The 55,909-nt window shown below is 68.2% G+C and carries 59 protein-coding genes and 3 pseudogenes (2 of these 62 cut by a window edge); 43 read left to right on the top strand and 19 right to left on the bottom strand.

Annotated features, from left to right (window positions below; all coding sequences use genetic code 11):
- Window positions 1-603, bottom strand: the 5' portion of a protein-coding gene (locus ACFVJ5_RS18215) for a LuxR C-terminal-related transcriptional regulator (protein ID WP_379221438.1). It extends 243 nt beyond the left edge of the window; 603 of the gene's 846 nt are visible here — the first part of the coding sequence; its start codon is at window positions 601-603; the stop codon falls past the left edge of the window.
- A gap of 96 nt (window positions 604-699) precedes the next feature.
- Here ACFVJ5_RS18215 and ACFVJ5_RS18220 point away from each other — a divergent pair, with 96 nt between their 5' ends.
- From ACFVJ5_RS18220 to ACFVJ5_RS18295, 16 genes are all read left to right on the top strand, one after another.
- Complete coding sequence (locus ACFVJ5_RS18220) at window positions 700-2,313, top strand: AMP-binding protein (RefSeq protein ID WP_379221440.1); 1,614 nt, start codon at window positions 700-702, stop codon at window positions 2,311-2,313.
- Window positions 2,313-3,926, top strand: coding sequence for an AMP-binding protein (locus tag ACFVJ5_RS18225; protein ID WP_379221442.1), 1,614 nt, complete (start codon window positions 2,313-2,315; stop codon window positions 3,924-3,926). Before ACFVJ5_RS18220 ends, ACFVJ5_RS18225 begins: the two co-directional genes overlap by 1 nt.
- Window positions 3,927-4,004: 78 nt before the next feature.
- Window positions 4,005-5,174, top strand: coding sequence for an alpha/beta hydrolase family protein (locus tag ACFVJ5_RS18230; protein ID WP_379221444.1), 1,170 nt, complete (start codon window positions 4,005-4,007; stop codon window positions 5,172-5,174).
- 47 nt (window positions 5,175-5,221) lie between these two features.
- Window positions 5,222-7,603 carry a Tex family protein gene (locus ACFVJ5_RS18235; protein WP_379221446.1) on the top strand — a complete coding sequence of 794 codons (2,382 nt, stop codon included), beginning with the start codon at window positions 5,222-5,224 and terminating at the stop codon, window positions 7,601-7,603.
- 28 nt (window positions 7,604-7,631) lie between these two features.
- Window positions 7,632-8,510, top strand: coding sequence for a hypothetical protein (locus ACFVJ5_RS18240; RefSeq protein ID WP_379221448.1), 879 nt, complete (start codon window positions 7,632-7,634; stop codon window positions 8,508-8,510).
- 157 nt (window positions 8,511-8,667) lie between these two features.
- On the top strand, window positions 8,668-9,009 hold the full coding sequence (gene rplS / locus ACFVJ5_RS18245; RefSeq protein ID WP_062986944.1) for a 50S ribosomal protein L19: 342 nt from the start codon (window positions 8,668-8,670) through the stop codon (window positions 9,007-9,009).
- An 86-nt stretch (window positions 9,010-9,095) separates the two neighbouring features.
- The gene (lepB, locus tag ACFVJ5_RS18250) at window positions 9,096-9,860 is read left to right on the top strand and encodes a signal peptidase I (protein ID WP_379221450.1); all 765 of its coding nucleotides are present in this window, start codon (window positions 9,096-9,098) and stop codon (window positions 9,858-9,860) included.
- A 136-nt stretch (window positions 9,861-9,996) separates the two neighbouring features.
- The gene (locus ACFVJ5_RS18255; RefSeq protein ID WP_378626378.1) at window positions 9,997-10,701 is read left to right on the top strand and encodes a ribonuclease HII; all 705 of its coding nucleotides are present in this window, start codon (window positions 9,997-9,999) and stop codon (window positions 10,699-10,701) included.
- A 46-nt stretch (window positions 10,702-10,747) separates the two neighbouring features.
- Entirely contained in the window at window positions 10,748-11,053 is a 306-nt protein-coding gene (locus tag ACFVJ5_RS18260; RefSeq protein ID WP_011210678.1) for a DUF2469 domain-containing protein, read from the top strand.
- 91 nt (window positions 11,054-11,144) lie between these two features.
- Window positions 11,145-11,501, top strand: coding sequence for a YraN family protein (locus ACFVJ5_RS18265; RefSeq protein ID WP_379221452.1), 357 nt, complete (start codon window positions 11,145-11,147; stop codon window positions 11,499-11,501).
- Window positions 11,501-13,009, top strand: a complete 1,509-nt coding sequence (locus ACFVJ5_RS18270) for a YifB family Mg chelatase-like AAA ATPase (RefSeq protein WP_379221454.1) — start codon at window positions 11,501-11,503, stop codon at window positions 13,007-13,009. Before ACFVJ5_RS18265 ends, ACFVJ5_RS18270 begins: the two co-directional genes overlap by 1 nt.
- Window positions 13,006-14,187, top strand: a complete 1,182-nt coding sequence (dprA, locus tag ACFVJ5_RS18275; protein ID WP_379221456.1) for a DNA-processing protein DprA — start codon at window positions 13,006-13,008, stop codon at window positions 14,185-14,187. The genes ACFVJ5_RS18270 and dprA overlap by 4 nt, the downstream gene beginning before the upstream one ends.
- Window positions 14,188-14,240: 53 nt before the next feature.
- Window positions 14,241-15,164, top strand: coding sequence for a tyrosine recombinase XerC (locus tag ACFVJ5_RS18280; RefSeq protein WP_379221458.1), 924 nt, complete (start codon window positions 14,241-14,243; stop codon window positions 15,162-15,164).
- Between the two features lie 164 nt (window positions 15,165-15,328).
- A complete protein-coding gene (locus ACFVJ5_RS18285; protein ID WP_378626383.1) occupies window positions 15,329-15,694 on the top strand; it encodes a YidH family protein in 366 nt (121 codons plus the stop codon).
- Window positions 15,691-15,990, top strand: a complete 300-nt coding sequence (locus ACFVJ5_RS18290; protein WP_379221460.1) for a DUF202 domain-containing protein — start codon at window positions 15,691-15,693, stop codon at window positions 15,988-15,990. Before ACFVJ5_RS18285 ends, ACFVJ5_RS18290 begins: the two co-directional genes overlap by 4 nt.
- Window positions 15,991-16,082: 92 nt before the next feature.
- Entirely contained in the window at window positions 16,083-16,424 is a 342-nt protein-coding gene (locus tag ACFVJ5_RS18295) for a hypothetical protein (RefSeq protein ID WP_379221462.1), read from the top strand.
- A 31-nt stretch (window positions 16,425-16,455) separates the two neighbouring features.
- Here ACFVJ5_RS18295 and ACFVJ5_RS18300 read toward each other — a convergent pair whose 3' ends face one another.
- From ACFVJ5_RS18300 to ACFVJ5_RS18310, 3 genes are all read right to left on the bottom strand, one after another.
- Window positions 16,456-16,968, bottom strand: coding sequence for a DUF1990 family protein (locus ACFVJ5_RS18300; RefSeq protein ID WP_379221464.1), 513 nt, complete (start codon window positions 16,966-16,968; stop codon window positions 16,456-16,458).
- A gap of 61 nt (window positions 16,969-17,029) precedes the next feature.
- Window positions 17,030-17,572, bottom strand: coding sequence for a M23 family metallopeptidase (locus ACFVJ5_RS18305; protein WP_379221466.1), 543 nt, complete (start codon window positions 17,570-17,572; stop codon window positions 17,030-17,032).
- A gap of 103 nt (window positions 17,573-17,675) precedes the next feature.
- A complete protein-coding gene (locus ACFVJ5_RS18310) occupies window positions 17,676-17,924 on the bottom strand; it encodes a hypothetical protein (RefSeq protein ID WP_379221468.1) in 249 nt (82 codons plus the stop codon).
- A gap of 912 nt (window positions 17,925-18,836) precedes the next feature.
- Between ACFVJ5_RS18310 and rpsB the strand changes: the two genes are divergently transcribed.
- The 5 genes from rpsB to ACFVJ5_RS18335 all read left to right on the top strand — a co-directional run bounded on the left by rpsB (window position 18,837) and on the right by ACFVJ5_RS18335 (window position 23,145).
- Window positions 18,837-19,718 (top strand): 30S ribosomal protein S2, encoded by an 882-nt coding sequence (rpsB, locus tag ACFVJ5_RS18315; RefSeq protein WP_379221470.1) that lies wholly within the window; start codon window positions 18,837-18,839, stop codon window positions 19,716-19,718.
- 108 nt (window positions 19,719-19,826) lie between these two features.
- Window positions 19,827-20,651, top strand: coding sequence for a translation elongation factor Ts (gene tsf / locus ACFVJ5_RS18320; RefSeq protein WP_379221472.1), 825 nt, complete (start codon window positions 19,827-19,829; stop codon window positions 20,649-20,651).
- Window positions 20,652-20,819: 168 nt separating this feature from the next.
- The gene (pyrH, locus tag ACFVJ5_RS18325) at window positions 20,820-21,548 is read left to right on the top strand and encodes a UMP kinase (protein WP_378607015.1); all 729 of its coding nucleotides are present in this window, start codon (window positions 20,820-20,822) and stop codon (window positions 21,546-21,548) included.
- A 49-nt stretch (window positions 21,549-21,597) separates the two neighbouring features.
- Window positions 21,598-22,155 (top strand): ribosome recycling factor, encoded by a 558-nt coding sequence (gene frr / locus ACFVJ5_RS18330; RefSeq protein WP_101468579.1) that lies wholly within the window; start codon window positions 21,598-21,600, stop codon window positions 22,153-22,155.
- A 111-nt stretch (window positions 22,156-22,266) separates the two neighbouring features.
- Window positions 22,267-23,145: a phosphatidate cytidylyltransferase gene (locus ACFVJ5_RS18335; RefSeq protein ID WP_379221906.1), complete on the top strand. Its 879-nt coding sequence runs from the start codon at window positions 22,267-22,269 to the stop codon at window positions 23,143-23,145.
- A gap of 3 nt (window positions 23,146-23,148) precedes the next feature.
- On the opposite strand, the gene ACFVJ5_RS18340 is transcribed toward ACFVJ5_RS18335, so the two are convergent.
- Entirely contained in the window at window positions 23,149-23,526 is a 378-nt protein-coding gene (locus ACFVJ5_RS18340; RefSeq protein ID WP_379221474.1) for a lipopolysaccharide assembly LapA domain-containing protein, read from the bottom strand.
- Between the two features lie 101 nt (window positions 23,527-23,627).
- Between ACFVJ5_RS18340 and rlmN the strand changes: the two genes are divergently transcribed.
- Window positions 23,628-24,737 carry a 23S rRNA (adenine(2503)-C(2))-methyltransferase RlmN gene (gene rlmN, locus ACFVJ5_RS18345; RefSeq protein ID WP_378626392.1) on the top strand — a complete coding sequence of 370 codons (1,110 nt, stop codon included), beginning with the start codon at window positions 23,628-23,630 and terminating at the stop codon, window positions 24,735-24,737.
- Between the two features lie 41 nt (window positions 24,738-24,778).
- Here rlmN and ACFVJ5_RS18350 read toward each other — a convergent pair whose 3' ends face one another.
- Window positions 24,779-25,582: a transglutaminase family protein gene (locus ACFVJ5_RS18350; RefSeq protein ID WP_379221476.1), complete on the bottom strand. Its 804-nt coding sequence runs from the start codon at window positions 25,580-25,582 to the stop codon at window positions 24,779-24,781.
- 115 nt (window positions 25,583-25,697) lie between these two features.
- Here ACFVJ5_RS18350 and ACFVJ5_RS18355 point away from each other — a divergent pair, with 115 nt between their 5' ends.
- The 4 genes from ACFVJ5_RS18355 (at window position 25,698) to ACFVJ5_RS18370 (ending at window position 30,071) form a co-directional block, all read left to right on the top strand.
- Window positions 25,698-26,120 (top strand): uL11 family ribosomal protein, encoded by a 423-nt coding sequence (locus ACFVJ5_RS18355; protein WP_379221478.1) that lies wholly within the window; start codon window positions 25,698-25,700, stop codon window positions 26,118-26,120.
- A gap of 106 nt (window positions 26,121-26,226) precedes the next feature.
- Complete coding sequence (locus ACFVJ5_RS18360) at window positions 26,227-27,831, top strand: protein kinase (protein ID WP_379221480.1); 1,605 nt, start codon at window positions 26,227-26,229, stop codon at window positions 27,829-27,831.
- Between the two features lie 94 nt (window positions 27,832-27,925).
- Window positions 27,926-29,065: a serine/threonine-protein kinase gene (locus tag ACFVJ5_RS18365; protein WP_379221482.1), complete on the top strand. Its 1,140-nt coding sequence runs from the start codon at window positions 27,926-27,928 to the stop codon at window positions 29,063-29,065.
- A gap of 43 nt (window positions 29,066-29,108) precedes the next feature.
- A complete protein-coding gene (locus ACFVJ5_RS18370) occupies window positions 29,109-30,071 on the top strand; it encodes a LysR family transcriptional regulator (RefSeq protein WP_379221484.1) in 963 nt (320 codons plus the stop codon).
- Between the two features lie 64 nt (window positions 30,072-30,135).
- Here ACFVJ5_RS18370 and ACFVJ5_RS18375 read toward each other — a convergent pair whose 3' ends face one another.
- A complete protein-coding gene (locus tag ACFVJ5_RS18375) occupies window positions 30,136-30,405 on the bottom strand; it encodes a DUF2631 domain-containing protein (RefSeq protein ID WP_378626399.1) in 270 nt (89 codons plus the stop codon).
- 95 nt (window positions 30,406-30,500) lie between these two features.
- Here ACFVJ5_RS18375 and dxr point away from each other — a divergent pair, with 95 nt between their 5' ends.
- The 5 genes from dxr to ACFVJ5_RS18400 all read left to right on the top strand — a co-directional run bounded on the left by dxr (window position 30,501) and on the right by ACFVJ5_RS18400 (window position 37,096).
- On the top strand, window positions 30,501-31,694 hold the full coding sequence (gene dxr / locus ACFVJ5_RS18380; protein ID WP_379221486.1) for a 1-deoxy-D-xylulose-5-phosphate reductoisomerase: 1,194 nt from the start codon (window positions 30,501-30,503) through the stop codon (window positions 31,692-31,694).
- Window positions 31,695-31,841: 147 nt separating this feature from the next.
- Window positions 31,842-33,038, top strand: a complete 1,197-nt coding sequence (locus ACFVJ5_RS18385; protein WP_379221488.1) for a M50 family metallopeptidase — start codon at window positions 31,842-31,844, stop codon at window positions 33,036-33,038.
- 115 nt (window positions 33,039-33,153) lie between these two features.
- A complete protein-coding gene (gene ispG / locus ACFVJ5_RS18390) occupies window positions 33,154-34,308 on the top strand; it encodes a flavodoxin-dependent (E)-4-hydroxy-3-methylbut-2-enyl-diphosphate synthase (protein WP_379221490.1) in 1,155 nt (384 codons plus the stop codon).
- An 86-nt stretch (window positions 34,309-34,394) separates the two neighbouring features.
- Entirely contained in the window at window positions 34,395-35,249 is an 855-nt protein-coding gene (locus tag ACFVJ5_RS18395) for a GNAT family N-acetyltransferase (RefSeq protein ID WP_379221908.1), read from the top strand.
- Window positions 35,250-35,305: 56 nt separating this feature from the next.
- Window positions 35,306-37,096: a penicillin-binding transpeptidase domain-containing protein gene (locus tag ACFVJ5_RS18400; protein WP_379221492.1), complete on the top strand. Its 1,791-nt coding sequence runs from the start codon at window positions 35,306-35,308 to the stop codon at window positions 37,094-37,096.
- A 43-nt stretch (window positions 37,097-37,139) separates the two neighbouring features.
- Here ACFVJ5_RS18400 and ACFVJ5_RS18405 read toward each other — a convergent pair whose 3' ends face one another.
- Window positions 37,140-37,343 carry a hypothetical protein gene (locus ACFVJ5_RS18405; RefSeq protein WP_378626405.1) on the bottom strand — a complete coding sequence of 68 codons (204 nt, stop codon included), beginning with the start codon at window positions 37,341-37,343 and terminating at the stop codon, window positions 37,140-37,142.
- A gap of 266 nt (window positions 37,344-37,609) precedes the next feature.
- Window positions 37,610-38,107, bottom strand: coding sequence for a peroxynitrite isomerase (locus tag ACFVJ5_RS18410; RefSeq protein ID WP_379221494.1), 498 nt, complete (start codon window positions 38,105-38,107; stop codon window positions 37,610-37,612).
- 115 nt (window positions 38,108-38,222) lie between these two features.
- Between ACFVJ5_RS18410 and ACFVJ5_RS18415 the strand changes: the two genes are divergently transcribed.
- From ACFVJ5_RS18415 to ACFVJ5_RS18435, 5 genes are all read left to right on the top strand, one after another.
- A complete protein-coding gene (locus tag ACFVJ5_RS18415) occupies window positions 38,223-39,569 on the top strand; it encodes a TIGR03118 family protein (RefSeq protein WP_379221496.1) in 1,347 nt (448 codons plus the stop codon).
- Between the two features lie 256 nt (window positions 39,570-39,825).
- Window positions 39,826-40,227, top strand: a complete 402-nt coding sequence (locus tag ACFVJ5_RS18420) for a hypothetical protein (protein ID WP_379221498.1) — start codon at window positions 39,826-39,828, stop codon at window positions 40,225-40,227.
- A gap of 201 nt (window positions 40,228-40,428) precedes the next feature.
- Entirely contained in the window at window positions 40,429-41,337 is a 909-nt protein-coding gene (locus ACFVJ5_RS18425) for a thioesterase domain-containing protein (protein WP_379221500.1), read from the top strand.
- Window positions 41,331-42,203, top strand: a complete 873-nt coding sequence (locus tag ACFVJ5_RS18430; RefSeq protein ID WP_379221501.1) for an ABC transporter permease — start codon at window positions 41,331-41,333, stop codon at window positions 42,201-42,203. Before ACFVJ5_RS18425 ends, ACFVJ5_RS18430 begins: the two co-directional genes overlap by 7 nt.
- Complete coding sequence (locus ACFVJ5_RS18435) at window positions 42,200-43,009, top strand: ABC transporter permease (RefSeq protein WP_379221503.1); 810 nt, start codon at window positions 42,200-42,202, stop codon at window positions 43,007-43,009. Before ACFVJ5_RS18430 ends, ACFVJ5_RS18435 begins: the two co-directional genes overlap by 4 nt.
- Here the strand turns inward: ACFVJ5_RS18435 and ACFVJ5_RS18440 are convergent.
- The gene (locus ACFVJ5_RS18440) at window positions 43,003-43,881 is read right to left on the bottom strand and encodes a helix-turn-helix domain-containing protein (protein ID WP_378655165.1); all 879 of its coding nucleotides are present in this window, start codon (window positions 43,879-43,881) and stop codon (window positions 43,003-43,005) included. The two genes, ACFVJ5_RS18435 and ACFVJ5_RS18440, sit on opposite strands and share 7 nt — an antisense overlap.
- A gap of 398 nt (window positions 43,882-44,279) precedes the next feature.
- Between ACFVJ5_RS18440 and ACFVJ5_RS18445 the strand changes: the two genes are divergently transcribed.
- Window positions 44,280-44,639, top strand: a complete 360-nt coding sequence (locus ACFVJ5_RS18445) for a DUF4254 domain-containing protein (protein WP_101468584.1) — start codon at window positions 44,280-44,282, stop codon at window positions 44,637-44,639.
- 4 nt (window positions 44,640-44,643) lie between these two features.
- Here ACFVJ5_RS18445 and ACFVJ5_RS18450 read toward each other — a convergent pair whose 3' ends face one another.
- Entirely contained in the window at window positions 44,644-45,366 is a 723-nt protein-coding gene (locus tag ACFVJ5_RS18450; protein ID WP_378626415.1) for a GntR family transcriptional regulator, read from the bottom strand.
- A gap of 97 nt (window positions 45,367-45,463) precedes the next feature.
- On the opposite strand from ACFVJ5_RS18450, the gene ACFVJ5_RS18455 reads away from it, so the two are divergent.
- From ACFVJ5_RS18455 to ACFVJ5_RS18480, 6 genes are all read left to right on the top strand, one after another.
- Window positions 45,464-46,591 (top strand): TIGR03364 family FAD-dependent oxidoreductase, encoded by a 1,128-nt coding sequence (locus ACFVJ5_RS18455; RefSeq protein WP_379221506.1) that lies wholly within the window; start codon window positions 45,464-45,466, stop codon window positions 46,589-46,591.
- 9 nt (window positions 46,592-46,600) lie between these two features.
- The gene (locus tag ACFVJ5_RS18460; RefSeq protein ID WP_379221508.1) at window positions 46,601-47,287 is read left to right on the top strand and encodes a phosphonatase-like hydrolase; all 687 of its coding nucleotides are present in this window, start codon (window positions 46,601-46,603) and stop codon (window positions 47,285-47,287) included.
- A 112-nt stretch (window positions 47,288-47,399) separates the two neighbouring features.
- Window positions 47,400-48,446 carry a 2-aminoethylphosphonate ABC transporter substrate-binding protein gene (locus ACFVJ5_RS18465; RefSeq protein ID WP_379221510.1) on the top strand — a complete coding sequence of 349 codons (1,047 nt, stop codon included), beginning with the start codon at window positions 47,400-47,402 and terminating at the stop codon, window positions 48,444-48,446.
- A 28-nt stretch (window positions 48,447-48,474) separates the two neighbouring features.
- The gene (locus ACFVJ5_RS18470) at window positions 48,475-49,677 is read left to right on the top strand and encodes an ABC transporter ATP-binding protein (protein ID WP_379221511.1); all 1,203 of its coding nucleotides are present in this window, start codon (window positions 48,475-48,477) and stop codon (window positions 49,675-49,677) included.
- A gap of 40 nt (window positions 49,678-49,717) precedes the next feature.
- Window positions 49,718-50,614 carry a 2-aminoethylphosphonate ABC transporter permease subunit gene (locus ACFVJ5_RS18475; RefSeq protein WP_379221513.1) on the top strand — a complete coding sequence of 299 codons (897 nt, stop codon included), beginning with the start codon at window positions 49,718-49,720 and terminating at the stop codon, window positions 50,612-50,614.
- A 2-nt stretch (window positions 50,615-50,616) separates the two neighbouring features.
- The gene (locus ACFVJ5_RS18480) at window positions 50,617-51,414 is read left to right on the top strand and encodes an ABC transporter permease (RefSeq protein WP_379221910.1); all 798 of its coding nucleotides are present in this window, start codon (window positions 50,617-50,619) and stop codon (window positions 51,412-51,414) included.
- Between the two features lie 6 nt (window positions 51,415-51,420).
- On the opposite strand, the gene ACFVJ5_RS18485 is transcribed toward ACFVJ5_RS18480, so the two are convergent.
- From ACFVJ5_RS18485 to ACFVJ5_RS18520, 8 genes and pseudogenes are all read right to left on the bottom strand, one after another.
- Complete coding sequence (locus tag ACFVJ5_RS18485; RefSeq protein ID WP_379221912.1) at window positions 51,421-51,549, bottom strand: SDR family oxidoreductase; 129 nt, start codon at window positions 51,547-51,549, stop codon at window positions 51,421-51,423.
- 110 nt (window positions 51,550-51,659) lie between these two features.
- Window positions 51,660-52,184, bottom strand: a pseudogene (locus ACFVJ5_RS18490) (SDR family NAD(P)-dependent oxidoreductase); the annotation flags it as partial.
- Between the two features lie 136 nt (window positions 52,185-52,320).
- Window positions 52,321-52,929 (bottom strand): transcriptional regulator, encoded by a 609-nt coding sequence (locus tag ACFVJ5_RS18495; RefSeq protein ID WP_379221914.1) that lies wholly within the window; start codon window positions 52,927-52,929, stop codon window positions 52,321-52,323.
- A pseudogene (locus tag ACFVJ5_RS18500) lies at window positions 52,906-53,013 on the bottom strand (transcriptional regulator); the annotation flags it as partial. The pseudogene ACFVJ5_RS18500 and the gene ACFVJ5_RS18495, both read right to left, overlap by 24 nt.
- Before the next feature lie 341 nt (window positions 53,014-53,354).
- Window positions 53,355-53,867: a GNAT family N-acetyltransferase gene (locus ACFVJ5_RS18505; RefSeq protein WP_379221515.1), complete on the bottom strand. Its 513-nt coding sequence runs from the start codon at window positions 53,865-53,867 to the stop codon at window positions 53,355-53,357.
- 126 nt (window positions 53,868-53,993) lie between these two features.
- Entirely contained in the window at window positions 53,994-55,076 is a 1,083-nt protein-coding gene (rsgA, locus tag ACFVJ5_RS18510; protein ID WP_379221517.1) for a ribosome small subunit-dependent GTPase A, read from the bottom strand.
- 324 nt (window positions 55,077-55,400) lie between these two features.
- A pseudogene (locus ACFVJ5_RS18515) lies at window positions 55,401-55,577 on the bottom strand (transcriptional regulator); the annotation flags it as partial.
- A gap of 56 nt (window positions 55,578-55,633) precedes the next feature.
- On the bottom strand, window positions 55,634-55,909 hold the 3' portion of the coding sequence (locus ACFVJ5_RS18520) for a hypothetical protein (RefSeq protein ID WP_378655185.1). 42 nt of this gene lie beyond the right edge of the window; only the last 276 of its 318 coding nucleotides appear in the window; the start codon falls outside the window, past its right edge; it ends in the stop codon at window positions 55,634-55,636.

A 55,909-nucleotide genomic window follows, 5' to 3' on the forward strand; every position in this document is an offset into this window, starting at 1 on the left:
CACCCCGGAAAGCCGGTCGCGCAGCGCGAGATCGCCCGTGGCGGTCGCGAGGGCGCGAAGCTCGGCATGGATCTCGCGCAACTCCTCGGTCGCCGCGGGTGTGGTCGTCGTCAGCGGCGGCGCGAGCTCGAGCAGCCGGACCCGCCGGTCCACCTCGTCGCGGACGGCGATCTCCGCGGCCAGTCGCCTACCCGCCTGCAGGATCACCTCGGCGGTGCGGTCACCGAGTGGGCCCGTGCCGCGAGTGGCGGCGTACAGCACGGCGCGGGGTCGGTCGGCGACCAGCACCGGCACGGCCATCACCGACCGCAACCCTTCGCCGACGACCGCGGCGTCGTAGTGGTGGGTGATCGCGGACGAGCCCCGATAGTCGGCCACCGACGCGGGCCTGCGGTACTGCATGGCCTGCCCGCCGAGCCCGGAGGTGCGCAGCACCGACAGCCCGCGCAGACCCGTGGTGACGGTGCCGGCGAACTCGGTGAGCAGCAGGGTGTCCTCGTCCACCGCGCCGCCGAACACCACCGGGACGCTCGCCCGGCCCGCCACCCAGCGGATCTCGGCGCGCAGCGCGTCACCGTCGCGCGGGCGCAACAGGGAAGTCATGGATCACCCCTTTTCGGGGGTAGTGGGGCACGTGAGCTATGCCACATTCTAGGACAGACCCGGTGGCCGATACCCGGGTGATGAGGAGAAGCTGCGATGACTACCGATCTGGACGTGCGGGTGCGCGACCTGCTCGACCACTACGACCGACCGGAGGCCTGTGCGGCCGATCTGCTCTGCGATCGGCACCCGGCCGGGCAGATCGCGTTCACGGTGATCGAGTCCGATCTGCGCGCCTACGACCTGACCTACGGTGAGCTGCGGGAGCGCTCGGCTCGGTTCGCCGCCGCGCTGGCCGAACTCGGCGTCGAACCCGGCGACCGGGTGGCGACGTTGATGGCGAAGTCCGTCGAGCTCGTGGTCGCGCTGCTGGGAATCTGGCGCCGCGGCGCGGTGCACGTGCCGTTGTTCACCGCGTTCGCGCCACCGGCCGTCGAGTTCCGGCTGACCGCGAGTCGCGCGAAGGTCGTTGTCGCCGATGTCGACCAGGCGCCGAAACTCGCGCCGGCCGACTACCGGACGATCGTCGCCGGCGACACCGACATCCCCGGCGCGCTGCGCTTCGACGATCTGCTCGACGGGTACCGACCCGACGACCCGCGTGCGCGGCCGGTGGCGGTCGGTGGCGACGGCCTGCTGGTGCAGCTGTTCACCAGCGGCACCACCGGCACCCCCAAGGGCGTGCCGATCCCGGTGCGCGCGCTGGCGTCGTTCCACGCCTACCAGGAGTTCGCCCTGGATGTGCGCCCCGAGGACGTCTACTGGAACGCGGCCGATCCGGGCTGGGCGTACGGCCTCTACTACGCGATCCTGGCCCCGCTGGCCACCGGTGTGCGCAGCCTGCTGCTGCACGCGGGGTTCTCGGCGCCACTCACCTGGGGCGTGTTGCAGCGCTTCGGCGTCACCAACTTCGCCGCCGCGCCGACCGTCTATCGGGCGTTGCGCGCCGACAGCGCCCCGGTTCCGGACGGCTTCGCCCTGCGCCGGGCGTCGTCGGCGGGCGAGCCGTTGACCCCGGACGTGGTGGCCTGGTCGCAGCGGACACTCGGGGTGCCGGTGCGGGACCACTACGGCCAGACCGAGCACGGCATGGTGATCTGCCACGCGTGGCACCCCGCCCTCGACACGGCCGTCCCGCCCGGTTCGATGGGCAGGCAGCTCCCCGGGTGGTCCTGTGCGGTCCTCGCCGAGGACGCCGACACCGAGGCAGCGCCCGGTGAGATCGGCCGGGTCGCCATCGACACCCACCACAGCCCGCTGCTCTGGTTCCTCGGTTACCTCGACGATCCGGAGCGCACCGCGAGCCGGTTCACCGCCGACGGACGCTGGTATCTGACCGGTGACGTCGGCTCCCGCGACACCGACGGCTGTTTCCGCTTCAGCTCCCGCGACGACGACGTGATCATCATGGCGGGCTACCGGATCGGCCCGTTCGAGGTCGAGAGTGTGCTGGTCATGCACGAGCAGGTCGCCGAGGCCGCTGTGGTCGGGATGCCCGACGAGCTGCGCGGCGAGGTGCTGGAGGCCTTCGTGGTGCCACGCACCGGCATCGAGGGCGGCGCAGAGCTGGCCGTCGAACTGCAGCAGCTGGTCAAGGACGAGTTCGCCGCCCACGCCTATCCGAGAAAGGTCCACTTCGTGGACAGTCTGCCCAAGACGCCGAGTGGCAAAGTGCAGCGGTTCCTGCTGCGCGGCAAGGAGATCCGCTGATGTCCGAACTCAGTTACAGCTGCGGTCCCGCCGACGTCGCGCTGCTCGGTGACACCATCGGCGCGAACCTGGACCGCGCCGTCGCGGCCCATCCGACGCGTGACGCGCTCATCGACTGCCCGACGGGTCGGCGCTGGACCTACCGCGAGGTGGGTGCCGCCGTCGACGCCGTCGCGACCGGCCTCGCCGCGCACGGCATCGAACCCGGTGACCGGGTCGGTATCTGGGCGCCCAACTGCGCGGAATGGTTTCTCGTGCAGTACGCCACCGCGAAGATCGGCGCCATCCTGGTCAATATCAACCCCGCCTACCGCACCAGCGAACTCGAATACGTTCTCGTCCAGGCCGGGGTGCGCACGCTGATCGCCGCATCGGAGTTCAAATCCTCGGACTACGTCGCGATGATCGAGCAGGTCCGGCCGAATTGTCCGGCCCTGGAACAGGTGTTGATCCTCGGCACCGAGCCGTGGCGGCAGGTGGCCGAGACCGTGCCGGACAGCGAACGGCTGGGCGCGATCGCCGAGACACTGTCGGCCGACGACCCGATCAACATCCAATACACCTCGGGCACAACAGGCTTCCCGAAGGGCGCGACGCTGAGTCACCACAACATCCTCAACAACGGGTTCTTCGTCGGCGAGCTGTGCGGATACACCGAGGCCGACCGGGTCTGCATCCCGGTTCCGTACTACCACTGTTTCGGCATGGTGATGGGCAATCTCGCGGTCACCTCCCACGGTGCGGCCGCGGTGATCCCGGCGCCGTCGTTCGATCCGGCCGCGGCGCTGGCCGCCGTCGCCGCGGAACGCTGCACCTCGCTCTACGGCGTCCCGACGATGTTCATCGCGATGCTGGCCGAACTCGACTCCGGCGCCGACTATGACCTGTCGAGCCTGCGCACCGGCATCATGGCGGGCTCACCGTGCCCGGTCGAGGTGATGAAACGGGTGATCGATCAGCTGGGGATGAGCGAGGTCGCCATCTGCTACGGCATGACCGAGACCTCGCCGGTGTCCACCCAGACCCGCCGTGACGACAGCATCGACCGCCGCACCGCCACCGTCGGCCGGGTCGGCCCGCACCTCGAGGTGAAGGTGGTCGACCCGGAGACCGGGCACACCGTGGCGCGCGGCGAACCGGGCGAACTGTGCACCCGCGGCTACTCGGTGATGCTCGGGTACTGGGAACAACCCGACAAGACCGCCGAGGCGATCGACGCCGCCCGCTGGATGCACACCGGCGACATCGGCGTCATGGACGCCGACGGCTACCTCGCGGTCACCGGCCGGATCAAGGACATGGTGATCCGCGGCGGCGAGAACATCTACCCCCGCGAGATCGAGGAGTTCCTCTACACCCACCCCGATATCGTCGATGCCCAGGTCATCGGTGTCCCCGACGCCAAATACGGTGAGGAGCTGATGGTCTGGCTCCGGCTGCGCGAGGGCGCGACGCCCCTCGACGCCGACGCTGTGCGCACGTTCTGCGCCGGTCGCCTCGCCCACTACAAGATCCCGCGCTATGTGCACGTGGTCGACGAGTTCCCGATGACGGTCACCGGCAAGGTCCGCAAGGCCGAGATGCGCGAACTCGCGAGGGAGATCCTCGGCTGAATCTCGGGCGCTGCTGGTTCTTGCTAGCGTGTTCGCGACAGGTGGGTGGCCTGGTTGCGAATGATGATGGGGGAGACTGTGTTCCGTAGGGCAGCGGTCGTGTCGATGTCGGTCTGCGCGCTGGTCGCGACGAGTGCGGGTGGCGCCGACGCGGGACCGGGCGGTGTCGGGGTTCTCCCCAGCCCCAGTGGGGCCCTGCCCGTCGGTTCCACGACGCTGCATCTGGTCGACGCCGCCCGTCAGGACCCGTTCCAACCGGATCGGTCCAGGGAACTGATGGTGTCGGTGTTCTATCCGGCGACCGAGGTACACCGGTACCCGCGAGCACATTACGCGTCGACGGAGCTGATCCCGGGACTCGAGAAAGAGCTCGGGATCGAGCTCCCCGGCGCGCTGACCCACGCCTACCGGGAGGCGCCGGCACAGGCCGCGAGCACCTATCCGGTCGTGCTGTACACACCCGGCGGCGGTGTCTCGCGCATCCTCGGCACCGGCCTCGCCGAGGACCTGGCCTCGCGCGGATACGTGGTGGTGACTGTCGATCACACCTACGAATCCGGTCCCGTGGTCGAGTTCCCCGGCGGACGGCTCGTGCGGCCCGCCCCGGCGCCCAACGGCTTCGACACCGAAATCCGCGAAAAGTACATCGCCGCACGGCTGCTCGATCTCCGGTTCGTTCTCGACTCCCTCGCCGGGCTAACCGCGGGGGCCAACCCCGATGCCGAATCCGACCCCCTACCCGCCGATCTGGATCGGGTGCTCGACCTGGACCGGATCGGCGCGGTCGGACATTCGTCGGGCGGGTACGCCGCCGTCGAGGCCATGCACGAGGACCGTCGCATCGACGCGGCCGTCGACATGGACGGACAGATCGGTGTGGACGAGGCACTCGGCCGCGCGGTGACCGAGGGCGTCGACCGGCCCACCCTGGTCTTGACCAGCGATCAGATCGAGGAAGTCGGTGATGCGAATCCGTCCCTCGACGCGTTCTGGCAGCGGGCCACCGGCTGGAAACGTCATCTGGCCATAGCGGATTCGGCCCACTACGACTTCACTGATATGCCGTCGCTGGTGCCCGCCCTCGCGCGGCCCGCCGCGTCGACCTACATCGGCGCCATCGACCCGGATCGCATGGCGTCGCTCGTGCGGGGCTACGTCGCGGCGATGTTCGACAAATTCCTGCGCGAGCGCACCGACACCGTGCTGGATCGTCCGATCACCGAACCCGAGGTGCGGGCAATCCGCTGACCTGGGTGCCAGCGAGGTGTCGGTCATGAGCTGTAGTCTCTGCGGCTGTGACGACAGCGCCCGAGATCGCCGACAGCACGACCACCATCGCCAGCGTAGGCAGGCGGATCGCCGATGAACTGGGGGTGCGCGAGACCCAGGTCCGCGCCGCCGTCGAACTGCTCGACGGTGGTTCCACGGTTCCGTTCATCGCGCGCTACCGCAAGGAGGTCACCGACGGCCTCGACGATGCCCAGTTGCGCCAGCTCGAGGAACGGCTCGGGTATCTGCGTGAGCTCGACGAGCGCCGCGGCGCGATCATCGAATCCATTCGCGGCCAGGGCAAACTCGATCCCGCCCTGCACTCGCAGCTCATGCTCGCCGAGACCAAGGCGCGCCTGGAAGACATCTACCTGCCGTACAAGCCCAAGCGCCGCACCAAGGCACAGATCGCGCGCGAAGCCGGTCACGAGCCGGTGGCCGACGCGCTGATCGGCGACCCGAGCACCGATCCGGCCGCCTACACCGCCGAACAGCTCGACGGCGCCCGCTCGATCCTGGTCGAACGCTTCGCCGAAGACGCCGACCTGGTCGGTGAGCTGCGTGAGCTGATGTGGAACCGCGGCCGGATCACCTCGACGGTCCGCGCGGGCAAGGAGGAGGCGGGGGCCAAGTTCTCCGACTACTTCGAGTTCAGCGAGCCCTTCCACAAGCTGCCCTCGCACCGGATCCTGGCGCTGCTGCGCGGGGAGAAAGAGGAGATGCTCACGCTGCATCTCGAAGCCGACACCGACGAACCGGCACCCGGCGAGCGCACCCTCTACGAGGGCCGCATCGCGGTCGCCTTCGGCATCGCCGACAAGGGCCGTCCGGCCGATTCCTGGCTGCTCGACACCGTTCGCTGGGCCTGGCGCACCAAGCTCGCCGTGAGCCTGGGTATCGACACCAGGATGCGGTTGCGCCAGGCGGCGGAGAAGGACGCGGTCGACGTGTTCGCCGCGAACCTGCGCGACCTGCTGCTCGCCGCGCCCGCGGGCACCCGCACCACCATGGGCCTCGACCCCGGTTACCGCACCGGCGTGAAGGTCGCCGTCGTCGACGCCACCGGCAAGGCGGTCGCGACCGAGGTCATCTACCCGCACAAGCCGCAGGGGCAGACCGAGAAGTCCCTCGCGGTGCTGGCCGCGCTCGTCGCCCGGTTCAACGTGGAGCTCATCGCCATCGGCAACGGCACCGCCTCGCGCGAAACCGATGCCCTTGCGGTGGAACTGATCTCGCGGATCCCTGAGAACAAGCCGACCAAGATCGTGGTGTCGGAGGCGGGCGCCTCCGTGTATTCCGCGTCGGCCTACGCCTCGGCCGAATTGCCCGACATGGACGTGTCGCTGCGCGGCGCGGTCTCCATCGCCCGGCGTCTGCAGGACCCGCTGGCCGAACTGGTGAAGATCGATCCCAAGTCGATCGGCGTCGGCCAGTACCAGCACGACGTGTCCGAGACGCTGCTCGCGCGCTCGCTGGGCGCGGTCGTCGAAGACGCGGTGAACGCGGTCGGGGTCGATGTGAACACGGCCTCGGTGCCGCTGCTCTCGCGCGTGTCGGGTGTTTCCTCGTCGGTGGCGGAAAGCATTGTGGTCCACCGTGATCAGAACGGGCCCTTCAACAGCCGCAAGGCCCTGCTCGAGGTTCCGCGCCTGGGGCCGAAGGCTTTCGAACAGTGCGCGGGCTTCCTGCGCATCCGCGGCGGTGTCGACCCGCTGGACACCTCCGCCGTGCACCCCGAGGCCTACCCGGTGGTGCGCCGCATTCTCGAGCACACAGGCCGGGAGATGGCCGAGGTCATCGGCAACACCGGCACCCTGCGCGCGTTGAAGCCCGGCGACTTCACCGACGAGAAGTTCGGTGTGCCCACCGTGAGTGACATCATCGCCGAGCTGGAGAAGCCGGGCCTCGACCCGCGTCCGGAATTCAAGACCGCCGAATTCGCCGCGGGCATCGAGAAAGTCGCCGACCTGAAGCCAGGGATGGTGCTCGAGGGCGTCGTGACGAATGTGGCCGCGTTCGGCGCGTTCGTCGATGTCGGCGTCCATCAGGACGGTCTCGTGCACGTGTCGGCGCTGTCGCACACCTTCGTCAAGGATCCGCGCGAAGTGGTGAAATCCGGTGACGTGGTGAAGGTGAAGGTTCTCGAGGTCGACGTCGCCCGCCAGCGGATCGGACTCACCCTGCGGCTCGATGACGAGCCGGGCAAGCCCGCGCAGGGGGACAATCGTGGAGGTGGTGCGCCGCGGGGTCAAGGTCGTGGACAGCAAGGCGGTCGTGGTCCGGCACCTGCCCGCAACCAGGGACAGGGGCGTCAGAGCAACGGCGGCGGTAACCAGCGCAAGCAGGCTGGGGCACCGACCGGTTCGATGGCAGACGCCCTGCGCGCGGCTGGTTTCGGCAACAAGTAGGTAGCAACTCGAAGACAGGGCGGGCGGCATGCGACGGTGGCTCGAGGAAGAGGTGATCGCGCACGGCCGCCTGCCCCTGCTCTGTTTCCTGCTGGGGTTCATCCTCGGCTTCGTGGTGATCCGGGTGAGTGTGCGGATGATCCGGGCCAATGTGCGCTGGTGGCCGGGCAATGTGAAAGCCGGCGACACCCACATCCACCACATGGTGTTCGGTGTGATCACCGTGCTGCTGTCGGGCATCGGGCTGATCGCCACCGCCGAGGACTCCACCCAGGTCACCTCGAGCGTGCTGGCCGCGATCTTCGGGATCGGCGCCGCGCTGGTACTCGACGAATTCGCGCTGATCTTCTATCTCCGTGACGTCTACTGGTCCGAGCAGGGCCGAACCTCGGTGGACGCCGTCTTCGTCGCCTTCGCGGTGACCGGTCTGCTCCTGCTCGGTGTCCAACCGGCGACGTTTCTGGACTACGACGACTTCCGGGCATCGCGCGGTGTCGGGGTGCGGGTCGGGGTGGCGATCACGATCACGGTGAATCTGGTGCTCGCCGCGATCGTGATCGCCAAGGGCAAGATCTGGACCGGGCTGTTCGGCATGTTCTTCACGCCGCTGCTGCTGGTCGGCGCGGTGCGGTTGAGCAGGCCCGGCGCCCCGTGGGCGCGCTGGCGCTACGGTCACCGGCCCAAGACCATGAACCGGGCGGTCGCGCGGGAGCGGCGCTATCGTCGCCCGGTCATCCGCGCGAAGATCTTCATCCAGGACCTCATCGCGGGCAAGCCCGACGTCGAGCACGCGCGCACGGCCGCCGAGGCGGAGTTGGCGCGTACCGTTGTCCCGGCGCCCTCAGCGCCGCCGCCGCATCCGCACCTGCTGCCGCGTCGTCGAGCCGACCAGACCGACGAGCAGTGAGGCCCGATTTCGATCAGGGCGATCCGGTCTGGCACAATGAACCGGTTGCCTTGGACGAGTCATGTCCGAGAGCACTCCTGTTCTGAGCATGAACCGGTCGAGCGCGCGAGTGCCGCCAGGTTCCTCTGTTCACGCAAAGAATCCGAAAAGGTGGAAAATGAACACCCTTGATTTCGTCGACGAGAAGTCGCTGCGTAGCGATGTCCCCAACTTCCGTCCGGGCGACACCCTGAACGTGCACGTGAAGGTCATCGAAGGCTCGAAGGAGCGCATCCAGGTCTTCAAGGGCGTCGTGATCCGGCGTCACGGCGGCGGCATCGGCGAGACCTTCACGGTCCGCAAGGTGTCCTTCGGCGTCGGTGTCGAGCGCACCTTCCCCGTGCACAGCCCCAACATCGACCACATCGATGTCGTGACCCGCGGTGACGTGCGTCGCGCCAAGCTGTACTACCTGCGCGACCTGCGCGGCAAGGCTGCCAAGATCAAGGAAAAGCGCTGATCTCGCAGTAGCACTTGGCAGTACCAGATTTCTTCAGGTAGCCCGGTACCCGACTCACGTCAGGGTGCCGGGCTACTCTGTTCGGCGTGGCAGACGAAAGTGAGTCGGTGTCGGTGTCCGATTCGGGCGACGAAGGTGGGCGGCGCAGAAAAAAGCGCGGCGACAAGAAGCAGCGCCCGTTCTGGCAGGAGTTGCCGATACTCGTCGTGATCGCGGCTGTGATCGCCGCGCTGATGGTGACTTTCGTCGGTCGGCCGTATGTGATCCCCTCGCAGTCGATGGAGAACACGCTGCTGATCGGTGATCGCATCTACGTCCAGAAGATCAGCTATTACGGCTCCGAACCCGGACCGGGCGACGTGGTGGTCTTCGTCGGACCGCCGTCGTGGAACGGGCACTACAAGTCGGTGCGTTCGGACAACACCGTCGTGCGCGGTCTGCAGAACTTCCTGTCCTACTTCGGGCTGGTCCCGCCGGACGAGAACGATCTGGTCAAGCGTGTCATCGCGGTCGGCGGGCAGACCGTGCAGTGCTGCGATCCACAGGGACGCGTCATGGTGGACGGCAAACCGCTCGACGAGCCGTACATCAAGAAGGACTACCCCTGGTTCACCGATCGTCCCAACGCTGTGTACCCGGCCGGTCGGGTGTTCGGTCCGGTGAAGGTGCCGGAGGGCAATCTGTGGGTGATGGGCGACAACCGCAACGAGTCGGCTGATTCGCGCGCCCACGTCAGCGACGATCTGCAGGGCACCGTGCCGGTGGACAACGTCCGCGGCAAAACGGTGTTCAAGATCTGGCCGCCGAGCCGGATGGGCCCAGTGAAGACCCAGAATGCGCAAGAGAACTAACGCGATGAGGACGAGTGTTCTGGGCCCAGTGAAGACCCAGAACGCGCAAGAGAACTGACACGTTGAGGAGGGGTGTTCCGGGGCGAACGCGCACCCGGAACACCCAGGCGAACTGACGCGACGGGACAATCGAACTGTGGGGCAGGATCGGACCAGCTGGCCGCCGCGGATGGTGATGCGCCGGGCGGCGGGATTACGCACGCTCGAGGCCGCGCTCGTGCGCGGTGGCCTCGCGCCGGTGGCCGGTGTCGACGAGGCGGGGCGCGGACCCTGCGCGGGCCCGCTGGTGGTCGCCGCGTGCCTGCTGGCGCCCAAGGCCTACGACAAGCTCGCCGGGCTCGACGACTCCAAGAAACTCACGGAGGCGGCTCGTGAGGAGCTGTTCCCGGTGGTTCAGCGGTTGTCGCTGGCCTGGAGCGTCGTGGTGGTGCCCGCGTGGGAGATCGACTCGATCGGCATCCACGTCGCCAATATCGAGGGCATGCGCCGAGCCGTGGTCGGCCTCGAACGCACCCCCGGCTACATCCTGACCGACGGATTCAAGGTCCCCGGCCTGCCCGCACCGTCCCTGCCGGTGATCGGCGGCGACGGCACGGCCGCCTGCATCGCGGCCGCGAGCATCCTGGCGAAGGTGACCAGAGACCGGATGATGGTCGAGCTCGACGCGCAGCTCCCCGGCTACGGTTTCGCCGCGCACAAGGGCTACAACACGCCCGAGCACACCGCCGCCCTACGGCAGCTCGGACCGAGCACAGAACACCGCCGTTCCTGGCGTAATGTGCGCGAGCTCGAGGTGCCCGGAGGTAGCCGAGTGGCTACTCGCGCGGCACATGCGCGATGATGTCTCCAATGAACGCGGCGCTGCTAGCAGGAGGACGTCCCACCCGATGAGTGCTGAGGACCTCGAGAAGTACGAAACCGAGATGGAACTGTCGTTGTACCGCGAGTACAAGGACATCGTCGGCCAGTTCTCGTACGTGGTGGAGACCGAACGGCGCTTCTACCTGGCCAATTCTGTCGAACTGCGTCCGCAGAACGCCGACGGCGAGGTGTATTTCGAAGTGCGGATGAGCGATGCGTGGGTGTGGGATATGTACCGCCCGGCACGGTTCGTCAAGCACGTTCGGGTGATCACGTTCAAGGACGTGAACATCGAGGAGCTGGAGAAGCCGGACCTGCGTCTGCCGGAGTAGTTGTCCACAGGGGCGCGGTTATCCACAGGATTTCTGTTTGCCCAGGTCGCGGGGGATGGCCACGTGAGCGTCTGTGGCCATGCTTTCGCTCATGGCACACAAACAGGCGCTCGGCGCGTATGGGGAGAAGCTGGCCGCGCAGTATCTGTGCGAGTCGGGGATGGAGATCGTCGCCCGCAATTGGCGGTGTCGATACGGTGAGCTGGACCTGATCGCCCAGGACCCGTCGATCACCGCGTTCGTCGAGGTGAAGACGCGGTCGGGGCTGGGGTTCGGAACTCCGGCCGAGTCGGTCACCTTCAGCAAGCAGCAGCGGATCCGCCGGCTGGCGCTGCTGTGGCTGGCCGAACAGGACGGGCCGTGGCGGCGGATCCGGTTCGACGTCGTGTCGGTGCTGATGCCACACGGGCGCGGTCCGGTCATCGAGCATCTGACCGGCGCGTTCTGATGGCGCTCGGGCGGGCGCTGTCGGTGGCGGTGACCGGGGTAGACGGGCAGCTGGTGGAGATCGAGGCCGATATCGGTCAGGGTCTGCCCTCGGTGAATCTGGTCGGTCTGCCCGATGCCGCCCTGCAGGAATCGCGCAATCGGGTGCGTTCGGCGGTGGCCAATACGGGGGAGAAGTGGCCGGACGGCCGGGTGATCCTGGCGCTCTCGCCTGCGACGCTGCCGAAAGTGGGCAGTGTCTACGACCTCGCGCTGGCCGTTTCCGTGCTCGACGCCTCCGGGGCGGTGCCCGGCGAGCGGCTGGTGAAGACGGTGCTGCTGGGGGAGTTGGCGCTCGACGGTCGGGTTCGGCGGGTGCGTGGAGTGCTGCCCGCGGTGATCGCGGCCCGTCGGGCCGGGCTGCCCACGGTGGTCGTGCCCGCCCAGGCGGTGGCCGAAGCGGGGCTGGTCGAGGGGATCGAGGTACTCGGGGCGACGAGCCTGCGGGCAGTGGTGGCGTGGCTGCGCGGGGAGGGCACGCTGCTCGAACCCGACGGCCTCGTGCCGGGGACGCAGACCCCGTGCGGTGACCTCAGCGATGTGGTCGGGCAGGACGAGGCGCGCTGGGCGCTGGAGGTCGCTGCGGCGGGCGGACACCATCTGCTGCTCACCGGGCCGCCCGGGATCGGCAAAACGATGTTGGCGCAACGTCTTCCGGGACTGCTGCCACCGCTGTCGGAAGCGGAGTCCCTGGAGGTGACCGCGATCCATTCGATGGCGGGATCGCTGTCGGCCGAGCAGCCGTTGCTCACGCTGGCTCCCTTTGTCGCGCCGCATCATTCGACGTCGGTGACCGCCATGATCGGCGGTGGTTCCGGCATGGCCCGGCCCGGCGCGGTCAGCCGGGCCCATCGCGGGGTCCTGTTCCTCGACGAATGCGCCGAGATCGGCACCAAAGTCCTGGAGGCACTGCGAACTCCGCTCGAAGAGGGGGAAGTGCGCATCGCCCGGCGCGACGGCGTTGCCCGGTACCCGGCCCGCTTCCAGCTCGTCTTGGCGGCCAATCCCTGTCCGTGCGCTCCGGCACGCGATGTGGACTGCATCTGCGCGCCACTGGCACGACGCCGCTACCTGGGAAAACTGTCGGGGCCGTTGCTCGACCGCATCGATATCTGGGTCCAGATGCACGGGCAGGCCGGTGCGACGTTCGGCGACGAACAGACCGAGAGCAGCAGCACGGTGGCCGAACGTGTGGCCAGGGCACGAGCCCGCGCGGCGCAGCGGTGGAGCGAGGACGGGTGGGCGACCAATGCCGAAGTGCCGGGCCACATTCTGCGCAAGCGATTCAAGTTGCCGCGGGAATCGATCGCGCCGATCGAGACGGCCTTACGGCTGGGGCGCATGTCGGCCCGTGGCGCCGATCGGGCGATCCGGGTCGCCTGGACGGTCTGCGATCTGCGCGAAGGGGAGCTGCCCACCGTGCAGGATGTGATGTCGGCGTTGAACTTCCGGCAGCGGGGCGCGCAATGAGCGCATCGCGTGCGGTCGGCGAGGTGGCGGATCTGGACGGTGATCCGGACGAACGACGACTCGCCTGGGTGTACCTGTCGCGGGTGGTGCAGGGGCCGTGTGCGCCACTGTCGGCATTGATCGCCTCGGTCGGAGTGTGCGAGGCCGCGCGTGCTGTCCGTGAGCACGAGTTGCCCGCGGCACTGCGTGGTCCCACCGCGATGCGACGTGAGATTGACTCGGCAGCAGCAGATTTGGACACGATGGCTCGTCTGGGCGGGCGGGTGATCACTCCCGACGACGAGGAATGGCCGGGCTGGCGGATGCTCGGACTCGATCAACTCGACAGCGAGCGTGATCGCGAGGCGGCGGTCCCGCTGGTGCTGTGGGCGCGGGGACCCCTCTCGCTCCACACCGCGTCCGAACGTGCTGTCGCGGTGGTCGGTTCGCGGTGTAGCAGCGGATACGGGTTGCAGGTGGCGAGCGAGATCGCGTGCGACCTGGCAGGCCGGGGCTGGACGATCGTCTCCGGAGCGGCCTTCGGCATCGACGCGGCGGCGCACCGGGCGGCCCTCGCCGTCGGCGGAACCACCGTCGCGGTCCTCGCCTGCGGCGTCGACCGCCCCTATCCGGCGCAGCACGACCGCCTGCTCGCGGCCATCGCCGAAAGTGGTCTGGTCGTCAGCGAATACCCGCCGGGCATCTCGGCGCAGAAACATCAGTTCCTGGCGAGGAACCGCCTGATCGCGACTCTCGGGGACGGCGTTCTGGTGGTCGAGGCAGGGCTGCGCAGCGGCGCTCGCAACACCGTGAAATGGGCCCGCAGATTGGGCCGTCCAGCCATGGCTGTACCGGGGCCGGTCGGGTCGGCCTCCTCGACAGGCTGTCATCGCATGATCAGAGAGGGCGAGGCACTGCTGGTAACCCGAGCCGAGGACATCATCGACGAAGCGGGTCCCCTCCGCCTCCCGGTCAGCGCAGGTGGCTCAGTAGACCCCGCCGGCCACCTCCGCGGCGCTGAAGCCGAAATCTACGCGGCGCTACCCGCCATCGGCTCGCGTCTTCCCCGCGAACTGTCTCAACAGTCCGGCTTGGACCTGGCCACGGTGCGAGCGGTCCTGCCGAGCCTGGAACTCGCCGAACTGGTCGGCTGCGATTCCGAAGGATGGTTTCGGAAGTCCAGTCGACGGGCGAGCTGACGGCGGCGGCGTGGTGGGTTGCGTGGGGGACGGGGAAGGGTGACGGTTGGGTCATGGATGTGTTGCCGGACGACCTGACCGCGTTGCTCACCGAGTTCGGGCGGCATCTGCGGTTGGGCCGGAATCGGTCGGCGCATACGGTGCGGGCGTATCTGGGGGATGTGCGGTCGTTGCTCGAGCATCTGTACGCGCGGTCGGCGGATTCGGCGGTGCGGGAGCTGGATCTGCCGTTGCTGCGATCGTGGTTGGCCGAGCTGGCGGCGGCAGGGGCGGCCCGGACGACCCTGGCTCGGCGGGCTTCGGCGGCACGGACGTTCACCGCGTGGTTGACCGAGACCGGGCGGCTCGGTGTCGACCCGGGGCTGCGCCTGCAGGCCCCGAGAGCCCATCGCGTGCTGCCCGCGGTTCTCGGCCGCAATCAAGCCGAACAGGCCATGGTCGCGGCGGAATCCGGTGCGGCACAGCAGGATCCGATGGCGCTGCGAGATCGCCTGGTGGTGGAGTTGCTGTACGCCACCGGGATTCGCGTCAGCGAGCTGTGCGGTCTCGATCTCGATGACATCGACCGGGAGCGCCGTCTGGTGCGTGTGCTCGGCAAGGGCAACAAGGAGCGTTCGGTACCGTTCGGTGGACCGGCCGACACCGCGCTCGATGCTTGGCTCCGGGCCGGTCGGCCCTCGCTGGTCAACAGCAACTCGGGCCGCGCTCTGCTCCTCGGCCAACGCGGCCGCCGCCTCGACCAGCGCCAAGCGCGCGCCGTCGTCCACGACGTGATCGCCGCGATCCCCGGCGCTCCCGACATGGGCCCGCACGGCCTGCGCCACACCGCCGCCACCCACCTCCTCGAAGGCGGCGCCGACCTGCGCGTGGTCCAGGAACTCCTCGGCCACGCCAGCATGGCAACCACCCAGCTCTACACGCACGTCTCCGTAGAACGCCTCAAACGAGTCCACGACCAGGCCCACCCCCGCGCCTGACCCACCCACCGCCTGCCGGTCCCGCTCCAGTCGGCTCGGACGATGTTCTCGACCGGAGCAGCGTCGCTCTGGGAGTTGCTCGGGGGGCGGAGAACCGCCGCGCTCGTCAGGGTCATGAGCGGGTGGACCGGGGTAGCGCATGATGGGGACAGGAGGTGGTGGTCGTGACGTTGCCCGAGGTCGGGGCCGAATCGGACGACGGCGAGGAGGAGGTCGACTATCGGTTCACCCTCGCCAACGAGCGGACGTTCCTGGCGTGGATCAGGACCGCGATCGGTCTGCTCGCCGGCGGCGTCGCGGTGCATACCCTCGTTCAGCCGACGCGGCTGGCCGGATTCGCCGGTGCCATCTCGATGATCTGCCTGATCATGGCGCTGGCCGTCGCGCTCGCCGCCTTCCGGCACTGGCGTCGGGTCGATCTCGCGATGCGTTCCGGGCGACCGTTGCCCGGAACGGTCCTGGTTCCCGTGTTGTCGGCCGGTGTGGCGATCGTCGCCGTGCTCGCCTGTGTAGCGGTCGTGCTGTCATGACCGCACCGACCCTGGCGATGGAGCGCACCGCCCTGGCCTGGCGGCGCACCTCGCTCGGAGCGGCCGCCTGCGCGCTGCTCTTCGCGCACGAGGCGATCGTCGACGGTCGGCCGACATGGCCGATCCCTCTCGCCGCCGCCACGGTCGCCCTACTCCTGGCCGGAGTCGGCTGGTCGCGCGGCCGTGCACTCGATCGCGGACATTCGGGCACCGCGCACCGAGTCGTCGCGACCACCACCCTCGCCGTCGCGACCGTCTCCCTCATCGCGGTGGTCACCGTATTGCTCAATGGGTAGCGCGATCGCCCTGCGACGTACTCGGCACCGAGGTGTTCGCGGTGATACGCCCGAGCCGCTTTGTCGCTGGAGCCCGAAATAGTGTGGCGGGCGTGACTTCCCTGCGCGAGCGGCTGCGTGCCGCGCTGAAACCTGCGATGAAGGCCCGTGACCTCGGTGCGGTCTCGGCGTTGCGTTCGGCGCTGGCGGCGATCGACAACGCGGAGGCCATCGATGCCGGTGACGTGCGAGCCGGCGCCATGGAGCAAAGCCCCGTCGGACTCGGTGCGGCCGAGGCTGTTCGCCGCGACCTCACCGAGGTCGGGATCGAAGCGATCGTCCGTCGGGAGATCGACGAAAGAAGATCCGCGGCAACCGAATACGACCGACTCGGTGCGATCGACCGCCGCGATCGGGTGAGTGCCGAAGCCGACACGCTGGCCGCCCTGCTCTGACGGCCGTACCGGTGCGGGCCGGGCCGCGACGTCAGTCGTTGGTGGGCAAGGTGTTCAGGTAGCGATGGGTGAACCAGCGCTGGATCAGCCGGGCGACCGGTCCGCCGAGGCGGACGTACCAGGCGCCCGGCTGGGAGAAGGCGGTGATCAGGCCGTAGACGGTGTCGTCGGTCGGGTCGTATTCGACGGCGAACAGTTCCTCGCCGACCTCGGGGTGTCCCGGCAGGGTGCCGTACGCGAAACCTCGGCGGTCGGGTTCGTCGAGGACGTAGACGACGCGGCAGGGCGCGCTGATGTTCAGTGGCCCGATGCGCAGGACGACCGTCAATTCGGTTCCGGGCTGCGCGGTTTCGGTGTCGGCGCTGCGAAAGGTGCCAACGCCCTTCTGTATTCCGAAGTCGAGAATATGGGCGGCCGCGCGCTCGAACAGATCGCGGCCGTGGCCGATCGGCCGCCGATTCCGGAACCGGTGGTATCCGTCGGGCATCGTGGCGCGGGTGGCGCCCACGTCGGGGTAGGTGAAAGGCGCTGATTTCTCGGACACGCCTCGATTCTCGTCCGCGACCGGCTGCCCCGGGGGCGGAGTAGCGGAGCGTTTCGTCACATCACGGCTCCAGCGGTTTCAGCCGGACCGGCACCTCGTGCAGGAGTCCGAGCGGGTCGACGTACTCGCGCCGGTTGTGCGCACCGGACTCACGGCGGGCGCCCCAGTGCAGGCAGGCGGCGGCCGAACACCCCTCGTGTCCGGCCACCAGAGTGCCGATCGCCGTGCCCCTTACCACCCGGCTTCCCACCGCGACCTTCGCCGTCACCGGTTCATAGGTGGTGCGCAAGCCGCCCGGATGATCGATGGACACCACCGGTTTGCCCGCCACTTCCCCCGCGAACACCACGATGCCGTCGCCCGCTGCCAGCACCGTCTGCCCGGTGGTACCCGCCAGGTCGACCCCGCGATGCCCCGGCAGCCAATTCCGCTCCGGCTTGTCGAACCCGCGCTCCACTGTCGGGCGCGGACGCAACGGCCAACCGAACGAGCCCGATTCCGCCGCATCGGCAGGCACCGCCCCACTGAGCACAATCGCCACCAGGCAGACGACACCCAGCACCCGCCCGAGAATCGACCGCGTCCGGAGCGCCGCTCGCCGCATTGTCGAGGGTCTGCGCGGACGCCGGCCGCGATCGGTCCCACCCGGCCACGCCATATTGTCGGGCCGCGAGCGATCGGCAGGGAACCTTTCGAACATCGAGGCCTCAGCGGTGAGGTCGTGGCGTCGGCACACGCTGCTGCCCGGCCAGCGAGCGCAGCATCTCGCGGAGGACTGCGGGGAGTTCGGCCGCTGATCCGCTTCCGCCGCCCGCTCGCACCATGATCTCGATCTCCGCCCGAGCCCCCGCACTTCGATCGATCCCCTGCGGCCGCGCCGGAGCGGAACCGAGATCGTGGATCGTCACCTGAACCGGGACCGGTGCGGGAACGAGTTCGCGTCGAGGCACGGTCACCACCGGAACCACGGTCGATTCCCGGCCGCACGAGACAGGACCGGGCGGGCGCTCCAGCGGCTGGACAGGCACGGTGCTCCGTCGCACACCTTCCGGCGTCGGCCTCGGCGGGAGTTCCACAGCTACCGCTGCTCCGAGGACGATTTCGACGGCGACATCCGCCGCCGGTCGGCCTGTCGAGGTCGGCGCGCTCCGGGGGTTCGGCACGGGCGGTGCTTTCGGCACAGTGCCGGGCGCGGCCGCACGCTGCTCGGGGCGAATCACCTGGCCGACGCGTTCGGGTGGGTGGGCCAGGACGACGGCCCCGCGCGCTCCACCTCCGGCGCAAATGGACAATGGTCCACTGTGATGGGGGACCGCCGGTGCGACTTCGGCGGTGGAAGGTCGAGCTGCGGGTGGAGCACCGCTCTCGGGGTGTGCCGCGGCCGGTGCGGCAGCGACCCCCGCCGCGCAGAGCAGCGGAAACGTAGTGATCAGGGTGCGTGTCAAGGTGTTCATGCCCCAACTCTGGGCGCCGGACAACCCCACCGGGACAACGATTTCGGGAATGTGGACAAGTTTCCCGCATGTGGATATCGCGTACTTCATCCGCGAAATGGCGTCGTTGCCCAGGGGCGATTTCGGACCTGGCCCTGCTCCGCGTAGACTGAGCAAGCGGTTTGTGCTCAGCAGCCATTGCGTGTGCACAGCACGGACCGACTTCGCGCGCCACCCGTGCTCGTCCATCCGGTCGTCGCTCGCAATGCAGACGGTCCGCGAGGGCATGTCAGCGCGAGTTCTCCAGCGGATGAACAGGGAAATCGTCGGCTGGTCCCGGATTCTTCGAATCGGGTCCGGCGGTTTCGGTGGCGCCAGGGCAGTCGATCGCCGATCGACCGCGACAACCGGCAACGAAAGAGAGATACGAAGGCTATGCCTGTCGTAACTATGAAGCAGCTGCTCGACAGCGGCGCGCACTTCGGCCACCAGACTCGTCGGTGGAACCCGAAGATGAAGCGGTTCATCTTCACCGACCGCAACGGCATCTACATCATCGACCTGCAGCAGACGCTGACCTTCATCGACAAGGCCTACGAGTTCGTCAAGGAGACTGTCGCCCACGGTGGCACCGTCCTCTTCGTCGGTACCAAGAAGCAGGCCCAGGAGTCGATCGCTTCCGAGGCGCTGCGTGTCGGAATGCCCTACGTCAACCAGCGTTGGCTGGGTGGCATGCTCACCAACTTCTCCACCGTGCACAAGCGCCTGCAGCGCCTCAAAGAACTCGAGGCGATGGAGCAGACCGGTGGCTTCGAGGGTCGCACCAAGAAGGAAATCCTCATGCTCACGCGTGAGATGACCAAGCTGGACCGCACCCTCGGCGGTATCCGTGACATGGCCAAGGTTCCCTCGGCCATCTGGATCGTCGATACCAACAAGGAGCACATCGCCGTCGGCGAGGCGCGCAAGCTGAACATCCCGGTCATCGCGATCCTGGATACCAACTGCGACCCCGACCTGGTCGACTACCCGATCCCGGGTAACGACGACGCGATCCGTTCCGCCGCACTGCTCACCAAGGTCGTCGCTTCCGCGGTGGCCGAGGGCGTGCAGGCCCGCGCGGGCCAGGCTTCCGGCGACGCGAAGCCCGAAGCCGGCGCAGGCGAGCCGCTGGCCGAGTGGGAGCAGGAGCTCCTGTCCTCGGCGACCCCGGCCGCTGAGGCCGCCGAAGCCGTCGAGACCCCGACCGAGACCCCGGCCGAGGCCGAGGCCGAGGTCAAGGCCGACCCGGCACAGCACACCCCGGCCGACTTCTGAGCTGACCGGTAGCACTACGTTCACCTTGCCGGCCCTTCTGAATTCAGAAGCGGTCGGCAAGGTGGTGTTAACACCCAAGCACCCCACACACGAGGAGGCTCGCCCCCGATGGCGAACTACACCGCTGCTGATGTGAAGCGGCTCCGGGAGCTCACCGGCTCCGGCATGATGGACTGCAAGAACGCGCTGGCCGACTCCGACGGCGATTTCGACAAGGCCGTCGAGGTGCTGCGCATCAAGGGCGCCAAGGACGTCGGCAAGCGCGCCGAGCGTGCGACCGCCGAGGGTCTGGTCATCGCCAAGGACGGCGTCATGGTCGAGATCAACTGCGAGACGGACTTCGTCGCCAAGAACGCCGAGTTCCAGCAGTTGGCCGACGCGATCGTGACCGCGGCCGCCGCGGCCAAGCCGGCCGACCTGGACGCCCTCAAGGCGCTCAAGCTGACCGACGGCACCGTTGACGACGCCGTGCAGGCGCTGTCGGCCAAGATCGGCGAGAAGCTGGAACTGCGTCGCGTCGTGTCCTTCGACGGCCCCGTCGCCACCTACCTGCACAAGCGTGCTTCGGATCTGCCGCCCGCCGTCGGCGTGCTGGTGGAGTACGAAGGCACCGGCGACGCCGCTGCCGACGCCGCGCGTGCCGCGGGCATGCAGGTCGCCGCGCTCAAGGCCAAGTACCTGACCCGCGAGGACGTGCCCTCCGACGTCGTCGACGCCGAGCGTCGCATCGCCGAGGAGACCGCGCGCGAAGAGGGCAAGCCCGAAGCCGCGCTGGCGAAGATCACCGAAGGCCGCGTGAACGGCTTCTTCAAGGACGTCGTGCTGCTCGAGCAGTCCGCCGTCACCGACTCCAAGAAGACCGTCAAGGCGCTTCTGGAAGAGGCGGGCGTGAACGTGAAGCGTTTCGCTCGTTTCGAGGTCGGCCAGGCCTGATCCGCCTGAACTTCACGAATAGCCTCTTCGGCGCGGTGTGATACCGCGCCGGAGGGGCTTTCCTCATGGATCGACCGACCCCACTTCCGGGTGACCGCAACCTGATAGGGCAGGATGGATGCCGCCTGCTCGCCCCGCTCTCGACCTCGCCGAAGGAGACCGACACCCATGACCGACCCGGGTAACGACCGCCCTGGATACAACCGGGTGCTGCTCAAGCTGGGTGGGGAGATGTTCGGTGGTGGCGGGGTCGGCCTCGATCCCGACGTCGTGCAGACCGTGGCCGAGCAGATCGCCGAGATCGTCGAGACCGGCGTACAGGTGGCCGTGGTGATCGGCGGCGGTAACTTCTTCCGCGGCGCCGAATTGGAAGAGCGCGGCATGGAGCGGGCGCGCTCCGACTATATGGGCATGCTCGGCACCGTGATGAACAGCCTCGCCCTCCAGGATTTCCTTCAGCAGCAGGGTGTGGACACTCGCGTGCAGACCGCCATCACGATGGGCCAGGTCGCCGAGCCCTACCTGCCGCTGCGCGCCAAGCGTCACCTCGAGAAGGGCCGCGTCGTGATCTTCGGCGCGGGAATGGGCATGCCCTACTTCTCCACCGACACCACCGCCGCCCAGCGCGCGCTGGAAATCGGCGCCGACGTGGTGCTGATGGCCAAAGCGGTCGACGGTGTGTTCGACGCCGATCCGCGCGTCGACCCGAATGCGAGCATGTTCACCGAGATCACCCACAAGGAAGTGATCGAAAAGGGCCTGAAGGTGGCCGATGCCACCGCGTTCAGTCTCTGCATGGACAACCAGATGCCGATGCTGGTGTTCAATCTGTTGATCAAGGGCAATATTGCCCGCGCGGTCGCCGGTGAACCCATCGGCACCCTGGTTCGGTCGTGACCCCGCACCCGCGGACGATGACGATGACGATGCTGTGGAGGATTCGGTCGTGATTGATGAAGCGCTCTTCGATGCCGAAGAGAAGATGGACAAGGCCGTCACGGTGGCGAAAGACGACCTGGGCAGCATCCGTACCGGTCGCGCCAACCCGGGCATGTTCACCCGTGTGCTGATCGAGTACTACGGCTCGCTCACCCCGATCACCCAGGTCTCGAGCATCACCGTGCCCGAGCCGCGCATGGTCGTGATCAAGCCCTACGAGCAGAGCTCGCTCGGCCTGATCGAGAACGCCATCCGCAACTCCGACCTGGGCGTGAACCCGACCAACAACGGCGACATCCTGCGCATCTCGGTGCCGCAGCTCACCGAGGAACGTCGCCGCGAGATGGTCAAGATGGCCAAGAGCAAGGGCGAGGACGCCAAGGTCTCGATTCGCAACGTCCGCCGCAAGGCGATGGACGAACTCGGTCGCATCCAGAAGGATGGCGAAGCGGGTGAGGACGAGGTCGGGCGCGCCGAGAAGGAGCTCGACAAGACCACCGCCAAGTACGTGGCGCAGGTCGACGAGCTGGTCAAGCACAAGGAAGCCGAACTGCTCGAGGTCTGAGCGCCAGATCTCGCCAGTCCCGCTCGTGCGGGGGATGAACGGAACGACGAGTTGAGCGACGGGACAATCGTGGCCGAAGACGCCGCCGCCACCGGGGCGGCACCGGATCCGATGCCGGACAAGGTCGAGGAGACCGCGGCCGCGCCGCAGGACGAGCAGCCGCCCGCCCCGACCTCACGGGCCGGGCGCAATCTGCCCGCGGCACTGGCTGTCGGGCTGACGCTCGGGCTGTCGTTGATCGCGATCCTGTTGTTCGTCCCGAAGGTGTTCATCGCGGTCGCGGGCATCGGTGTCGGCGTGGCGACCTGGGAGGTCACCAAGCGGCTGCGCGAAGCCGATGTGCTGGTACCGCGGATTCCGCTGCTGGTGGGCGGTCAGGCGGTGTTCTGGCTGGGCTGGCCGTGGGGGGCGAGCGGGGTGCTCGGCGCGTTCGCCGCCACCGCGCTGGTGTGCATGGTGTGGCGCCTGTTCGATCACGGCCTCAGTACCGCGCCGAAGAACTTCCTGCGTGACACCGCGATCGCCGTGTTCACCCTCAGCTGGATCCCGTTGCTGGCCGCGTTCTCGACGCTGCTGCTGCTCGAACCCGACGGCAATCTACGGGTGCTCACCTTCATGATCCTGGTGGTGTGCTCCGATGTCGGCGGCTACGTCGCCGGTGTGCTGTTCGGCAGGCATCCGATGGTGCCCGCGATCAGCCCGAAGAAGTCGTGGGAGGGGTTCTGCGGGTCGCTGGTGTTCAGCGTGATCGGCGGTCTGCTGACCGTCACGCTGCTGCTCGAGGCGAACTCGATGATCGGTGTGGTGCTCGGTGTCGGCCTGGTGGCCGTGGCGACCATCGGTGACCTGATCGAGTCGCAGATCAAGCGGGAACTCGGTATCAAGGACATGGGGACGCTGCTGCCGGGGCACGGCGGAATCATGGATCGCCTGGACTCGATGCTGCCTTCGGCGTTCGTCTCCTGGCTGGTACTCAGCGCGCTGATCTGATCGTCAGGGTCTCTTGGCGGCGTGCCGCAGTTGCAGGATGCGGACTCCACCGACCAGGCCCATCACCAGCGCCCCCGCGATCACCGACAGCAACACGGTGACGCCGAGCGGCAGTTCGAAGTGCCAGAACAGCAGGTTGGTCCGGACCTTGTCGAGATTCTGGATGATGAAGATCAACAAGACGATGCCGAGCAGGGCCGCGGCCAGCAACGCGATCCAGGTGTAGCCGGTGCGCGATCCGTGCACGGCGTCGCGCGGAGCCGGTGCCGGTTTGGTAGCAGGCTTCGCCGGTTCGGCGGGCTTGCTGTGCTTGCCGGTGGGATCGGTCGCCGGCGGGTCGTGCTCGGCCGGTGACGCACCGGATTCCGCATGTGTACTCATGGTTCGATCATGGCCGACTGCTATGGCTCGCGCACGCATCTTCTCGATAACGCCGCCCGGCGTGGCGGGTCAGACGTCGCGTTTGGGACAATGGTGAAACTATGGCCATCTCCCTGCCCCTCGTGTTCGATGCCCCGCGCCGCGGCATGCCGCCGCGCCACCTCGCCGATCTCGATTCGGACGAACGCAAGGCCGCGGTGCAGGAGCTGGGATTGCCGAAGTTCCGGGCCGATCAGTTGGCCCGTCAGTACTACGGCCGACTGCAGTCCGATCCGGCGCTGATGACCGATCTGCCCGCCGATGTGCGCGCGAAGGTCGGCGAGACGCTGTTCCCGCCGCTGCTGTCGGTGGTGCGCAATATCGCCTGCGACGAGGGCGATACCCGCAAAACGCTGTGGAAGGCACACGACGGGACGCTGCTGGAGAGCGTGCTCATGCGCTACCCCGACCGCAACACGCTGTGCATCTCCAGTCAGGCCGGGTGCGGAATGGCGTGTCCGTTCTGCGCGACCGGGCAGGCGGGGCTCACCCGAAACCTGTCGACCGCGGAGATCGTCGACCAGGTGCGTGCCGCCGCGGCGTCCTTGCGTGACGGCGAGGTGCACGGCGGTCCGGGCCGACTGTCCAACATCGTGTTCATGGGGATGGGCGAGCCGCTGGCCAACTACAAGCGGGTGGTGAACGCGGTTCGCCGGATCACGTCGCCCGCGCCCGACGGCCTCGGTATCTCGCAGCGGTCGGTGACGGTGTCGACCGTCGGCTTGGCGCCCGCGATCCGCAAGCTGGCCGACGAGAACATGTCGGTGCGCCTCGCGGTGTCGCTGCACACCCCCGACGACGAACTGCGCGACACCCTGGTGCCGGTGAACAATCGCTGGTCGATCGCCGAAGTGCTCGATGCCGCACGGTATTACGCCGACAAGTCCGGGCGTCGCGTGTCGATCGAGTACGCGTTGATCCGCGATATCAACGACCAGCCGTGGCGTGCGGACCTGCTCGGCAAGAAACTGCACAAGGCGCTCGGTCCGCTCGTGCACGTGAACCTGATCCCGCTCAACCCGACACCGGGCAGTGAGTGGGATGCCAGCCCCAAGCCGGTCGAGAAGGAGTTCGTGCGTCGCGTGATCGCCCAGGGTGTGTCGTGCACAGTGCGTGACACCCGCGGCCAGGAGATCGCCGCCGCGTGTGGTCAGCTCGCCGCCGAGGGCTAGGGGCTCTCGCCGCCGTGACGAGCTCGGGGACATGTCCGAGCTCAGACGATGCTGATCGGTGCGATGAAGTCGTCGTAGGGGAGTGGGCCCGCTACGAAGGCGTTGACCGACATGAAGTTCAGGGTGATGTCGCCGCCGTGGTTGTCCAGGAAGGCGATATCGGAGGCGTCGCGGCCGGTGGCGATGCGCACCAGGCTCGAGCGCGGCGCGAGGCCGGTCGGGTCGTAGGTGCGCCACTCGCCGTCGATGTAGGCCTCGCAGACGGCGTGGAAGTCCATCGGCACGCAGCCCGGCGCATAGACCGCGGCGACCCGGGCGGGGACGCCGACGGCGCGCAACAGCGCGACCATCAGGTGCGAGAAGTCGCGGCAGACGCCGGTGCCGGAGAGCAGGGTTTCCACCGCGCCGTCGATGGGCGTGCTACTGCCGGAGACGTAGGTGATCCGTCTGCCGATCCACGACGAGACGCGATTGGCCACCTCGGGATCGGCTATGCCGTAACCGAATTCGGCCGCCGCGAAGCCGAGCAGCTTGTCCGACTCCGCGTAGCGGCTCGGCCGCCGGTACAGCGCGAGGTCGTAGTCGGAGGGCGGCGCGAGGACGGCGGTGCCCAGGACGGTCGCCTGATAGTCGATCCGCAGGGTGCCCGCGCGCACGTCGAGCACGTGGATCCGGGAACCGTGCGGACCGACCACTTCGCGCGGCGTGCAGAACTCGCCGTCGAGCGAGCATGTCATGGACTCGATCAGATCGAGTCCTGGCTGGCGGGCGACAGCGATCTGACACTGCAGCACCGAATCGGCATGGACCGCGACCTCCAGGCGAGCGGAAACGTCCCGTTTCACGCCCACAGACTGACAGGCGAATCGGGATCAGGCGAACCGAACCGCTCGAGCAGGTTGCGGCCCAGGCGTTATCGTCGTGGGACCGGAACGACGCGTGCGTCCGAGATCGTTGACTATGGCGCGCGAAACAGCCTCTGTCACAGTCACTCTCGAGCTCGAAGCGGGCAATGCCTCGCTGATGATCCTCGGCAAGATGCTCGGTCCGACCGGTGTCGCGCCCTTCGAGGTCAAATGGCGATACGACGCCGCCACCGCGGATCGACGGGGCGAGATCATTCCCGCCGTCATCACGATCGACGCCCGCAAACGCTGGACGATGCGGCTCAAGACCCCACCGACCGCGTCCTTGATCCGTAAGGCTCTCGGGCATCCCGGCTCTCCGCAGCCCGGGCACAAACCGGTCGGGGCGATCAGCCGGGACCAATTGCGCCGCATCGCCATCCGCAAACTTCCCGACTTGAACACCACCGATGTGGAGGCGGCGATGCGCATCGTCGCGGGCACGGCGCGATCGATGGGTGTGCGCGTGGAGGAGTGAGTTGGGGTGTAGTGCCCTGTGCTAGCGCCCATTAGTGTTGGTGATGGTCGGCGGCGGGGATATCCGGCGACGGCCGTGCACTGATTCGGTGGGACAACGGGGGACCATGCTTGCGACGGGGGATGTCTTCGCCGGGTACGCGATCGAACGGCAGCTGGGGCGTGGCGGGATGGGGTCGGTGTATCTGGCCCGGCATCCGCGCCTCCCGCGCCAGACCGCGCTGAAACTTCTGAATCCGGAGTTGTTCGCCGACAACGAGATTCGTGCCAGGTTCGAGCGTGAGGCCGACCTCGCCGCGCGACTGGAGCACCCGAACATCGTCACGGTCTACGACCGTGGCATCGATGACGGGCGCCTGTGGATCAGCATGCAGTTCGTCGACGGTGTGGACGCGGCCACCATCGCGCATCCCGTCCCCGCCGAACGTGCCCTGCACATCATCGAGGGCACCGCGGCGGCCCTGGACCACGCGCACCGCAACGGCGTCCTGCATCGCGACGTGAAGCCCGCCAACATCCTGCTCGCCGACGCCGACGGCAGAGAACGCGTTCTGCTCACCGACTTCGGCATCGCCCGCCCACGCGACGACGTCCACCATCTGACCCGGACCGGCTCGTTCACCGCGACCCTGGCCTACGCCGCCCCCGAACAACTCACCGGCGCCCACCTCGACCACCGCGCCGACCAGTACGCCCTGGCCTGCACCCTGTACGCGCTGCTGACCGGCGTCGCCCCGTTCGAGGCGGCCAACCCGGTGCAGGTGATCCAGGGACACCTCCAGTCCCCACCGCCGTCGCTGCGTGCCCGTCGACCGGATCTGCCCGCGGCCATGGACGCGGTCCTCGCCCGCGCCCTGGCCAAACGTGCCACCGACCGATTCGACTCCTGCACCGAATTCGCCGCCGCCGCACGCCGGGCGCTGAGTGGCACCGGCGCACAACCCACCGTGTTCGCCGGTGCGCGCTCGGTGCCCCGGTACCCCCAGCCGGATCCGTACGGTGACGGCGGGCCCGCGCCGCGATTCGCCGCACCGCAGCCGAATCCGGGCTACGCGCCGCCGCCGATGCCGCGAAGCTCCGGTTACCGCGCGCCGGTGCCGCGACGAAAGGGCGGCCGGGTAGCTGTGGCGGTGTTGCTGACCTTCACGCTGACCATCGGCGGCGCCGTCACCTGGGTGTGGCAGGACGAGAGCACGTGGATATCCGACACGCTGGAACGGTCGCGTGCGCACAAAGATCTGGCCGCGATGTCGCAGGCTTTTCCCCAGATGGTGCCGACCGGATTCGCGGACGGCCCCGGATTCGAAGGTCGTGAGTGTTCGGCGTACGCGAACACGAAGATCCGGAACGAACTCCTGTGGGAGCTGACGTTTCAGCAGGCAGACGCGAAATGGTCGTGCGGCAGCCTGGACAGCGCCGATACCGACTATTTCTTCTATGCCTTCGCGACCGCGGCAGGCGCAGTCGAGGCAGTGAATCGGTTTCGTGGTGAGACCGGTGACCAAGGAAACGCGTCGACGGGGTCGCGTACCGACCACCATCGCGAACAGGTCTACAACGGCGGATACAGTGGCTCCGCCGTGGTGTCCACCTTCAGCGATTCCGCGCGAGAACGGTGGGTGCTGGTATTCCAGCGCGGCTCGGCTTTCACCACAGTCGAGGCCGATATGCCTGTTCTCCTCGCCGACATCGCCCGCTTCCCACTGGGTTGAACCTGCCACACAGCGGTGTACTGCACCGATTCGCGGGTGCCGGCGTTTGGTAGGGTCCAGGCCGTCGGACGAAGAGCGAGATTCGGGGGTCAGAGTGGTTTCTGACGGGACGGTGTTCGCCGGCTACACGATCGACCGGCAGCTGGGCCAGGGCGGGATGGGGTCGGTGTATCTGGCCAGGCACCCGCGTCTGCCCCGATGGACGGCGCTCAAGCTGCTGAATCGGGAGCTGTTCTCCGACAAGGAGATCCGGGCCAGGTTCGAGCGGGAAGCCGACCTGGTCGCCCAGCTCGACCACCCCAATATCGTCACCGTGTTCGATCGCGGCGTCGAGGGCGATCAGCTGTGGATCAGCATGCAGTACATCGACGGGATCGATGCCTCCTCGCTGGATCCGCATTCCCTGCCGCCGGACCGGGCGCTGCAGATCATCGGTGAGACCGCCGCCGCGCTCGACTACGCGCATCGCGCGGGGGTGCTGCACCGCGACGTCAAGCCCGCCAACATCCTGCTGGCGCGCTCCAGCAGCCAGGAGCGGGTGTATCTCACCGACTTCGGCATCGCGCGTCTGCGCGACGATTCGGGTCATCTCACCGAGACCGGATCGTTCACCGCCACGCTGGCCTACGCCGCGCCCGAGCAGCTCACCGGCGCCGCACTGGATCACCGCGCCGACCAGTACTCCCTCGCGTGCACGCTCTACACGTTGCTGACCGGCAGCGCACCCTACGAATCGACCAGCCCGGCCGCGGTCATCACCGGTCATCTGCAAGCGCCGCCACCGCCGATCAGTCCGCGCCGCGCGGGCCTGCCGCCGGTGCTCGACGCCGTGATGGCGCGTGCGCTGGCCAAGCGACCCGCCGACCGGTTCAGCTCGTGCGAGGAGTTCGTCGACGCCGCGCAGCGGGCGGTGCGCACCGGAACCACCGGTGCCCGCCCGATCGCCCGGCCGACCTCGGGGTCGCACGCGCAGCCGTTCGTCGGCATGCAGCCCATGCGCCCGGTGAGTTCGACGGGCACTCCCCTCCCGCAGTACAACCCCGCTCCGATGCCTCCGCGGATGCCGCAGCCGCAGTACGCGCCCACGCCGCAGTATTGGCAGCCGCAACCGGCGCCGATACCGAATCCGCCGCCGCAACGCGGTGGCTGGGGATCAGCGCTGGGCACCTACGCGGTCCTGTTGGTCGTCGTCATCGTGATCGCCGGCGTGATCGCGCTGCTGGCCAACCTCTGATCGGCTCGTCGACCCGATCGGCGGGTGCCATATTCTGGTCAGAATGAGCGACTTCGACGTCACCGCCGCCGACTCCATCGACCTCGACCGGTTGCGTCGCTTCGTCGCCGTCGCCGAGGAGTTGCACTTCGCCCGCGCGGCCAAAGCCCTGCGGATCCCACGGCAGGCGCTGAGCGCCACCGTGATCGAGCTGGAGGAAGAACTCGGCACCCGCGTCTTCGTACCGGGCGCCTCGCCCACCCAGCTCACCGACAACGGCACCGCGCTGCTCGCGCGTGCCAGGGACCTGATCCGGGTGCGGGAGCAGGCCGAACGGGAGCAGAAGCCCGACGCGCCCGCGAGCCTGCGGGTGGGGTTCGTGCCGGGGGTGACGGTGTCGAAGTGGGCTCGGATCTGGGGCGAGCGGCTACCCGACCACCCGCTCGAGGTCGTCGGCGTCGCGCAGGGCGAGCAGGAGTCGGTGCTGCGCGAGGGGCGCGTCGACCTGTGCTTCGTCCGGCTGCCCATCGACCGAACCGCGACCAACGCGATCGCGCTGTGGCAGGAGACGCCGGTCGCGGTCGTGCAGAAGGACGACGCGCTGTCCCTGCTCGAGTCGATCAGCCCCGCGGATCTGGCCGACGAGACGATCCAGGCCGGCGCCGATCTCGATCAGGCCGTCGACACTCTCGCGCTGGTCGCCGCGGTGGGTGGCGCGGCGATCATGCCGCAGTCGATTGCGCGCCTGCATCACCGCCGCGACCTGGTCTACCGCCCGATCAGCGACACCGAGTTCACCGAGATCGCGCTGGCGTGGCCCGTTGGGACCGACAGCGATCTGCTCGAGGAGTTCGTCGGCATCGTGCGTGGCCGCTCGGCCAACAGCTCGCGCGGCGGCGTCGCCGAACCGGAGCAGCGCGCCGCGGTGCCCGCGCGCAAACCAGCGCCGAAGAAGTCCGCGGCCAAGAAACCGGCGCCGAAGAAGCCGGTCGCGCGTGGCCGCAAACCGGCTCGGCGCGGCCGCTGACAGACGAAAACGCCTGCGGCGCAAAGTAATTGCCGCAGGCGTGGACGTACTTGTCGTCGAAGAACTACTTCGGCATCCGCCGGGTGAGCGAGTCGACGACCAGGATGAGCGCCATCACACCTGCCAGGCCGACGAGGAAGATGTCCTCGACATGACCCTGGTGGTTGCCGATGGTCATCCCGAGCAGGGCCACGACGACGACCCAGCCCGCGATGCGGAAGGTCTTGCGCGACTCACCGCTCCAGCCCCATGCTGCCGAGGGCACCTCGGCGGGGTCGACGCTGGTGGCGACGGCACGCTCGGTGCTGGCTTTATCGAGGTCCGTGGCTGCCACGATCGCTCCTAAGGGCTCGAGTTCTGGTTGGGCGAGTGAGCATATCGTGGCATACGACCGTCCGTCGTAGCCAGCAGCCCTGCCACAATGGGCCCGTGTCCCACCCCGCAACGCGTGCCGCGCACGCCAGTTCCCCCTCCACCGATCGGGTGAAGGTGCTGCTTCTCGGCAGTACCGGTTCGATCGGTACCCAGGCGCTCGAGGTGATCGCCGCCAACCCCGACCGCTTCGAGGTGGTCGGCCTGGCGGCACGTGGCGGCAACCCCGCCCTGCTCGCCGAGCAGATGACCGCCACCGGCACCCGCAACGTCGCCGTCGCCGATCCCGCCGCCGCCCAGGCGCTCGACCTGGAACTCGGCGGCCCCGATGCCGTGACCGAACTGGTCCGCCGCACCGACGCCGATGTCGTGCTCAATGCCCTGGTGGGTTCGCTGGGTCTGGAACCCACCCTGGCCACCCTGCACGCGGGCACCCGCCTGGCGCTGGCGAACAAGGAATCCTTGGTCGCGGGCGGCTCCCTGGTGACGCGCGCGGCCGCACCCGGCCAGATCGTGCCCGTCGACTCCGAACACTCGGCGCTGGCCCAGTGCCTCCGCGGCGGCCGCGCGCAGGAGGTCGACCGACTCGTGCTCACCGCGTCGGGTGGACCGTTCCGCGGCTGGACCACCGAGATGCTCGAATCGGTGAACCCCGCGGAGGCCAAGACCCACCCGACCTGGTCGATGGGCCCGATGAACACCCTGAACTCGGCCTCGCTGGTGAACAAGGGCCTGGAACTGATCGAGACCCACCTGCTCTTCGGCGTGCCCTACGACCGCATCGACGTCACCGTCCACCCCCAGTCGATCGTCCACTCGATGGTCACCTTCACCGACGGCTCGACCCTGGCCCAGGCCAGCCCCCCTGACATGAAACTCCCCATCGCCCTGGCGCTGGGCTGGCCCGACCGCATCCCCGGCGCGGCCGCCGCCTGCGATTTCGGCACCGCCTCCACCTGGACCTTCGAGCCGGTCGACCACGAGGTCTTCCCCGCCGTCCGTCTGGCTCGACAGGCAGGGGAAGCGGGCGGCAGCGTCACCGCGGTCTACAACGCCGCCAACGAGGTCGCCGTGCAAGCCTTCCTCGACGGCAAGATCACCTTCCCCGCCATCGTGCGCACCGTCACCCGCGCGGTAGAGGCCGCCGACCGCTGGCACGCCGAACCCGATACCCTGGACGACGTCCTCGCGGCCGACCGCTGGGCACGGGAGTACGCCGCGAAGACCATCGACGGTGAAACAACGTCCTGACCTGACGACCACAACGAGACCACCACGTTTTCGGCCGCCCCGGATCCGAGGGGCGAGACGGAACGCCGCAGGCGCAGTATCGCCCCTCGGATTCGGGGTTACGAGGCCGAAAACACGCGGCGCCAGCCGCCAAAGAGAAGGGCCCACATGGTTTTCGCGCTGGGGTTCGCACTGTTCGCTCTCGGTATCACGATTTCGATCGCGCTGCACGAGTGCGGACACATGTGGGCCGCGCAGGCCACCGGCATGAAGGTGCGCCGCTACTTCATCGGCTTCGGGCCGAAGGTGTTCTCGTTCCGTCGCGGTGAGACCGAGTACGGGCTCAAGGCGCTGCCGCTGGGCGGCTTCTGCGACATCGCGGGCATGACCGCACTCGACGAGCTGGAGCCGGAGGAGGTCGACCGGGCGATGTATCGCCAGTCGACCTGGAAGCGCCTGGTCGTGATGTTCGGCGGCATCGGCATGAACTTCCTGCTCGGGTTCATCCTGTTGATGGTCCTCGCGGTCGGCTGGGGTCTGCCCCAGCTCGAGCAGCCGCCCGCCACCGCGCTGGGCACCATGAGCTGTGTCGCGCAGGAGACCCCGGAGAAGACCCTCGCCCCCTGCACCGGCGACGGACCCGCCCAGCGCGCCGGTTTGCAGCGTGGTGACGTGGTGAAGGCCGTGAACGGTGTCGAGGTGAGCACCTGGGCGCAGTTCCAGGCCGAAACCCAGAAGCAGACCGGCACGTTCACCTACACGATCGAACGCGGCGGCGCCACAATGACGGTCCCGGTCACCCCGGAGCGGGTCATGCGCTCGCCCAAGGAAGGCGCGAGTCGTGAGGTGAGCGCGGTCGGGGTCGGCCCCGACTACGCCGAGCCGAAGCAGTACGGCCCGATCGCGGCGATCCCGGCCACCATCTCGTTCACCGGTGATTTCTTCGTCGAGACGGTGAAGTCGCTCGCCAAGATGCCGCAGAAGGTGTCGGCGCTGTGGGAAGCGGTCACCGGCGGCGAGCGCGACCCGGAGACGCCGGTCAGCGTGTACGGCGCCAGCCGCATCGGCGGCGAGACCGCCGAGCGTGGCCTGTGGGGCATGTTCATTATGGTGCTGGCCAGCTTGAACTTCTTCCTGGGAGCATTCAACCTGCTGCCCCTTCTGCCGCTGGACGGCGGGCATATCGCGGTGGTGCTCTACGAGAAGATCCGGAACACGATCCGCGGCTGGCTCGGCAAGGCCCCTGCCGGTCCGGTCGATTATCTGAAGCTGCTCCCGGTGACCTATGTGGCGGTAGTGATCGGTGGTGCGTTCATGGTGCTGACCTTGGCCGCCGATATCGTCAACCCGATCCGTCTGCCCTGAGACCGAGACGACCGGTGTCGTGCCCCTCACAGGGCGCCCGGCTACCTTGCGCGACTAAGCTCGGCAACAACAACCCAGGTCGATCCGCGAAACGTACGAAAGAAGGCAGCCGAACGTGACCAGCACAATCGGATTGGGGATGCCCGCCGCCCCCGCTGCTGTTCTCGCACCCCGGCGCAAGACCCGCCAGCTGATGGTCGGCAATGTCGGCGTCGGTAGCGATTCGCCGATCTCGGTGCAGTCGATGACCACCACCAAGACCCACGACATCAACGCCACGCTGCAGCAGATCGCCGAGCTCACCGCCTCGGGCTGCGACATCGTGCGGGTGGCCTGTCCGCGTCAGGAAGACGCCGACGCGCTCGCCACGATCGCGAAGAAGTCGCAGATCCCGGTGATCGCCGACATCCACTTCCAGCCGCGCTATATCTTCGCCGCCATCGACGCGGGCTGCGCCGCGGTCCGCGTCAACCCGGGCAACATCAAGGAATTCGACGGCCGCGTCGGCGAGGTCGCCAAGGCCGCGGGCGCCGCGGGCATCCCGATCCGCATCGGCGTCAACGCCGGTTCGCTGGACAAGCGGATGCTGGAGAAGTACGGCAAGGCCACCCCCGAAGCGCTGGTCGAGTCGGCGCTGTGGGAGGCGAGCCTGTTCGAGGAGCACGGCTTCGGCGACATCAAGATCTCGGTCAAGCACAACGACCCGGTGATCATGGTCGAGGCCTACCGTCAGCTCGCCGCGCAGAGCGACTACCCGCTGCACCTCGGCGTCACCGAGGCGGGCCCGGCGTTCCAGGGCACGATCAAGTCCGCGGTGGCCTTCGGCGCGCTGCTCAGTGAGGGCATCGGCGACACGATCCGCGTGTCGCTCTCGGCCCCGCCCGCCGAGGAGATCAAGGTCGGCGGCCAGATTCTGCAGTCGCTGAACCTGCGCCCGCGCAAGCTCGAGATCGTGTCCTGCCCGTCGTGTGGCCGCGCCCAGGTGGACGTGTACACCCTGGCCGACGCGGTCGCCGCCGGCCTGGACGGCCTGGAGGTGCCGCTGCGCGTCGCGGTGATGGGCTGCGTCGTGAACGGGCCCGGCGAGGCACGCGAGGCAGACCTCGGTGTCGCCTCCGGTAACGGCAAGGGGCAGATCTTCGTCAAGGGTGAGGTCATCAAGACCGTGCCCGAGCATCTGATCGTGGAGACCCTGATCGAAGAGGCGATGCGCATCGCCGAACAGATGGAGGCGGAGCCGGGCGCGGAGCCCGTTGTCTCCGTGAGCTGAACCGACTCCGCACACCCTCATCTGTCGGATTCGGCGGACCCGTACCGCTCGGCGTGCTTTCGTGGCAGGCTTGTGGCGTGCGGAGTCTGCTGGAGCCGACGCGACGGTCCAAAACCGCTCCCGCGCGCCCGGTGGCCGTGCGAGATCTCGGTGAGGTGCTGCGCGTCCTCGACGCCGACCCGGTGGCGTCGTGCATGATCGCGGCCCGGGTGCAGGAATTCGGAATCGACTCCCGGACCGGTGCCGGTGAGCTGTGGAGTCGCGGCGGACCGGCGGACTCCCTGTGTTTCTCCGGCGCCAATCTGGTGCCGCTGCGCGGTGACCAGCAGGCGTTGCGCGCCTTCGCCGATCGGGCAGGCCGCTGGCCGCGGGTGTGTTCCTCGGTGGTCGGCAGGCAGGAACTCGCACTCCCGCTGTGGGAGATGCTGCTCCCGACCTGGGGTCCGGCCAGGGAACTGCGCGCGGATCAGCCCCTGTTGGCGCTGGCCCGGCCCGCCGCCGCGCGCGCCGACGGGGGAGTGCGCCGCGTGCGGCCCGACGAGATCGACCGCTACCTGACCGCCGCGATCGCGATGTTCATCGAAGAGGTCGGCATCGACCCGCGCACGGGCGACGGTGGGCGCGGCTACCGGCGGCGGATCAAGAGTCTCATCGAATCCGGCAGGGCCTGGGCACGTTTCGAGGACGGTGAGGTCGTCTACAAGGCCGAGATCGGCGCATTGTCGCGACGCACCGGCCAGATCCAAGGCGTCTGGGTGCATCCCGAGTTCCGGGGCGCGGGTGTGGGGACCGCCGGGACCGCCTCGGTCGCCAATGCTGTTGTGGCGACAGGCCGTACGGCGAGCCTCTATGTCAACGACTACAACCGCGTCGCCCGCCGCGCCTACAGCCGGGTGGGGTTCCGTCAGATCGCTACCTTCGCAACCGTCTTGGTGGACTGAAACTTTGGCGCGTGGCGCCGAGGTCGGAGGGCTCTTCGCCGCTACCATCGGTGCCGATGAGGACACGGATGCTCACCACGTGCGCGGTGGCCGCCCTCGCTGTCGCGGCGACGGCCTGTTCTTCCGGTGCCCAGGGGCCGGTGCCCGCCGCCGACGCCTTCGCCGAGGCCTTCGCCGAACACGATCTCTCCGCCGCCGCGGCGCTCACCACCGCACCCGAGAAGGCCACGGCGGCACTGACTTCGACATGGCAGGCGTTGCAGGCGGAGAAGTTGTCGATCCGCACCGGCGACGCGCGCGTCAACGGTGACACCGCGACGGTCGACTACACCTATGAGTGGACCCTGCCGAAGGGTCGTCAGTGGACCTATTCCGGCGAATTGCAGATGGGCCGCAGTGATGGGCGCTGGCTGGTCCGCTGGAGCTCCGCCGACATCCACCCCAAACTGGGTGACACCCAGAGCATGGAGTTGCGCACGCGGCCCGCGCCGCGCGCCAGGGTGAACGAGGCCGCGGGCAGCGATGTGCTGGTCCCCGGCAAGGTCTCGCGGGTGAAGTTCACCGTGGCCGACGCCCCCGACCCCAGCCGGGTCGCCGGTGCGCTCGCCGCGGCGCTGAGCCGCATCGACCCCGTCGCCTACACCCCACAGTCCATCCTCGCCGCGGCGCGCAAGACCGACGGCGCGCACACCGTGATCCTGCTCAACGAGTACGAGGCCGAGACCATCGGCGGCGAACTGATCGGCCTGCCCGGCGTGACCCTCACCCAGGAGTGGGACATGGTGCCCACCGACCGCAAATTCGCGCCCGACCTGCTCACCCAGGTCCGCAAGACGGTGATCGCCGAGGTCGACGGCAAGGCGGGCTGGAGCGTGGTCACCCGCAATGCCGACGGCGCCGACCTCGATGTGTTGCACGAGGAAGCGGCCGAACCCGCGCCGTCCTTCGCGCTGAGCATCGACCGGTTCGTGCAGAATTCCGCCCAGCACGCGGTGGACCTGCGCACCGAGCAGGCGATGATGGTGGTGCTGCGCCCGTCGACCGGTGCGATCCTCGCGGTGGCCCAGAACAAGTTCGCCGACCGCGACGGTCCGGTGGCCACCAGTGGTCAGTACCCGCCGGGCTCGATCTTCAAGACGGTCACGGCGTCGGCGGCGATGGCCTCCGGGCTGGCCACGCCCGACACCGTGCTGGCCTGTCCGAGCAGCACCGTCATCGGCGAACGCACCATCCCCAACTACAACATGTTCACCGTCGGTGAAGTGCCGATGGCCACCGCCTACGAACGCTCGTGCAACACCACCTTCGCCAGGCTGGCCAGCAAGCTCGAACCCGACGCGCTCACCGTGGCCGCGGCGCGCCTCGGTGTCGGCCAGGACTACAAGGTCGAAGGTCTACCGACCGTGTCCGGGTCGGTGCCGAAGGCCGAGGGGCTCGTCCAGCGCGCCGAAGACGGCATCGGCCAGGGCCGAGTGGTGGTGAGCCCGTTCGGGATGGCGGTGATGGCCGCGACGGTCGCCCACGGTGCCGCGCCGGTGCCGTATCTGATCGCGGGCAGGCCCACCGAGATCACCGGCGATCGGCCCGCGATCGCGCCGGAGGTGGTCGAGGGGCTGCGTTCGATGATGCGCATGGTGGTCACCGGCGGCACGGCCGAACGCATCAGGGATCAGGGTGAGGTGTACGGCAAGACCGGCGAGGCCGAGGTCGACGGTGGATCGCACTCGTGGTTCATCGGCTATCGCGGGGATATCGCGTTCGCGACACTGCTGGTGAAGGGTGGCAGTTCCGACAACGCGGTGGCCGTCACCCGGGATATGTTCGCCGCACTACCCGCCGGCTACTGAGCGCGCCGGTCGCACGGGCCTACGGGTTCGTGATGGTGTCGGGTCAGTCGGCGTTCTCGGTCGCCAGCAGACCCCGCACCACCGCGAGCGATGTGCTGTCGGTGTGGGATGACGCTGTGTCGTGCAGCACGTTGTAGCTGACAACGGGCTCGGGTGCGGCGGTGGCCGCGCTGTCGAGGACGTCGATGGCGGCCGCGCCGCCGAGGATCATCCCCGCAGTGGTCAAGATCAAAGTAGAACGCCTCATAGTTCGTCTCCCTCATTCAGGGTTTCGACGTGTTCGCGGGGCAGGTCGTTCGATTGTCTGAGGATTAGCTGATGAACCACCGTAGAACGGCGGTTACTTCGGCAACAGGCGACGGCAGCAAGCGACACACAATTGTTGCCCTATGTGCGGGCGTGTTCGAACACAACTGCTACCGGGCCGTGATGAAAAGGTGAATTATCGGTTTCGATTCGGCAAATGCGCTGATCAAAGGTTGTGTTCGGGTAACTTGCCGAATTCCACGTGACTCAGCCGCGTTGTAGAGTTGCCGCCAGGTGATGCTGCAAAGATTCGCCGACAGCCGCCATCCGCAGCGTGTAGTCGATGGTGTCACCGGTGACATGGAATGAGCGCCCGACGGCGGTAACCGGCTTTGCCGATTCGCTCAGGCCGATATTCGTGGAGTTCAATTCCAGACGAATTCCGTCCACCGTTTCGGTGATCGTGCCCTCGCAGATCTCGGTGATTCCGGTCGGATGGGCGAGTATCAGTTCGACCCGGCCCGGCGCCGGACTGCGCAGGTAGCCGGTCTCCGCGTGCAGCGGCCTGCCGTCGGAGCCGGCCTTGGTCCGCTGCTTGTAGGTGAGGAACGGTCGGCCCAGGTGCCCGAAGGTGATCTCCTCGACGTAGTCGAAGGAATCGATGGTCGGGTATTCGCCGTGACCGCGACCGCGCCAGGTGCCGAGTAGTGGTGCCAGGGCGGCGATGTCGGGGTGCGGGGCGATGTTGGGGGAAGGTTCGACCACGGCCGACAGCGTAGCCCTGTGGTTCCTGCGACGGTCACGGCACACCGCCGCATCAGCCACGATAAGGTCAGCCTCGCCTGAACGCCGTCCGGCGGAAGGTCGAAAGGACAAGAACGTGAACGGACATGTGAGGGGCGCCCGCCGGGTGCGGTCCGGGCTGGTGCGCGGTGCGGTACTCGGCGCGGCAGTGTTGCTCGCCGTGGCGTGCTCGAACACCGAGCCCTCGAGCGACGATGTGGCCGCGCTGGACGGCAACCGCTACGGCCAGACCAACCTGGCCGCCGACAAGGACTCCTATCGCGCCCAGTTCACGCTGCCCGGCATGGTCAACGCCTGGGGGCTGGCCGATCGGCCGAAGGGCGCGGGTGGGCATTTCTGGGTCGGTGCGGGCGGCAAGTCGTTCCAGTTCCTCGGTGACGTGCAGTCGTCCTCGGATCCCAAGCTGCAGAAGCTGACCCAGGACCAGCTCAAGCTCGTCGGCGTCCCCGGCGCCGATGCCGACACCTCCGACAAGAGCATCGGCAAGGTCACCGGCGTCGTGTTCAACCCGGCGCCGATCACCTCGGATCTGTTCGCGGTCCGCGACCAGTGGGTCGATGTGGACGGTATGCCGATCCCGCTCGGCGGTTCCTCGCGCTTCATCTTCGCCACCGACTCGGGCAAGATCTCGGCTTGGACCGAGCAGGCCCCCGACGGCGCGATCGTGCGCCGCGACGGCGGCGCGAACCAGGTGTTCGACGGTTCCGCGCAGGGCATGGCCTTCTTCGGAATCGCGCTGGCGCCCTCGGGCGACAAGCTGCTGGCCGCCGATTTCGGCGCCGATCCGCAGGTTCGCACCTTCGACAAGTTCTGGCAGCCGGTGGCGACCACCGGTTTCGCCAACCCGTTCGCCACCGGCGAGGTGATCGACGCGTCCTCGCCCGAGAAGGGCAAGAAGGCCAGGCCCGGCGATCCCGCGCCGTTCAACGTCACCACCCTCGGCAGCCGGGTGTTCGTGTCCTACGCCGTGACTCAGCCCGACGAGGACGACCCGAAGGCCTTCGACAAGGGCGAGGAAGCCTCGCTCGACGCCGACCAGGACAAGGATTCCCACGGCAAGCCCGACAGGGGCAAGGTCGCCGAGTTCGACGGCGCGGGCAAGCTGGTTCGCATCATCGACGACGGCGGCAGGCTCAACGCGCCGTGGGGTGTGGCGATCGCACCGTCGAACTTCGGCGCGCTGTCGGGCAAGCTGCTGATCGGCAACTTCGGTGGCCTCGGCCGTGTCCTCGCCTACGACGACACCACCGGTACCTTCGTCGACTACCTGCGCGACGGTGAGGCGAAGCCGGTCGAGATCGCGGGCCTGTGGGCGTTGATGTTCGGCAACGGCGAAAGCCTGGGCGACGCGAACGCCCTCTACTTCACGGCAGGCCCCGAAGACGAGAAGGACGGCCTCTTCGGCAGCCTGCGCGTGCAGTAGCACGCCTGCGGACGCGGCGGACAAGGGGCGGCGAAGCGGACAATTTGGATGTCCGGTGTCCATTCGCTTCCGCCGACCGGCCGTTGTAGGGGACAGTGGTGGCGGAATGGTTGCCGGGTGGATGCGATCCGTGTCCACCCGGCGTGTTCCGTCCGCACGCGATGGCACCTCCACCGGGGTGCCGTGCCCGAGCCGGAGGAGTGCCAGATGAAGGTTTCGCGCGTTGACGTCGTCGGTTCGGCGGGGGAGCGGTGAAATGCGGTACGCGGCCCGAGAGGCGATGCTCCCCGGCCGGGACGTGCTCCTTGCGGCGTTCCGTGGTTTGCCACACGATGACCATCCCATCCTCGACGCCGCCGGGGAGCTGGCGCTGCTGCACCAGTTGCGCGAGCGCACCCCACTGAGCGAGTCCGAGCGCATCGACCGGCGGCGCGCCCAGTTGATGCGCGCGATCGACCGCTGGGTGATCCTCGCCGCTCCCGTTCCGCACGCTGCGGCCGACGAACACTGCGAAACCCTCGGCGGCCTGGTCGATCGCCTGGCCAAGCACTGTTCCCAGGCCGAATGGGTCCGCCTCGACGACCTCGCCGACAGCTACGAGCGCCTGATCGACGATCTGTGGTCCGGTGCGCGCAGCCTTCCCGCGAACACGTACTGACACCAAGGGTGGATTCACCGACACCTGGGTGGGCGAGACCGGGCCCCGGGGATGGTTGGGGCCGGGGCCGTCCCGCGCGACAGTGGAACTCACACCATCTGTGGTCGGGTCGGCGAAGGAGTTCGGATGCGCAGTCGGTCTGCGGCGGAAGCCCCCGAAAGTATTGGGCTGCTGAGGGTTTCGTGCGACGTATCATTTGTTGTGAGCACTGTTGACGATCCGGCCGACCTGCCGTTCGCCTGCGGGTGGACGGCAGGTCGGCCCGATTCCTGTTCGGCGGAGTCGGCCGTCGACGAGCGTGCCGAGTCCGCGGCGACGGCGATGGTGCTGCCGATCCGCCCGCGCACCACCTCTGTCGACGGCGCACCGCTGTTCTGTTTGGCCGGGGAAGCGGTCCTGGCCTGGAACTATGTGGGCCTGGTCGCCCACATCGATCCTCGCGTCCCGATCTACGGCCTGCAGGCGAGCACCGATCCGCGCACGATCCGCGACTACGCCACCCGCTGTCTCGCCGAGATTCGCCGCATCTCCCCACACGGCCCGTACCAGCTACTCGGTTGGTCCGCAGGGGGTTTCGCTGCCCACGAAGTCGCGGTTCGACTCCGCGCGGCCGGCGAGCAAGTCCGCGTCGTCGTTCTCGCTACCGACCCCGAAGCCCCCGCCCCGGCGCCGCTGTCGGCCGACCGTCTCGCCTCGCTGCTGGGCGCCGAGACCCCGGCCCTCGACGCGGCTGTCGAGGGCACGGCCGCCTCGACCTCCGACGACACCGCCGCGGCGATCAACGCCGCCATGGCGGGAACGATCGACATCACCGGCGACGATCTCGACCGCCTCGCCGACCTGAGCGCCAAAGCCGCACGCATGGTGTCCGGACATCGACCCTCGTGGCTTCCCGGCGACCTCACCGTGTGCATCCCGGGCCGGGAGCCCGGCGGCACCGATCGCCTCGACCCCGGCGCCACGGTTCGCCGGTGGCGTCCCTACGTCGAGGGTGCGGTCACCGGCTTCGTCCTCGATGCCACCCCGGACGAACTCACCGCACCCGAGGTCCTCTCCGAGATCGCCCGGATCCTCGCGACCACCCCGCCCTTCGCGCGCACGACATGCTGACCGGGTTCCCCGGCGCCACAGCGCACATCGACCACGATGGTGGCGTGCAGACCGCCGACGAGCTCGCCACCGACCGCGCGCCCGCGGTGGCGTTCACCCAGTGGTGGGTACTCGCGCGACGGCTGATCCGCCCGGCATGGCGCACCGGTGAGATCTTCACCGCCCTGCTCGCCCCCGCGGTGTTCACCCTCGGCTTCTACGTCCCGCTCAACCTCGTGATGACCGTCTACGGGCACGGCCTGAGCAGCTACGCCCAGTTCCTGATGCCGATGATCGTCATGCAGGCCGTGGCGTTCTGCGCCATCGCGGCCGCGTTCCGCGCCGCCACCGATGCCCGCGACGGCCTCGACGTCCGGTTCGCGACCCTGCCGATGCCACGGTGGGTCCCGTTCGCGGCCAGGATCACCGTGGCCGCCCATCGCGCGGTGATCGCGGTCGGCGCCGCGCTCGTCTGCGGCGCCGTCATCGGTTTCCGCTTCTACGGAAGCTGGTGGCACACAGTCGGTTTTCTCGCGTTCTCGCTGCTGATCGCGACGGCGCTGTGCTGCGGCGCCGATCTGCTCGGCAGCCTGTCCTCCAGTCCCGAGGCCACCACCCAGATCCTCGTCCTGCCGCAGTTGATCTTCGGCATGGTGTCCACCGGCTTCGCCCCCGCGAGCCAATTTCCCAGCTGGATCCAGGGTTTCGCCCGCAACCAGCCCGTCTCCCAGTTCGTCGACGGTCTGCGCGCGCTGGCGGGCGATTCCACCGGCGACGCGGGCACCGTCGACCTCGCGACGCTGGGCCCCGGCCTGGCCTGGGCGCTCGGCATCCTGGTGGTCTGCGGCGGTCTGTCCTGGCGTCATGCCGCCCGGCGGGTCGCATGACAACTCTGCCCTTGCCCGCCCTCGCGCGGCACAGCGAGTCGCTGCGAATGCTGCTACCGCAGACTGTGATCCAGACTCGGCGCCTGCTGACTCGCTGGGGTCGGGACCCGTTGACCGTGACGCAGGCCCTGTTCTTCCCCGCGCTGTTGCTGGTGATGCTCAATGCAGTCCTGGGCAAGCAGGTGTCGTCGTTCGCGGGCGCCGACGCCCTCTACGGGTCGGTCCCGATGGTCTCACTGGTCGGGGTGATGTCGGGTTCCCTGGCCGGAGCCGTCACCCTGGGCCGCGAGCGCGACGAGGGACTGCTCTCCCGATTCTGGGTACTGCCGGTCCATCGCGCCTCGGGTCTGCTGTCGCGCGTCCTGGCCGAAGGCGTCCGGATCCTGGTGTGCACCATGGTGATCTTCGCGGTCGGCATCGCGCTCGGATTCCGCTTCACCCAGGGTGTGCCTGCCGCGATCGCCCTGTTCGCCATCCCGGTGCTGTACGGGCTCGGCTTCGCGACGATGGTCACCGCACTGGCGGTGTACACCGCGAAAGCGGCACTGGTGGAGGTTGTTTCGCTGGGCTCATCGTTGCTGATGTTCTTCAGCACCGGGTTCGTCCCGCTCGCCGCCTATCCCGGTTGGGCGCGCCCGATCGTGGAGCACAACCCACTCACGCACGCCATCGACACCATGCGCGGACTCTCGCTCGGCGGGCCGGTGCGCGGCCCGCTGCTGGCCACCCTGGCGTGGTCGCTCGGCGCGATCGCGATCTTCGCTCTACCGGCCGCGATCGGTTTCCGCCGTGCCAGCCGCTACTGAGCGGACGCGGACCGGGTGATCGCGTCCCGTGCCTCGGTGATCAGCTTCGCCGAATCGCGCGGACTCAGCGCCATCGCGCGCAGCTGGTCGAAGATCACGCCGAACCGGCGGATCTCCGAGTGCCCCTCGACCAGGTCGTGCACGGACATACTCTCCACGTACACCAGTTCGGGGTCGACGGGATTGCGGAAGTCGAGCAGCGTGAACGAGCCCGCCATGCCGGGGTGCGCGCCCGCGTCGAACGGAAGTACCTGCAGGATCACGTTCTTGCGCTTGGTCTCGTCGAGCAGCCGATCGAGTTGGCCGGCCATCGTGGCGGGTCCGCCGACCACCCTGCGGATCGCCGCCTCGTCCATCACCACCCACAATTCCAGCGGGTCGTCCTTGGTGAGGTTGATCGCGCGATCCATGCGCGCCTGCGCCCGGCTCTCCATCACCGAAGCATCCAGGCGTGGCATCGAGGTGTCGATCACGGCGGCGGCGTACTCGAAGGTCTGCAGCAGGCCGGGCACCGTCGAGGTCTGGTATTGCCTGGCCGACAACGCTTCCGCCTCGAAGTTGATGTAATTCGCATACACCTCCGACACCGCGCCTTCGTAAGGCCGCGACATGCCGGGTTTCAACGCGTCGGTCAGCAGGCTGAGTGCTTCCTCGCGCATTTTGTCGTCGACCTGATACAGGTCGAGCATGGCACCGAGAGTGCGACGTTGTGGGCGCGCCTGCGCCATTTCGATCCGGTACAGCGTGGTGACGTTGATTCCGGTTCGCGCGCTGACGTCTTCCTTGCTCAGCTGGGCGCTTTCGCGCAACTCGCGCAACATGGCTGCGAGCCTGCGGAGCCGGACGGTCAGGGTCGTGCGCTTGCCTGCCATGAAACGCATTATTGCGCTGCAAGGCCGCCATGTCACGCGTTCGGCGAAGACAGCGGCATAGGGTCTGCAATGGTGTTCGGCGAGTCCGCGAGGCACGCCGGAAGACCGTGCGGCGCTGCGCATGTGACTCCCGGTTCTGTCAGGGCGGCTTTACTGCAGGAGTGATAACGCAATCTTGCGTTTCGCCTTCTGAGCGAGCATGATCCAGTTAGCCTGGTTGCGAACAATCCAAACAGATGACCGGGATAACCGAATCGAGAGCCAATCATGTTGGTAGACAAATCTTGGGTGTCGGGTGAATTCGGGGCCGTACGATGAGCGCGCCGGTGATGGGGATACTGCCCACCGCTCCGCAGTTGTTGTGCGCATTTCAGGGGCGGCGATTTCAAGATCGCGAATTGTTGCGGTCAGCGCACGCACTCGCTGAACTGCACGAACGGCGGGGGCAGGTGCGTGACACGGCATTGATCGCCGAGATCGATTGCCGTCGAAGTGAACTCGTCGACGATATCAACGACTGGTGTGTCCAGGAGATCCCGTTGCATCGCAACGGCGCCTCGCTGCACACCGAAAGTCTCGGTGCGGTCGTCGACCGGATGGCGCGTAGCTGGGTGGATGCCAATCAGGCGATCGACATCGACGGCGCGCGAAGCGACAACACCCACAAGCACTGGTACCACCTTGCCGAGCTTGTGGACGGTTACACAGATCTGGTCACCGATGTGGCCGGTGGACGGCGACGGCTGCCCGAGCAGTAAGGGGCTACGCCGGCTCCGGTGACAGTCTCGCCTCGAAGGCGATGCGGTCACCACGGTAGAGCGAGCGCACCCGTTCGATGGGTGCGCCGTCGGCATCGACACTGCGCCGATGCAGCAGCAACATCGGTAGTGCGGTGGTGCATTCGAGTAGACCCGCCTCTCTCGGGGCGGCGAGGACGGTTTCGATGCGTTCGCGCGCACCGGCGAGTTCGACGCCGGTGGCGCGGATCGCGGCGTACAGCGAAGTGGTGGGGTCATAGCTGCCGCGCAGGGCGGCGAAGCGGTGCAGTGGCAGGTAGGTGCTCTCCAGTCCGACACGTTCACCGTCGGCGAGCAGTACCCGCTCCAGGTGCATCACCTCGGTGCCCGGCTCCACCTCGAGGTCGGTGGCCGTCGCCGCGTCCGCGGCGACGTCTTCCCAGGCGACCAGGATGCGGCCGGGGGTGCGGCCGAGGCTGATCGCGCCCTCGGTATAGGAGCGCAGCGACAGTGGCTGCGTGAGCTTGGGGCGCGAGATCACCGTGCCGCGGCCCTGACGGCGAATCCTGCCTTCCACCAGCAGTTCTCGCAGTGCCTGTCGCACGGTCTCGCGGGCGACGCCGAAGCGGGTGGCGAGGTCGCGTTCGGAGGGCACCGGGTCGCCCTCGGTGAGATCGGCCAGCAGCAGATCGATTTCGGTGCGAACCAGGAACACCTTCGGAACTCGGGTCGTCTGCGGCGAATCCATGCTGCCCACCCTACCCGGATTGGTCTATACCAAAAATTAACTTGCCGTTCTCGCGGCCCACACCTATCGGTCTAGACCATTTGCCACTATCGGTGGCATGCGATTGGTCATCATCGGTGGAGGGATCCTCGGCACCGCACACGCCTGGGCGGCGATAGCCCGTGGGCACGAGGTGGTCCACCTCGAACGCGAACGCGAAGCCCGCGGCGCGACGGTCCGCAACTTCGGCCTGGTCTGGGTCTCGGGTCGGTCGGCGAACGAGCTCGCGCTGACGCTGCGTTCGCGCGAGCTGTGGGAGGAGATCGGCGGCCGGGTCGCAGGCGTCGGCTTCCGGCCCGCCGGTTCGATCACGCTGGTGCGTACCCCCGCCGAACTCGCTGTCGCCGAGGCCGCGGCGGCCGGCGATTCCGCCGATGCCCGCGGGTTCACCCTGCTCGACCCCGACCAGGTGCGCGCGATCAACCCGGCGGTGCGCGGCAAATACCTCGCGGGCCTGCACTGCTCGACCGATGCCGCGGTGGAGTCGCGGCAAGCGCTGCCCGCGCTGCGCGCCCACATGGCCGCCTCCGGTCGCTACACCTTTCATGAGGGCACCGAGGCCCGCGCGGTCCTCGACACCGGTTCCGGTGCGGTGGTCGTCGACGATCACGGTCGCCGCCACGAGGCCGACCTCGTCATCCACTGCCCCGGCGCCGCCCACTCCGGGCTCACCCGCGAGCTGGCGGGCGAACTGCCCGTGCGCCGCGTGCGGTTGCAGATGATGCAGACCGCCCCGCTGGGCGAGCCGCTCACCACCGCGATCGCCGACGGCGACAGCTTCCGCTACTACCCGGGTTTCGCGGGCCCGCAGGTGGATTCGCTGGCCGCCGAGCAATCGCAGACCGCGACCGCCGCCGAGCACAAGATGCAGCTGCTGTGCGTGCAGCGCCTGCACGGTGGCCTGACCATCGGCGACACCCACGAGTACATCGAGCCGTTCGCCTTCGACGTCGACGAAGCGCCCTATGACCACCTCACCGAGGTGACCGAGGAATTGCTCGGCCGCAAGCTGCCGCCGATCGTGCGGCGCTGGGCGGGCGTCTACAGCCAGAGCGTCGACCCCGGTGTCGTCGTCACCCGGGTGCGAGCCGATACCAACGTCTGGGTCGTCACCGGCCCCGGCGGTCGCGGTATGACGCTCGGCCCCGCCATCGGCGAACAAACCGCCGACCAGATCGGACTGTGAGGAACAACTGTGTCGAACAACAAGATTCAGCTCGCCGCCCTCGACATGGCAGGCACCACCGTCGCCGACGGCGGACTGGTGTTGCGCGCCTTCGAGAGTGCCGCCACCACCGCCGGGATCGAGCCGGCGGGCCCGCGCCGGGAACAGGCTCGCCGCTACGTGGTCGACACCATGGGCCAGTCCAAGATCGAGGTGTTCCGCGCGTTGCTCGACGGTGACGAGGCCGCCGCCCACCACGCCAACCGCGCCTTCGAATCCGCCTACGAGGCGCTGGTCGACGAGGCCGATATCGCGCCGATTCCCGGTGCGGTGGAAGCGATCACCGCACTGCGTGACGCCGGCGTCCGGGTCGCGCTGACCACCGGATTCAGCCGGAGCACGCAGGACAAACTCCTCGCCGCGCTGGGCTGGGGCGACCTGGTCGACCTCACCCTCGCGCCGTCCGACGCCGGACGCGGCCGCCCGTACCCCGACATGGTGCTGGCCGCCGCGCTGCGCCTCGGCGTCGACGCCGTCGACCGGATCGCCGTGCTCGGTGACACCACCAGCGATATCGCCACCGGTCTGGCCGCCGGCGCGGGCATCGTCGCGGGCACCCTGACCGGCACGCACACCGCCGAGCAGCTGCGCGCCGCCGGTGCCACCCATGTCGTGGCGTCGGTCGCCGAATTCCCGGCGCTGGTGCTCGCGCACTGAGAGCTGGTGCTCGCTCACAAGACCTGCCGTCGCGGTATTCGCCGCGGCGTCGCCCTCCGATCCACCCACCCCTGCGATTCCCCCGACATCTGAAACGAAAGTTGCTGTCATCGTGCGTACTTCCCTCACCGCGCGCCGCCTGTCCAAGGCCGCGCTGCTGCTGGCCGGCGTCACCGCCGTCGCGTTCACCGGCGCCTGCGGTGGCACCGGTACCGAATCCGCGGACGGCAAGACCGTCACCGTGTACTCCGCCGACGGTGTCGGTGGCTGGTACAAGTCCCAGTTCGACGCGTTCACCAAGGAAACCGGCATCGCGGTCAACCTGGTCGAGGCAGGCTCCGGCGAGGTCGTGAACCGGGTCGACAAGGAACAGTCCAACCCGCAGGCCGACGTCGTCGTCACGCTGCCGCCGTTCATCCAGAAGGCCAAGCAGTCGGGTCTGCTGCAGCCCAGCGGCATCGACACCGCCGCTGTTCCCGCCGCGGCCAAGGACGCCGAGGGCAGCTATGTGACCCTGGCCAACAACTTCCTGTGCTTCATCGCCAACCCCGCGGTCGACGCCTCGGCGCTCACTTGGGAAGACCTGCTGAAGCCGGAGTACAAGGGCAAGCTGCAGTACTCCACTCCCGGCCAGGCCGGTGACGGCACCGCGGTGCTGGTGCTGCTGCAGCAGCTGCGCGGCAAGCAGGGCGCGCTCGACTACCTGGCCGCGTTGCAGGCCAACAATGTCGGCCCGTCGTCCTCGACCGGCAAGCTGCAGGCCAAGGTCGACAAGGGTGAACTGCTCATCGCCAACGGTGACGTGCAGATGAACCTGACCACGGTGAAGGAGAAGGGCTCCAAGTTCAACGTCTTCTTCCCGGCCGCCGCGGGCAAGCGTTCCACCGTGGCCGTCCCGTACATGATGGGTCTGGCCAAGGGCGCGCCGCACAAGGCCGACGCCACCAAGCTGATGAGCTTCCTGATGGCCCCGGCCGCGCAGGCGAAGCTGGGCCCCGAGGCGTTCGCCGTGTCGCCCCGCACCGATGTGCCTGCCCCGGCCGACGGCGGTCCGGCCGCCGCCATGACGGGGGTCGAGGTGGTCCCGGTCGACTGGAACAAGGTGCTGACCGAGCTGGACGCCGATGTCGCGGCGTACCAGAAGGCAACCGGCAGCTGACTGCGGCTGTGACACAAGGGAGTTGACGATGTCCGACGGTGACCTCCAGATGAAATCCGCCCTGTCCGTGGCGGCAACCACCGAACCCGCGATCGTGTTCGACCGGGTCGGGGTCAGCTACGGCCGCGGCCGCAAGGCCGCCGTCGCGCTGGCCGATTTCACCCTGCGCGTCGCCGTCGGTGAGACCGTCGCGCTCCTGGGCCCGAGTGGTTCGGGCAAGTCGACCGCGCTCAAGGCCCTGGCCGGTTTCGTCCGGCCCACCTCGGGCGCGGTCCGGCTGGCGGGCCGCGACGTCACCGATCTCTCGCCCGCCAAGCGCGGGATCGGTGTCGTCGTGCAGTCCTACGCGTTGTTCCCGCACATGACCGTGCACAGCAATGTGGCGTTCGGCCTGAAATCGCATCGGGTGCCGCGCGCGGAGATCGCCGCGCGGGTCGCCGAGGCGCTCGACATGGTCGGCATGGGCAGTTACGCGCAGCGGCTCCCGCGTGAGTTGTCCGGTGGCCAGCAGCAGCGGGTGGCGATCGCCCGTGCGCTGGCCATCAAGCCCGGCGTGCTGCTGCTCGACGAGCCGCTCGCCGCGCTCGACGCGCAATTGCGTCATTCGATGCTCGGCGAGTTGCAGGCGCTGCGACAAGCGTTGCCCGACACCGCCATGCTGTACGTGACCCACGATCAGGCCGAGGCGCTGGCGCTGGCGGATCGGATCGCGGTGATGCGCGATTCCCGCCTCGTCGACATCGATACGGCCGAAAACCTGTGGCAGCGCCCGCCCACCGACTTCACCGCGGGGTTCCTCGGCGGCGCGAACCTGGTGCCCTGCACTGTCAACCACGTCACCGGCACCGCCGCCCTGGTCACCGCGGGCACCAACACTTTGCGCGCGCAGGCGCCGCAACCCGGTGTGGGACTGGCGGAGTGGGCGCCCGACGACGCGGCCCTGCTGTGTATCCGCCCGCACACGATCACCGTCGGCAAACCCGGCGAGCGGGATGCCTTGCGCGCCACGGTGTCGACCTCGGTATGGCGTGGTGCCACGACCCGGGTCGAGCTGTCCGTCGACGGGCTGCCCGGCACGCTCTCCGCTGACGTGCCGGGGCACTTCACGACCGAAGTCGGTGCCGTTGTCGGGGTGAGGCTTCCGGACCCGGCGGGTGTGCTCATCCCTCGCGCGATCGGCGAGACATCCACTACGGCCGGCAATTCCGATTCCGCGGAGGATCAGTCATGAAGGCGATCGTGCGCGAACAGCGCATCAGCGAGGTGCTGTCGTGAGCGCTGTCGTTCTCGATCGGCCCGACGCGTCGCCGCCGTCGAAAGATCGCGCACCTCGTCGGTCGTGGTTGCCGATCCTGTGGACCTTGCCGCCGGTGCTCGTGGTGCTCGGAATCGCGGGGTATCCGATTCTGCGGGTGCTCACCGAGTCCACACAGACGCCGACCGGGCGCGGCACCGAGGTGTGGACATCGGTGCTCGGGTCCGAAGCGTTTCGGGAAGCGTTGTGGCGCACCGTTTCCATCGCCGTGTGTGCCACGGCGGGGTGTCTGGTGCTCGGCACGTTCCTGGCGATCGTGCTGGCCTTCGTGCCGTTCCCCGGATCCGGTCTGGTCGGCAGGCTCATCGACACGATCCTGACGTTGCCCTCGTTCCTGATCACCCTCGCCTTCACCTTCCTCTACGGGACGGCGGGCGCGGTGAATGCCCTGATCGCCGAATTGACCGGCGCCACCACACCGGTCATCGACTTTCTGACGACCCCGCTCGGTGTGATCCTGGCCGAGATCACCTACTTCACCCCGTTCGTGGTGCGCCCGGTGCTGGCCGCGTTCGCGCAGATGCCCCGTGAACAGCTCGATGTGGCGGCGAGTCTCGGCGCTTCGCCGTGGCGGGTACTGCGTCAGGTCGTGCTGCCCGAGGCGTGGCCCGCGCTCGCGGCGGGCGGGTCGCTGGTGCTGCTGCTCACGCTAAACGAGTTCGGCATCGTGTTGTTCACCGGCGCCAAGGGCGTCATCACGCTGCCCGCGCTGATCTACACCCGGGGCATCGTCACCTTCGACCTGCCCGGTGCGGCGGTGCTGGCCTCGGTGCAGGTGCTGCTCTCGCTGGGGCTCTACCTCGTCTACCGGTTCGTGTTCGCCCGGTTCATCGCCCGCCCGAAGGAGCAATGATCGTGCTCGTCTGGACTCCCCGCGGAAAAGCGCTGGTACTCGGCGTGTTCGGGCTGGTGGTCGCGGTGGTCTTCGTCGCCCCGATCGCCACCGTGATCGCCGCCGCTCTGGCAGGCAGCTGGACCGGCCCACTGCCGTCGGACCTCGGCTTCACCAATATCGGCAACGCGCTCAGCGGCGAACAGGCGGCCAGCCTCTCGGTGAGCCTGCAAACCGCCCTGCTCGCCGGCGCGATCTCCCTCGTTCTCGGCACCTGGGCCGCCCTGGCCTCCCGAGAGGCGCCCACCTGGTTGCGCCGTCTCACCGACGCCGTCTTCCACCTCCCGGTCGCCGTCCCTTCGGTAGCGGTCGGTCTCGGCGTCCTCATCGCCTTCAACGAACGCCCGTTGCTCCTCGGCGGTACCAAGTGGATCGTCATCGTCGCCCACGCGGTCCTGGTTCTGGCCTACGCCTTCAGCGCGGTCTCCGCCGCGCTCGATCGGCTCGACCCCGCCTACCGGCAGGCCGCGGAATCCCTTGGCGCGGGCCCCGTTCGCGTCCTCTGCCAGATCACCCTGCCGCTGCTGTTACCCGCTCTCGGCGCGGCAGCGGGCCTGGCGGTCGCCCTCTCCATGGGCGAGCTCGGCGCCACCATCATGGTCTACCCCGCCACCTGGAAGACGTTGCCCGTCAGCATCTTCGCGCAGACCGACCGCGGCGAAGTCTTCGACGCCGCGGCCGGAACCACGGTCCTGGTCGTGGTCACGCTGGTGGTGCTGGTGGTGCTCGGCCGGATACGTGGACGCGCGGCGCTGCGCTGAGCGGGACTACGACAGCGCCGATGCGCCGACTGCGGTGAGCCCGCCGTCCACGCGCAGGTCGTGGCCGTTGACGAAGGCGGCGTCGGCCGAGGCCAAGAAGGCGACGGCGGCGGCGACGTCTTCGGCGGTGCCCACGCGACCCGCGGGGACAGGGCCGCGACCCCCTGCTGAGCGGCTTCGGAGAGCTCCGCGCGGAAGGCCGGGGTGTCGATGTAGCCGGGGCTGACCGCATTCACCCGGATTCGCCGGGGCGCCAATTCCGCGGCGAGCGCGCGGGTCAGGTTGTGGACGGCCGCTTTGCTCGCGGAGTAGAGGGCAGCGCCCGGGACACCGAGGTGTAGGCCGAAGGAGGCGTTGATGACGATCGAGGCGTGGTCGGGCAGTAGCGGCAGAGTCTTCTGAATGGTGAAGAAGGCGCCTTTGAGATTGCTGCCGATCACCTGATCGAAGAGCTCGCCGGTGACCTGCTCGATCGTCTGGAACGAGCCGATGCCCGCGTTGGCGAACAGGAGATCGAGGTGCCCGAAGCGGTCGGCCACCGCCGCGGCGAGGTTGTCGAGATCATCGAGATCGGTGGCATCACCGGCGATTCCGTGCGCCTGCCCACCGAGCTCGGCGACCGACGCGTCGAGGCGCTTCTTGTCCCGGCCCGTCACCACGACCCGAGCTCCCTCCGCGATCAGACGATGCGCGGTAGCCAACCCCATTCCACTACTACCGCCCGTGATCAGCGCGGTCTTGCCATCGAATCGAGAACCGTTGTGTGTCATGAATTCAGCCTGGCGGGCGGCAGCTCGAGCAGGCAGTGCGCGGTTATCAGGGGTGTGTCACCACCAGGATCGACGGTACTGCTGGACGGCCGGCAACTGTCGCGCCGATCCGGCTCCGCACCCGCGCGATGGATCGCTACGCGGATTCGGAGAGGCGCAGTCGGGGGAGGGCAGCCAGGCGGTCGGCGGTGTCGGTATTCGGTTTCGGGTTGTAGAGCACCAGTGACCAGTGGGGATGGTCGGCGATAGTGAGCGTGGTGGCGTCGAAGTAGAGATCCCCGGCTTCCGGGTGGTGCAGGGCGTTCACGGCTTGCAGCGGCGCACCGACATCGTGGCGCTCCCAGAGTTCGGCGAACGCCGGCTCGGCGGCAGCGAGTTCGCTTGCTACGCGCTGGAATTCGTCGTCCCGCGGGACGAGGGCCGCGTCCGCGCGATAGGCGGCGACCACACCCGGTGCGGCATCGGCCCACAGGTCGGGCAGCCCGCGATAGCGCGGACTGGTGAAGAACGTGACCAGGCAATTGTGCGGCTCGCCATCGTCACACCCGAACACCCGCCCCGCAAGCACGTTGAACGCCAAGATGTTCCAGTATCGATCCCGCACCACCGCGGGTCCGCGCACCCACCCATCGATGAGCGCCCGAATCTCCGCGGTCACCTCCGCCGCGGACCCCCGCGCCACCGGCGGATTGAGCCCGGCCAGCACATACAGATGCGCCCGCTCCGCCGCACTCAGCCGCAACACCCCCGCCACCGCATCGAGCACCTCACCCGACACCGTGATGTCACGCCCCTGCTCCAACCAGGTGTACCAAGACACCCCGACCCCGGTGAGACGTGCGTGCTACGTACTCCACGTCGCCTGAGCAGCGCAAAGAACACGTCAGAATTCCTCGCTCAGTTCCACCACCTACCCGGTCAGGCGATCAAGGCTGCGCGCCGGCGGCATTGCAAGTGTCGGAGAGGCTGCCGCCATGCTTGCGAGCTCGATAAGGAACGGATGATGTGATGGAGGGCGAAAAGGGCGTCGATGACGGGGTTGGAATGGGATCCCGCCATGCGGGAATCTCTCGGAGGCATGGGATACCGGCCCGCCCCTGGGGCCGACCTGCATGTCTGCAGGTCGGCCCAGGACAACGGGATAGGGCTGAGCGGAGTGTTTCTGCTCGGTTAGATGCCGAAGGGTGCTGCGTAGCGGACGGTGCCGCTGGGCAACCGCTCGGAGTCGAGACTCAGTGCCATCAATGCCTCGTCGGGGACATCGATACTGAGGCGGATGCCGTACTCCGAGGCGCGGGTGAACCCGAACCGCGGGTAGTAGGTCGGATGTCCGAGAACGATCACGAAGTGCTCGCCCGCCCGCTCAGCGGCCTCGAGCGCGGCACGGATGGCAGCGGAGCCCGCCCCGGTCCTGTGGTACTCGGGCAGCACCGCGCACGGTCCCAGGCATAGCGCCGGGGTGTCGTCGACGTGACAGCGAGTCAGCAATGCGTAACCGACAGGCTCGCCGTCGGGTCCTGCGCTGAGGATCGACAAGCTGTCTATCCACGCCGGATCGGCGCGCAGAGCGTCGACGAGGTCGGCCTCCTCGGCGGTGTCGAATGCGGCGAGGTTGATCTTGCGGATCGCGGCTATGTCGCCGTTGGTCTCGGCGCGGGCGGTCCAGTTATTCTGAGTGCTCAAAACAGTTTTCTCCGTTTCGGTGTGGTGAGTCAGGCGGTGTGGTGAGTGGCCGGTCTGCGTGACTGAAGTGCCTGCCGCAGATGCCGCAGCCGGGAGGACCCTGGCTGCGGCCTGCCACAATCGGTGTCAGCGTTCGCGCTGGCGGTCGCGGAATCGATAGGTCGCGCGTAGATCCCGCGTGATCACCTTTTTGGTTTTGCTGCGCTTGCTCGACTCGCGGCTGTTTCCGCGGTCCGCGGCCCGTGCGCTTTCGCGTAACAGCTTGCGGTACCGGTCGAGCCTGCTCACATCCAACATGCCGGCGACTACGGCTTGCTGTACCGCGCAGCCTGGTTCACTGCGATGTTCGCAATCACCGAAGGCGCAGTCGCGGGCGTAGGCCTCGATCTCGGCGAAGACCCGCTCCACCCCGTCGGCGGCATCTTGCAAGCCGATACCTCGCAAGCCCGGAGTGTCGATGAGCACCCCACCGCCGGGTAGCGGCAGCAACTCGCGGTGCACGGTGGTGTGCCGACCTTTGCCGTCGCCGACCCGAACTTCGCTGGTATCCATATGCTCTCGACCGAGCAGGGCGTTGGCAAGGGTGGACTTTCCCGCGCCCGACGGGCCGAGCAGGACCGTGGTCCCGGTCACCACCTCCGACAGAAGATCTAGACCCGCACCTGTCGTGGCGCTGGTGGTGACGATGTCCACGCCGGGTGCCAGCGAGGTGAGAACGGCCAAAGCTGCGTCGAGATCGTCGACGACGTCGGCTTTGGTGAGTACGACGACCGGTTTCGCACCGCTGTCCCACGCCAGCGCCAGTAGCCGCTCGACCCGGCCCGCGTTCAGCGGTGCCGCGAGCGAGACGGCGATGGCGACGGTGTCGACGTTGGCCGCCAAGACCTGCTGGTGGGAGGTTCGATCCGACGAGGCCCGGGTGATCGCGCTGCGCCGTGGCAGCAGTGCCAACAGTTCCGGCTCCGGCTCCAGCCGCATCGCTGCCCAGTCGCCTGTGCACACAGTATGGGCGGGGTCGAGGGAGGCCACGGCCGCGCTGGCCGCGCGGACAGCGCCCGATGCGGTCAATGTGTCACAGCGGCCGCGGTCGACCCGCACGACGCGAGCCGGAACCAGACCAGCGGACGCATGCGCTACGAACAGCGCAGCGAACGAGTCGTCCCAACCGAGCGCGGATAGATCGGATGAGGACGGAGAAGATGAATACATAGTGAGACCCTTGGGAAAGGGGGCCCCGGCTCGAACGCCGATTTACTGCGGCTGCGAGCCGACACGGCTCGCGCCGCTATCGGCGATGGAAATCCGTCAGACCGGGGCCCGGGACGTGAGGATGGTCCGGGCGCTGCACAGGGCAGCGGTCTTCACCGCGATCATCAACTCACCTCCCAATCTTTCGCACCACGTCTAACTCGGACGCATGAGCCTAACACCAGACGGAAGTACCCGCCATTGATATACGCGACCGTCTCCTCCACGCCGTTCAAGCGAGCAGTCGGCGATCAGAGGAGTGTTTCACACATCGGACATTTGAGGAGTGTGTAACCGACATCTCACCCGGGCCAGCATCGCGACTTCTTCGCGCCGTAGGCCGGGGGTTCGCCGTCGCCCCGCTACCGGCAGACCCGCTTCGCCCGGTCCGATCCGCTCCCGCCGCGATCGCAGGAAGTCACGGAGCTCTTCGCGTCGCCGGGTGGATGCCGCACTGACCATGAATCCACGGTAACAACGAGGCGAGTGGGGTGCTGCTCGATTGCAGGGTGCGTGGCCTACGCCTGAATGACCTCGATGCCGACCAAGGCGTTGAGCGAGTCGCAGCTGGCCCACGACTGGTTCTGTCCGTACTGCGCGGGGCCGTACTTCCAGTAGACGAACGGGACCGGCCACGCGACACAGGTGAGTTTCACCTGGTGCCAGGTCGGCAGTTCGCAATTGGCCATTCCGCCGGTGTTGAAGATGTTGTACACGTGACAGTTGGCCTGCCAGACCGGTACGTCGGCCTGGGCCACGCCGCCACCGACGATGACGGCGGAAGCAGTGGCGGT

It is taken from the genome of Nocardia sp. NPDC127606, assembly GCF_042671725.1.
Taxonomy (GTDB): Bacteria; Actinomycetota; Actinomycetes; order Mycobacteriales; family Mycobacteriaceae; genus Nocardia.

Coding starts and splice junctions, on each gene's coding strand:
- ACFVJ5_RS18220 (WP_379221440.1), top strand. CDS start 700: ATGACTACCGATCTGGACGTGCGGGTGCGCGACCTGCTCGACCACTAC.
- ACFVJ5_RS18225 (WP_379221442.1), top strand. CDS start 2,313: ATGTCCGAACTCAGTTACAGCTGCGGTCCCGCCGACGTCGCGCTGCTC.
- ACFVJ5_RS18240 (WP_379221448.1), top strand. CDS start 7,632: ATGCGACGGTGGCTCGAGGAAGAGGTGATCGCGCACGGCCGCCTGCCC.
- rplS (WP_062986944.1), top strand. CDS start 8,668: ATGAACACCCTTGATTTCGTCGACGAGAAGTCGCTGCGTAGCGATGTC.
- ACFVJ5_RS18260 (WP_011210678.1), top strand. CDS start 10,748: ATGAGTGCTGAGGACCTCGAGAAGTACGAAACCGAGATGGAACTGTCG.
- ACFVJ5_RS18265 (WP_379221452.1), top strand. CDS start 11,145: ATGGCACACAAACAGGCGCTCGGCGCGTATGGGGAGAAGCTGGCCGCG.
- ACFVJ5_RS18270 (WP_379221454.1), top strand. CDS start 11,501: ATGGCGCTCGGGCGGGCGCTGTCGGTGGCGGTGACCGGGGTAGACGGG.
- dprA (WP_379221456.1), top strand. CDS start 13,006: ATGAGCGCATCGCGTGCGGTCGGCGAGGTGGCGGATCTGGACGGTGAT.
- ACFVJ5_RS18280 (WP_379221458.1), top strand. CDS start 14,241: ATGGATGTGTTGCCGGACGACCTGACCGCGTTGCTCACCGAGTTCGGG.
- ACFVJ5_RS18290 (WP_379221460.1), top strand. CDS start 15,691: ATGACCGCACCGACCCTGGCGATGGAGCGCACCGCCCTGGCCTGGCGG.
- ACFVJ5_RS18305 (WP_379221466.1), bottom strand. CDS start 17,572: ATGCGGCGAGCGGCGCTCCGGACGCGGTCGATTCTCGGGCGGGTGCTG.
- rpsB (WP_379221470.1), top strand. CDS start 18,837: ATGCCTGTCGTAACTATGAAGCAGCTGCTCGACAGCGGCGCGCACTTC.
- tsf (WP_379221472.1), top strand. CDS start 19,827: ATGGCGAACTACACCGCTGCTGATGTGAAGCGGCTCCGGGAGCTCACC.
- pyrH (WP_378607015.1), top strand. CDS start 20,820: ATGACCGACCCGGGTAACGACCGCCCTGGATACAACCGGGTGCTGCTC.
- ACFVJ5_RS18335 (WP_379221906.1), top strand. CDS start 22,267: ATGCCGGACAAGGTCGAGGAGACCGCGGCCGCGCCGCAGGACGAGCAG.
- ACFVJ5_RS18340 (WP_379221474.1), bottom strand. CDS start 23,526: ATGAGTACACATGCGGAATCCGGTGCGTCACCGGCCGAGCACGACCCG.
- rlmN (WP_378626392.1), top strand. CDS start 23,628: ATGGCCATCTCCCTGCCCCTCGTGTTCGATGCCCCGCGCCGCGGCATG.
- ACFVJ5_RS18355 (WP_379221478.1), top strand. CDS start 25,698: ATGGCGCGCGAAACAGCCTCTGTCACAGTCACTCTCGAGCTCGAAGCG.
- ACFVJ5_RS18360 (WP_379221480.1), top strand. CDS start 26,227: ATGCTTGCGACGGGGGATGTCTTCGCCGGGTACGCGATCGAACGGCAG.
- ACFVJ5_RS18370 (WP_379221484.1), top strand. CDS start 29,109: ATGAGCGACTTCGACGTCACCGCCGCCGACTCCATCGACCTCGACCGG.
- ACFVJ5_RS18385 (WP_379221488.1), top strand. CDS start 31,842: ATGGTTTTCGCGCTGGGGTTCGCACTGTTCGCTCTCGGTATCACGATT.
- ACFVJ5_RS18400 (WP_379221492.1), top strand. CDS start 35,306: ATGAGGACACGGATGCTCACCACGTGCGCGGTGGCCGCCCTCGCTGTC.
- ACFVJ5_RS18405 (WP_378626405.1), bottom strand. CDS start 37,343: ATGAGGCGTTCTACTTTGATCTTGACCACTGCGGGGATGATCCTCGGC.
- ACFVJ5_RS18420 (WP_379221498.1), top strand. CDS start 39,826: ATGCGGTACGCGGCCCGAGAGGCGATGCTCCCCGGCCGGGACGTGCTC.
- ACFVJ5_RS18430 (WP_379221501.1), top strand. CDS start 41,331: ATGCTGACCGGGTTCCCCGGCGCCACAGCGCACATCGACCACGATGGT.
- ACFVJ5_RS18435 (WP_379221503.1), top strand. CDS start 42,200: ATGACAACTCTGCCCTTGCCCGCCCTCGCGCGGCACAGCGAGTCGCTG.
- ACFVJ5_RS18440 (WP_378655165.1), bottom strand. CDS start 43,881: ATGGCAGGCAAGCGCACGACCCTGACCGTCCGGCTCCGCAGGCTCGCA.
- ACFVJ5_RS18450 (WP_378626415.1), bottom strand. CDS start 45,366: ATGGATTCGCCGCAGACGACCCGAGTTCCGAAGGTGTTCCTGGTTCGC.
- ACFVJ5_RS18455 (WP_379221506.1), top strand. CDS start 45,464: ATGCGATTGGTCATCATCGGTGGAGGGATCCTCGGCACCGCACACGCC.
- ACFVJ5_RS18470 (WP_379221511.1), top strand. CDS start 48,475: ATGTCCGACGGTGACCTCCAGATGAAATCCGCCCTGTCCGTGGCGGCA.
- rsgA (WP_379221517.1), bottom strand. CDS start 55,076: ATGTATTCATCTTCTCCGTCCTCATCCGATCTATCCGCGCTCGGTTGG.